45 protein-coding genes and 1 pseudogene (2 of these 46 cut by a window edge) are annotated in these 57,671 nt (G+C 23.9%); 32 read left to right on the forward strand and 14 right to left on the reverse strand.

Translation table 11 applies throughout. The features are described 5' to 3' along the window. The 4 genes and pseudogenes from D9V74_RS00545 to tyrS all read left to right on the forward strand — a co-directional run. Positions 1-457, forward strand: the 3' portion of a protein-coding gene (locus D9V74_RS00545) for a riboflavin synthase subunit alpha (RefSeq protein WP_158362300.1). It extends 170 nt beyond the left edge of the window; the window shows 457 of its 627 coding nt (coding positions 171-627); its start codon lies beyond the left edge, outside the window; the stop codon is at positions 455-457. A 1,390-nt stretch (positions 458-1,847) separates the two neighbouring features. Then, a pseudogene (gene nth, locus D9V74_RS00550) lies at positions 1,848-2,473 on the forward strand (endonuclease III). Positions 2,474-2,494: 21 nt separating this feature from the next. Continuing rightward, positions 2,495-4,663 (forward strand): primosomal protein N', encoded by a 2,169-nt coding sequence (gene priA / locus D9V74_RS00555; RefSeq protein ID WP_158362302.1) that lies wholly within the window; start codon positions 2,495-2,497, stop codon positions 4,661-4,663. 134 nt (positions 4,664-4,797) lie between these two features. After that, entirely contained in the window at positions 4,798-6,066 is a 1,269-nt protein-coding gene (tyrS, locus tag D9V74_RS00560; protein WP_158362304.1) for a tyrosine--tRNA ligase, read from the forward strand. Here the strand turns inward: tyrS and D9V74_RS00565 are convergent. After that, positions 6,055-6,465 (reverse strand): iron-sulfur cluster assembly accessory protein, encoded by a 411-nt coding sequence (locus D9V74_RS00565; RefSeq protein ID WP_158362306.1) that lies wholly within the window; start codon positions 6,463-6,465, stop codon positions 6,055-6,057. The genes tyrS and D9V74_RS00565 overlap by 12 nt on opposite strands. A 212-nt stretch (positions 6,466-6,677) precedes the next feature. Between D9V74_RS00565 and ydiK the strand changes: the two genes are divergently transcribed. The 10 genes from ydiK to yajC all read left to right on the forward strand — a co-directional run bounded on the left by ydiK (position 6,678) and on the right by yajC (position 18,737). Continuing rightward, positions 6,678-7,757, forward strand: a complete 1,080-nt coding sequence (gene ydiK / locus D9V74_RS00570; RefSeq protein ID WP_158362308.1) for an AI-2E family transporter YdiK — start codon at positions 6,678-6,680, stop codon at positions 7,755-7,757. A 345-nt stretch (positions 7,758-8,102) separates the two neighbouring features. Then, entirely contained in the window at positions 8,103-9,149 is a 1,047-nt protein-coding gene (locus D9V74_RS00575) for a 3-deoxy-7-phosphoheptulonate synthase (RefSeq protein ID WP_158362310.1), read from the forward strand. 184 nt (positions 9,150-9,333) lie between these two features. Further along, positions 9,334-11,262 carry a threonine--tRNA ligase gene (gene thrS, locus D9V74_RS00580; RefSeq protein WP_158362312.1) on the forward strand — a complete coding sequence of 643 codons (1,929 nt, stop codon included), beginning with the start codon at positions 9,334-9,336 and terminating at the stop codon, positions 11,260-11,262. Between the two features lie 3 nt (positions 11,263-11,265). After that, a complete protein-coding gene (gene infC / locus D9V74_RS00585; protein WP_158362314.1) occupies positions 11,266-11,805 on the forward strand; it encodes a translation initiation factor IF-3 in 540 nt (179 codons plus the stop codon). 66 nt (positions 11,806-11,871) lie between these two features. Then, positions 11,872-12,069: a 50S ribosomal protein L35 gene (gene rpmI, locus D9V74_RS00590; RefSeq protein WP_158362316.1), complete on the forward strand. Its 198-nt coding sequence runs from the start codon at positions 11,872-11,874 to the stop codon at positions 12,067-12,069. A 41-nt stretch (positions 12,070-12,110) separates the two neighbouring features. Further along, positions 12,111-12,467 (forward strand): 50S ribosomal protein L20, encoded by a 357-nt coding sequence (gene rplT, locus D9V74_RS00595; protein ID WP_158362318.1) that lies wholly within the window; start codon positions 12,111-12,113, stop codon positions 12,465-12,467. 195 nt (positions 12,468-12,662) lie between these two features. Then, complete coding sequence (gene pheS, locus D9V74_RS00600; RefSeq protein ID WP_158362320.1) at positions 12,663-13,658, forward strand: phenylalanine--tRNA ligase subunit alpha; 996 nt, start codon at positions 12,663-12,665, stop codon at positions 13,656-13,658. Between the two features lie 9 nt (positions 13,659-13,667). After that, the gene (gene pheT / locus D9V74_RS00605; RefSeq protein ID WP_158362322.1) at positions 13,668-16,070 is read left to right on the forward strand and encodes a phenylalanine--tRNA ligase subunit beta; all 2,403 of its coding nucleotides are present in this window, start codon (positions 13,668-13,670) and stop codon (positions 16,068-16,070) included. Positions 16,071-16,074: 4 nt separating this feature from the next. Then, the gene (locus D9V74_RS00610; RefSeq protein WP_158362324.1) at positions 16,075-16,374 is read left to right on the forward strand and encodes an integration host factor subunit alpha; all 300 of its coding nucleotides are present in this window, start codon (positions 16,075-16,077) and stop codon (positions 16,372-16,374) included. A 2,033-nt stretch (positions 16,375-18,407) separates the two neighbouring features. Then, on the forward strand, positions 18,408-18,737 hold the full coding sequence (gene yajC, locus D9V74_RS00615; protein ID WP_158362326.1) for a preprotein translocase subunit YajC: 330 nt from the start codon (positions 18,408-18,410) through the stop codon (positions 18,735-18,737). A 21-nt stretch (positions 18,738-18,758) separates the two neighbouring features. Here yajC and glyS read toward each other — a convergent pair whose 3' ends face one another. After that, on the reverse strand, positions 18,759-20,831 hold the full coding sequence (gene glyS, locus D9V74_RS00620; RefSeq protein ID WP_158362328.1) for a glycine--tRNA ligase subunit beta: 2,073 nt from the start codon (positions 20,829-20,831) through the stop codon (positions 18,759-18,761). Continuing rightward, positions 20,831-21,745: a glycine--tRNA ligase subunit alpha gene (glyQ, locus tag D9V74_RS00625; RefSeq protein WP_158362330.1), complete on the reverse strand. Its 915-nt coding sequence runs from the start codon at positions 21,743-21,745 to the stop codon at positions 20,831-20,833. Before glyQ ends, glyS begins: the two co-directional genes overlap by 1 nt. A gap of 550 nt (positions 21,746-22,295) precedes the next feature. Between glyQ and nfo the strand changes: the two genes are divergently transcribed. Further along, positions 22,296-23,141: a deoxyribonuclease IV gene (gene nfo / locus D9V74_RS00630; RefSeq protein ID WP_158362332.1), complete on the forward strand. Its 846-nt coding sequence runs from the start codon at positions 22,296-22,298 to the stop codon at positions 23,139-23,141. Positions 23,142-23,169: 28 nt separating this feature from the next. Further along, the gene (gene rplY, locus D9V74_RS00635; RefSeq protein WP_158362333.1) at positions 23,170-23,454 is read left to right on the forward strand and encodes a 50S ribosomal protein L25; all 285 of its coding nucleotides are present in this window, start codon (positions 23,170-23,172) and stop codon (positions 23,452-23,454) included. Positions 23,455-23,494: 40 nt separating this feature from the next. Here the strand turns inward: rplY and D9V74_RS00640 are convergent, their stop codons facing one another. After that, positions 23,495-24,262 carry a DedA family protein gene (locus D9V74_RS00640; RefSeq protein WP_158362334.1) on the reverse strand — a complete coding sequence of 256 codons (768 nt, stop codon included), beginning with the start codon at positions 24,260-24,262 and terminating at the stop codon, positions 23,495-23,497. Between the two features lie 1,501 nt (positions 24,263-25,763). On the opposite strand from D9V74_RS00640, the gene rsmA reads away from it, so the two are divergent. Both rsmA and apaH read left to right on the forward strand, forming a co-directional pair. Further along, positions 25,764-26,615 carry a 16S rRNA (adenine(1518)-N(6)/adenine(1519)-N(6))-dimethyltransferase RsmA gene (rsmA, locus tag D9V74_RS00645; RefSeq protein WP_158362335.1) on the forward strand — a complete coding sequence of 284 codons (852 nt, stop codon included), beginning with the start codon at positions 25,764-25,766 and terminating at the stop codon, positions 26,613-26,615. Continuing rightward, positions 26,612-27,430, forward strand: coding sequence for a bis(5'-nucleosyl)-tetraphosphatase (symmetrical) ApaH (gene apaH / locus D9V74_RS00650; RefSeq protein ID WP_158362336.1), 819 nt, complete (start codon positions 26,612-26,614; stop codon positions 27,428-27,430). The genes rsmA and apaH overlap by 4 nt, the downstream gene beginning before the upstream one ends. A 12-nt stretch (positions 27,431-27,442) precedes the next feature. Here apaH and folA read toward each other — a convergent pair whose 3' ends face one another. The 8 genes from folA to ribF form a co-directional block, all read right to left on the reverse strand. Continuing rightward, complete coding sequence (folA, locus tag D9V74_RS00655) at positions 27,443-27,949, reverse strand: type 3 dihydrofolate reductase (RefSeq protein WP_158362337.1); 507 nt, start codon at positions 27,947-27,949, stop codon at positions 27,443-27,445. Positions 27,950-28,042: 93 nt separating this feature from the next. Further along, the gene (carB, locus tag D9V74_RS00660; RefSeq protein ID WP_158362339.1) at positions 28,043-31,285 is read right to left on the reverse strand and encodes a carbamoyl-phosphate synthase large subunit; all 3,243 of its coding nucleotides are present in this window, start codon (positions 31,283-31,285) and stop codon (positions 28,043-28,045) included. Positions 31,286-31,302: 17 nt separating this feature from the next. Next, the gene (gene carA / locus D9V74_RS00665) at positions 31,303-32,451 is read right to left on the reverse strand and encodes a glutamine-hydrolyzing carbamoyl-phosphate synthase small subunit (RefSeq protein WP_187308547.1); all 1,149 of its coding nucleotides are present in this window, start codon (positions 32,449-32,451) and stop codon (positions 31,303-31,305) included. 128 nt (positions 32,452-32,579) lie between these two features. Continuing rightward, positions 32,580-33,389, reverse strand: a complete 810-nt coding sequence (gene dapB / locus D9V74_RS00670; RefSeq protein ID WP_158362343.1) for a 4-hydroxy-tetrahydrodipicolinate reductase — start codon at positions 33,387-33,389, stop codon at positions 32,580-32,582. A gap of 12 nt (positions 33,390-33,401) precedes the next feature. Next, positions 33,402-34,352 carry a 4-hydroxy-3-methylbut-2-enyl diphosphate reductase gene (ispH, locus tag D9V74_RS00675; protein WP_158362345.1) on the reverse strand — a complete coding sequence of 317 codons (951 nt, stop codon included), beginning with the start codon at positions 34,350-34,352 and terminating at the stop codon, positions 33,402-33,404. Between the two features lie 61 nt (positions 34,353-34,413). After that, a complete protein-coding gene (gene lspA / locus D9V74_RS00680) occupies positions 34,414-34,884 on the reverse strand; it encodes a signal peptidase II (RefSeq protein ID WP_158362347.1) in 471 nt (156 codons plus the stop codon). A gap of 9 nt (positions 34,885-34,893) precedes the next feature. Beyond that, positions 34,894-37,719 (reverse strand): isoleucine--tRNA ligase, encoded by a 2,826-nt coding sequence (gene ileS, locus D9V74_RS00685; RefSeq protein ID WP_158362349.1) that lies wholly within the window; start codon positions 37,717-37,719, stop codon positions 34,894-34,896. 21 nt (positions 37,720-37,740) lie between these two features. After that, positions 37,741-38,673 (reverse strand): bifunctional riboflavin kinase/FAD synthetase, encoded by a 933-nt coding sequence (gene ribF / locus D9V74_RS00690; protein WP_158362351.1) that lies wholly within the window; start codon positions 38,671-38,673, stop codon positions 37,741-37,743. 191 nt (positions 38,674-38,864) lie between these two features. On the opposite strand from ribF, the gene rpsT reads away from it, so the two are divergent. Then, positions 38,865-39,134: a 30S ribosomal protein S20 gene (rpsT, locus tag D9V74_RS00695; RefSeq protein WP_158362353.1), complete on the forward strand. Its 270-nt coding sequence runs from the start codon at positions 38,865-38,867 to the stop codon at positions 39,132-39,134. A gap of 69 nt (positions 39,135-39,203) precedes the next feature. Here the strand turns inward: rpsT and dnaJ are convergent, their stop codons facing one another. Next, positions 39,204-40,340: a molecular chaperone DnaJ gene (dnaJ, locus tag D9V74_RS00700; protein ID WP_158362355.1), complete on the reverse strand. Its 1,137-nt coding sequence runs from the start codon at positions 40,338-40,340 to the stop codon at positions 39,204-39,206. Positions 40,341-40,450: 110 nt separating this feature from the next. Then, complete coding sequence (dnaK, locus tag D9V74_RS00705; RefSeq protein ID WP_158362357.1) at positions 40,451-42,364, reverse strand: molecular chaperone DnaK; 1,914 nt, start codon at positions 42,362-42,364, stop codon at positions 40,451-40,453. A gap of 317 nt (positions 42,365-42,681) precedes the next feature. Between dnaK and ndhC the strand changes: the two genes are divergently transcribed. The 13 genes from ndhC to D9V74_RS00770 form a co-directional block, all read left to right on the forward strand. Beyond that, complete coding sequence (ndhC, locus tag D9V74_RS00710; RefSeq protein WP_158362359.1) at positions 42,682-43,062, forward strand: NADH-quinone oxidoreductase subunit A; 381 nt, start codon at positions 42,682-42,684, stop codon at positions 43,060-43,062. Positions 43,063-43,110: 48 nt separating this feature from the next. Continuing rightward, on the forward strand, positions 43,111-43,782 hold the full coding sequence (locus D9V74_RS00715; protein WP_158362361.1) for a NuoB/complex I 20 kDa subunit family protein: 672 nt from the start codon (positions 43,111-43,113) through the stop codon (positions 43,780-43,782). A gap of 116 nt (positions 43,783-43,898) precedes the next feature. Then, positions 43,899-45,701: an NADH-quinone oxidoreductase subunit C/D gene (gene nuoC, locus D9V74_RS00720; RefSeq protein ID WP_158362363.1), complete on the forward strand. Its 1,803-nt coding sequence runs from the start codon at positions 43,899-43,901 to the stop codon at positions 45,699-45,701. Positions 45,702-45,723: 22 nt separating this feature from the next. After that, positions 45,724-46,212 (forward strand): NADH-quinone oxidoreductase subunit NuoE, encoded by a 489-nt coding sequence (gene nuoE / locus D9V74_RS00725; RefSeq protein ID WP_158362365.1) that lies wholly within the window; start codon positions 45,724-45,726, stop codon positions 46,210-46,212. Continuing rightward, a complete protein-coding gene (gene nuoF, locus D9V74_RS00730; RefSeq protein WP_158362367.1) occupies positions 46,209-47,546 on the forward strand; it encodes an NADH-quinone oxidoreductase subunit NuoF in 1,338 nt (445 codons plus the stop codon). The genes nuoE and nuoF overlap by 4 nt, the downstream gene beginning before the upstream one ends. Positions 47,547-47,644: 98 nt before the next feature. After that, the gene (gene nuoG, locus D9V74_RS00735) at positions 47,645-50,383 is read left to right on the forward strand and encodes an NADH-quinone oxidoreductase subunit NuoG (protein WP_158362369.1); all 2,739 of its coding nucleotides are present in this window, start codon (positions 47,645-47,647) and stop codon (positions 50,381-50,383) included. Continuing rightward, positions 50,380-51,348 carry an NADH-quinone oxidoreductase subunit NuoH gene (nuoH, locus tag D9V74_RS00740; protein WP_158362371.1) on the forward strand — a complete coding sequence of 323 codons (969 nt, stop codon included), beginning with the start codon at positions 50,380-50,382 and terminating at the stop codon, positions 51,346-51,348. The genes nuoG and nuoH overlap by 4 nt, the downstream gene beginning before the upstream one ends. Before the next feature lie 22 nt (positions 51,349-51,370). Further along, complete coding sequence (gene nuoI / locus D9V74_RS00745; RefSeq protein ID WP_158362373.1) at positions 51,371-51,913, forward strand: NADH-quinone oxidoreductase subunit NuoI; 543 nt, start codon at positions 51,371-51,373, stop codon at positions 51,911-51,913. A 10-nt stretch (positions 51,914-51,923) separates the two neighbouring features. Continuing rightward, positions 51,924-52,433: an NADH-quinone oxidoreductase subunit J gene (gene nuoJ / locus D9V74_RS00750; RefSeq protein WP_158362375.1), complete on the forward strand. Its 510-nt coding sequence runs from the start codon at positions 51,924-51,926 to the stop codon at positions 52,431-52,433. Positions 52,434-52,463: 30 nt separating this feature from the next. Then, entirely contained in the window at positions 52,464-52,766 is a 303-nt protein-coding gene (gene nuoK / locus D9V74_RS00755; protein WP_158362377.1) for an NADH-quinone oxidoreductase subunit NuoK, read from the forward strand. Then, positions 52,763-54,619 carry an NADH-quinone oxidoreductase subunit L gene (gene nuoL / locus D9V74_RS00760; RefSeq protein ID WP_158362379.1) on the forward strand — a complete coding sequence of 619 codons (1,857 nt, stop codon included), beginning with the start codon at positions 52,763-52,765 and terminating at the stop codon, positions 54,617-54,619. Before nuoK ends, nuoL begins: the two co-directional genes overlap by 4 nt. An 84-nt stretch (positions 54,620-54,703) precedes the next feature. After that, positions 54,704-56,194, forward strand: coding sequence for a NuoM family protein (locus D9V74_RS00765; RefSeq protein ID WP_158362381.1), 1,491 nt, complete (start codon positions 54,704-54,706; stop codon positions 56,192-56,194). 34 nt (positions 56,195-56,228) lie between these two features. Next, positions 56,229-57,671, forward strand: the 5' portion of a protein-coding gene (locus tag D9V74_RS00770; RefSeq protein WP_158362383.1) for an NADH-quinone oxidoreductase subunit N. The gene runs 21 nt beyond the window's last position; 1,443 of the gene's 1,464 nt are visible here — the first part of the coding sequence; it begins with the start codon at positions 56,229-56,231; its stop codon lies beyond the right edge, outside the window.

Raw genomic sequence — 57,671 nt, forward strand, 5'->3', positions numbered from 1 at the left:
TTTTATAATATGTGATATTATTAAAGAAACATTAAATATTACTAATTTGGGATTATTATCTGTTGGAGATCGTATTAATTTTGAAAAATCAGTAAAATATGGTGATGCAATTGGCGGACATATAATATCCGGTCATATTATGACTACTGCTTATATATCTAGTATACTTAATTTAGAAAATAATTGTACTATTTGGTTAATATTAAAAAATAAAATATTGATGAAATATCTTTTTTATAAAGGTTTTATTTGTATTGATGGAATTAGTCTTACTGTTAATAATATTATTAAAAGTGAATTTTGTGTGAATATAATACCACATACTTTGCTTGTTACAACTATAGGGAAAAAAAAACAAGGTAGTATAGTAAATATTGAAATTGATTTCTATACTCAAACAATTGTTGATACAACAGAACGTTTAATTAATAAAAAAATTAGAAATAATCAATTATGAAATAAATTTTTTTTAAATGCTAGTTTAGTTCTTTATTTTAGTAAAAATTTATATATTTATAATTTAGATCAAATAAATAAAATTAAAAATATTTATTTTATTTTTTCTACTACTTTTTAATGTATATAGTAAATTTGTATTTGTATGGTGTATTATTTTTTTTAATTAATTAAGCGTATAAAAATATAAGAAATAAATATAATTCAAGAAATAACTCATAGTAGTACATAACTTATAGTACATAGTAGACAGTATATAATCTAATAAATCAAATTTTTACCTACTAAAATAATATTTTTAATTATTGTTGTTCATAATATATTTGCTATATATTTGCTAAATATGATTTTTTTGGTTTTAATTTAAATATTTTTTCGATAGTACGAAATAAAAATTATTTAAATTATCTATTAGTTATTTAGTGCATTATTAGTATATATATAGTATATATAGTCAATCTATTTATATATAGTATATAGTAGTTAGGTGATTTTTTTTAATATTTAAAATATTATCAAATTTTTTTAAAATATAAAAAATATTATATTACAATATTAAATTATTTTTAATATTGTAATAAAAATTAATTTTTATTTGAAAAAAAATAATTTATTAATTAAATATTAAAAGAAATACTAAAATTTATAATTGTTATATTTTTTCTAAAATGATTTAATATTTTCATTAAAGTGTATATTTCTTTTCTAGTAAAATAAGAATATTCATTTTTTTATTATAAATTTAGTCATTACTGCTCGTATTAATATTGAAACAATCATGTTTTTATATTTACGAATTGTGTAAATTGATTTCTAATTTTAATAATTATCTTGTTAATTTTATTAAATATTTTTATTTGAAAGCAATGTTATTAATTTTATAACGATACAATTATAATAAATGAAAATATTTCTTAATAAGAAAAAAATTTATTAAGGCAAAAACTATCGTTAAAACAAGTTTTTTCTTAATGAAATAATTTATTTATATTATTAGATAGATATTAATATTTAAGAGATAAAAAAAATTTTATTAATATAATTGTTTTAAGTATAACCGTTATAATTTTTTCTTAAAATAATTATTTATTCTATTATTATCAAAACAATCATCATATACACAATTTATAGAATTTTTAATTTATCCTAAGTAGTTGTATAATTTATAGGTATTTTAATCCTATTGATTAGTAAAGTAGATATAGAAAATTTTATTTTATATAAATTCTCTACAATTTATTATTTTTTAATTATTTAGATTTAATTTTTTAATGTTTATATTTTTATATTAACTTGTATTCTTTCTGTCAAAATATAATAGATTTATATGTTTAAAAAATAGAATTAGAAATCATTTAAAATTTTTTTGCATTAAAAAATTAGAAATAATTATGAATAAAGAAATACGTTATAAAATTTTGTTATTATTTCATGATAAATATCCAGAACCTAAAATAGAATTAGTATTTTCTTCAGATTTTGAATTGTTATTATCTGTCATGCTTTCAGCTCAATCTACTGATATAATGGTTAATAAAGTAACACAAGAATTATTTCAAGTAGCAAATACTCCGGAAAAAATTTTATTTTTAGGAAAAAAACGTCTGATAAATTATATTAAAGGAGTAGGATTATATAATATAAAAGCATTAAATATTATTCGTACTTCTTATTTACTATTAACTCAGTATAAGGGGAAAGTTCCAAATAATCGTATTGCATTAGAATCTTTTCCTGGTGTAGGAAGAAAAACTGCTAATATTATTTTAAATATATTATTTAAAAAAAAACTATTGCTGTTGATACACATGTTTTTAGAGTATCTAATCGTACTAAGTTCGCTACAGGTCAAAATGTTAAAGAAGTTGAAAAAAAATTAATTAAATTAGTACCTAATATTTTTAAATTAAATTTTCATTTATGGTTTGTTTTGCATGGGAGATACATTTGTACTGCAAGGCAAATAAAATGTGATATATGTTTAATACATAAATTCTGTGAATTTAAAAAAAAATAATATATTTTAATGGATATAAAAGTGATTATTGTAAAAGTTGTTTTACCTTTTCCAATTAGAAGATATTTTAAATATTTTATGCCTGATTGCATGTATCCTGTTATTGGTGGACGTATTATAGTTCCTTTTCATTCTAAAGAGATAATAGGTATTGTCATTGATTTTTATAATGAAATTGATACAAGTCAATTAGATTTAAAATATGTAATATCATTAATTGATACTCAATCTCTTTATAATAAAAGTATCTTAGATATTTTAATATGGACAAGTAAAAATTATCAATGTCCCATTGGAAATTTATTTTTTTCTATTTTACCAAAACTTTTACGTTCTAATTATGTTCCAAAAAAAACATATATTTTAAAATGGAGTATAACTAAAAAAGGACAAGAATTAGATTTAAAATATTTTAAAAATAAAAAAACACAGTTGCGTGCTTTACTGATTTTAAAAAAACGTAGCATCTTAAGTACTGAATTAAAAATATATCAATTATCTAAATTAATTTTAAAAAAACTAGAAAATCAAGCATTATGTGATATGAGTACTAGTAATAATAAAAATTTTCAAGATCAATTTTCTCTAAACAATAAAAGCAAGATTTTTGTGAATAAAAAAATATTAATTGTTATTAATGATTTTTTGAATCAAAAATATTTTAAATCTTGGTTGTTAACAAAAATTAATTTACATGTTAAAGTAAAATTTTATTTAGGTTTAATTAAAATATTATTATGTAGAAATATACAAATATTAATTTTAGTACCTTATATTAAAAATATAAATATTATTTTAGTATTTTTGAAAAAATATTTTAATATTTCTATTAATATTTTTCATTCAAAATTAAATAGTAGACAATGTTTAAAAGTATGGTTAAAAACAAAAAATGGTAATAATTTAATTATTATTGGTACAAAAAAAAGTATTTTTTTGCCTTTTTTTAATCTTGGTTTGATTATTGTTCTTGAAGAACATCATTTACAATATAAAAGTATTAGTCAATGTAGATATAATTTTAGAGATTTAGGAATATTAAGAGCATATAAAGAAAATATTCCTATAATTTTAGATTCAGATACTCCGTCACTGAGAACATTATATAATATTTTATATAAAAAATGTTTTTATATTAATTTACCTGAATGTGATCGTATTAATAAATATAATTATAATATTATTAATTTAAAAAGAGAAAAAACAAAATTTGGTTTATCTTTAACTTTAATCAACGAAATTTATAAAAATATTAAAAAAAAACAAGTATTATTAATTTTTAATAAATTAAGTTTGTTTTTTTGGGTATTAATATGTGAGCAATGTAACTGGATATTTAAATGTACTTTGTGTCAAGATGATTTTGAAATAAATGAATATCATAATATTTTATTTTGCAAATTTTGTTTAATTAAAATAGAAAAACCAACATTTTGTTACAATTGTGGTTATTTAAAATTGGTTGTTAAAAATATCAATTTAGAACAAATTAAAAATAAAATAAAAAATATTTTTCCAAAAATTCCATTATTTTTTTTACTAAAAAATAAAAATATTAATCAAAATAATTGTGAAATATCTTTAAAAAATCCTCATATTATTATATCAACAGAAGAAATTATAGAAAATTACTATTTTCCTAATGTAAAATTAGTGAGTTTGATTTCTGTTGATCATCATTATTTTTCTTTTCATTTTCGTTCTATTGAATATTTTTCACAATTTTATATTAATTTACATAAATTAACACGTTTTAAACAAAAAGAATTAAAAATATTTATACAAACATCCTTTCCTAACGATGTATATTTAAAAGAAATATGTAATAATACATATCATAACTTTTCTAAAAAATTATTATTTCTAAGAAAAAAATATTTGTTACCACCGTGGAGTTGTCAAAGTATTATTTATTCTGAAAGTTTACATTCAGAAAATAATATTATTTTTCTTAATTTTATTCGTCTAATTTTAGAAAAAAAATCTAATCAATATAATATATTTCTGTGGTTAATTGGACCACAAAATTCTTTAATATTGAAAAATAAAAAAAAAAAAATTAATCACTTAACAATTCAGTGTTCTTCACGTGTTGCTCTTAATTATTTATTAAATGAATCTATTGATATAATAAATATTTTTTCTATTTCAAAACATGTGAAATGGTTTGTAGATATCGAACCTAATTAAAAAACATAAAATATTTTTATTGTAATAATTATTTTTATTGATTGAACTTCTAAAAGAATTAACTTAAAATATTCTAAGTATAAATAATATTTTACGTATAAATATTTTGTTTGATTGTGAAATAAGAAGGTTTTATGACTGAATTTAATTTAATTGAAGCATTACGTAATAGAAGTTTAATACATCATATTACAAATGAGAACAATTTAAATAAAATAATTCAAAATAATTCAATTTCTCTTTATTGTGGTTTTGATCCAACAAGTGATAGTCTTCATGTCGGTCATCTTTTACCATTAATCACTTTAAGACGTTTTCAAATAGCAGGTCATCGTCCTATAATTCTTATAGGAGGAGCAACGAGTTTGATAGGAGATCCTAGTTTCAAAGAAAAAGAACGTATTTTTAATACTAATGAAAATGTTGATTTATGGACAAATAAAATTATTAAACAAATTTCTTGTTTTTTAGATTTTAATTGTGGTAATAATAGTGCATGTTTATTAAATAATAACATATGGTTTAAAAAAATAAATGTCTTATCTTTTTTAAGAGATGTCGGAAAGTATTTTTCAATTAACAAAATGATTAATCGAACTGCAGTTAAACAAAGAATTATTCGACCTGATCAAGGAATTTCATTTACAGAATTTTCTTATAATTTATTACAAGCATATGACTTTTTTTTCTTAAATAAGAAACATGAAGTGCTTCTACAGATCGGAGGAGCTGATCAATGGGGTAATATTTCTTCTGGAATGCATTTAATTCATCGTAGATGTAAAAAAGAGGTTTTTGGTTTAACTATCCCTCTCTTGATGCAAGATAATGGAATGAAATTTGGAAAAACAGAATCTGGAGCCATATGGTTAGATATCAATAAAACTAGTCCATATAAATTTTATCAATTTTGGATGAATATAGAAGATATTCATGTGTATTATTTTTTAAAAATGTTTACTTTTATAGATATCTCGGAAATAAATAAAAGAGAACAAGAAAATAAAAATAAAAAAAATATTATTTCTGATAAGTCTCTTCTTGCTAAGAATATTACTCTATTAGTTCATGGGAAAGATAAATTATTATCAGTCGAACGAATTACTGATTTTCTCTTTTCAAAAAAAGATATTCATATTACAATATCTGATTTTAAACAATTAAAACAAGATGGTATACCATCAGTAGAAGCTTGTCAGATAAAAGATTTACAAGATGCATTAGTAAAAACTTCATTAGCACAATCTCGAACTCAGGCTAAAAATATGATAATTTCAAATTCTATTTCAATCAATAAACAAAAAATAAGAAAAAATCATATTTTTAATTATAATGATAAAATTTTTGGAAAATTCACACTGTTATCTAGAGGAAAAAAACATCATTCTTTATTATGTTGGTAATTTTTTAAAATTAATTGCAAAACTTTCACCACAACCGCAAAATTTGTCTAGTTTAGTATTATAAAATTTAAATACTTTGTTAATATTATTTTTTATATAATCTATTTTTACTCCTTCTAAAAACGGCATATCTTGAGAAAAAATATATATCAAAATATTTTTATATAAAAAAGTCACTTCTTTTGGATGTGATGGGTTATGTAAATCTGAATGTTTTACTAATTCCATAGTATAGCGAAATCCTGCACATCCTGATTTTTTTATATTTAATCTAATTCCTTTATTATCAGAATCTAAATTAATTAAAAACATCATTTGATGTATAGCAGATTTAGTTATGGAAATGCCTTTCCATTTTTTTTTATTTAATATATAAGTATTAATTTCATATTTTTTCATGATATTCCTAATATGTTAAAAATTATTTGAGAATGGTAAAATTTAAAAAACATTTTTATTTTGAAGAAATATTTATATTTTAAATAATATTATTTTTATAACTTTTAATGTTATAATTATTTTATATTTCTATAGAAATATAAATTGTATTATAAAAATTAATTTTGCAAGAAATTACTTATAATATAAAAATATTGAGGTAAAATAATTATATGCAAAATTCAAGAGACAAGATAGATTTATCACAATCTATTTTATCACTGATATTTATTATTTCTATGGGTGTAGTGAGTTTTTTAGTTATAAAACCATTTATATTAGGATTTTCTTGGGCTAGCATGATTGTAATTGCTACATGGCCGTTAATGTTAAAAATACAAAATTTTTTTGGGGGAAAACGTGCTTTAGCAGTATTAATAATGATTATTATTCTACTGCTTTTATTCATTATTCCAGTATTTTTTTTAGTTAAAAGTTTAATTGCGACAAGTATACCTCTAATACATTGGTTGAGTTCAAATACTTTAGAGTTCCCAGAATTAGAATGGCTTCAAGATATTCCTTTAATTGGAAAAAAAATATTTATTAGTTATCAAGAATTATTAGATAGTGATGGAAGAGCATTAATTCGTGAAATAAAACCTTATATGGGACGTACAACTGAATTTTTTATTATTCAAGTAAAAAACTGTGGTTTATTTTTTATTCATTTAATATTAATGCTTTTTTTTAGCGCCTTGTTATACTGGAATGGAGAAAAAATTAGTGAAATAGTAAAAAATTTTGCGTATCGACTCAGTAAAAAAAATGGTTATGCTATTGTTTTATTAGCAACTCAAGCAGTAAGAGCCGTTGCATTAGGTGTTGCAGTAACAGCTTTAATACAAGCTTTATTATCTGGTATAGGGTTATTAATTTCTGGTGTTCCTTATTGGGCATTATTAATGATAATAATTTTTTTTTCTTGTTTAATACAATTAGGTCCGTTACCAATTTTAATACCATCAATTATATGGCTATATTGGAATAATAACACTACTTGGGGCACAATATTATTAATTTGGAGTTGTCTTGTATTTATATTAGATCATATATTAAGACCATTTTTTATAAGGATAGGAGCAGATTTACCTATTTTATTAATTTTATCTGGAGTTATTGGAGGTTTATTAATTTTTGGAATGATAGGTTTATTCATTGGTCCAATAGTATTAGTTATATTTTATCGTTTGATAATATCATGGACGTATGGAATTTCACTTGCATCATTTTTAGAAAAAATACATCGTTAAAAATCAATTAATTCATATTTAATAATAGATTTAATAATAGAATAAATAAATACTTTTAATTCAATATAATCTAAATTATGATAATATATAAAATAATTCATTATATTATTAAATAAAAAAATGATCATATACAATTATTTCTTGATATTTGATCTTCCTTTGTTCCTGTTTAAAATTCTATCAGATTATTTATATAATACTAATTAAAATTCTTCATCCAAATAAAATTTTTTTTATTCAGTATTATAAAGTTATTAAAAATAATATTTGAACTGATTAGTTTTTCGTTATTGTTATCATATCTATCTATTCTTTCCAGAATAAAAAATTCATTTAGAGAATAAAATGAAAAAAACAGATGAACTACGTACAATACGTATTGATCCATTAATAACTCCATCTGAATTAGCAAAAAAATATGCTATTACTTCAGAGATCATGGATACCGTTATCGCAACAAGACAAAATATTGCTCGTATCATGACTGGAAAAGATTTGCGATTACTTGTTGTAATAGGTCCATGTTCAGTGCATGATCCTGTTGCTGCAGTAGAATATGCTCATCGATTATATGAATTACGATTAAAATATAAAGAACGTCTTGAAATTATCATGCGTACATATTTTGAAAAACCAAGAACAGTAGTGGGATGGAAAGGATTAATTTCAGATCCAGATTTAAATAGAAGTTTTAGAGTTAATCATGGATTAGCTATTGCTCGGAAATTATTATTAGATATTAATGCAATAGGTATGCCTGCTGCAACAGAATTTCTTGATATAGTTATAGGTCAATTTATTGCTGATTTAATTAGTTGGGGTGCTATTGGAGCTAGAACAACTGAAAGTCAAATTCATAGAGAAATGGCTTCTGCTCTTTCATGTCCAGTTGGTTTTAAAAATGGTACTGATGGAAATATTCGAATTGCTATCGATGCTATTCGGGCTGCACAAGTACAACATTTATTTTTAGCACCTAATAAAAATGGACAAATGACAATTAATCATACTAGTGGTAATCCATATGGACATATCATTATGAGAGGTGGTCGTTCTCCAAATTATCATGCTGATGATATTAATTCAGCTATAAAAAATTTACGTGAGTTTAATTTATCAGAATATTTAATGGTTGATTTTAGTCACGGTAATTGTTTAAAAGAACATCTTCGTCAAAAAAATGTTTCTGAATCTATTTCACGTCAAATTTCTCAAGGTTCTAAATCTATATTTGGTGTTATGATCGAAAGTTTTTTAGAAGAAGGTTTTCAAAAAGTCGTACACAATCAACCATTAATATATGGAAAATCTATTACTGATGCTTGTTTAAATTGGAAAGACAGCACTTTAATTATTAAACAATTAGCAGATGCTGTAGATGCTCGTTTTTAATCAGTGTGTATGCTAGTCAAAAAAAATTGACTAGCATATTTTTTTAATTTAAATATGTTTATATATATTTTTTTGATACTCTATTCTGATCTGATATTTACAAATAGATACTATATAAATAATTATTTTTAAATTGATATTCGATTATTAAATAAATAATATTTTTAATTAAGGACGTAATAGAATGCCTGTAATAAGATTTTGCGATGGAAGTCAACAGGTGTATGAGAATTCTGTTTCATTAATAGAGATTATTAAAAATAAAAATCCTAATATAATAAAGTCTCTAATTGCGATTTCTGTAAATAATCAATTTTCAAATTTAAATGCTATAATTAAAGAAGATTCTATTATTAATTTCATAAGTAAAAAAGATCATCAATCGCTAAATATTATTCGTTATTCTTGTGCACAATTATTAAGTTATGCGATAAAAAACATATGGCCATATGCACAAATTGCTGAAATTAATATTTTAGAAAACGGTTTTTATTGTGATATAGATTTAAAAGATACAATTTTATTAAAAGATCTTGTATTTTTAGAAAAAATAATGAAACGTTTTGTGAAAAAAGAATATGATATTTTAAATAAACGTGTTTCTTATTCTAAAGCACGAGATATATTTCAAAAACGTAATGAAAAATATAAAATTTTTTTTATAGATAAAAAACTTAATTCTTATGAAAATATTTCATTATATTATCATGAAAATTATGTCGATTTTGATATAGGTATACAAGTATTTAATATAAAATTTTGTAATAATTTTAAACTACAAAATATTGGAGGTGTATACTGGGAAGGAAATAAAAATAATAAGATGTTGAAAAGAATTTATGGTACTGCTTGGTCTAATAAAAAACAACTAGATGAACATCTTAATTATTTAAATGAATTAGAAAAAAGAGATCATAGAAAAATTGGGAAGTTTCTTGAATTATATCATATGCAAGAAGAATCTCCAGGTATGGTGTTTTGGCATTATAATGGTTGGATCATTTTTAATGAACTAAAAAATTTTGTTCGAGTAAAATTAAAAGAATATAAATATCAAGAAGTTAAAACACCATTATTAATAGATCAATTAATATGGAAAAAAACTGGACACTGGGATAATTATAAAAATGCAATTTTCACTACTTCATCAGAACATCGTGAATATTGTATTAAACCAATGAATTGTCCTGGTCATGTTCAGATTTTTAATCATAGGTTGAAGTCTTATCGAGATTTACCTATTCGTATGGCAGAATTTGGAAGTTGTCATCGAAATGAACCTTCAGGTTCTTTGCATGGTTTGATGCGTGTGCGCAATTTTACACAAGATGATGCTCATATATTTTGTACTAGAGAACAAGTTCGTACTGAAATTAATGATTGTATTAAAATGATATATGATTTATATAGTATATTTAATTTTAAAAAAATATTAGTTAAATTATCTACTCGTCCAGAAAAACGTATTGGCACTGATTCTTTGTGGAATAAAGCAGAAAAAGATTTATCTGATATGCTTATAGAAAATCATTTATCATTTGAATATCAATTAGGAGAAGGAGCTTTTTATGGTCCTAAAATTGAATTTATTTTACAGGATTCGTTAAATAGAAGTTGGCAATGTGGAACAATACAATTAGATTTTTATCTACCTTTACGTTTAAATTCATTTTATATTAATGAACACAATGAACGTAAAGTTCCTATTATTATTCATCGAGCCATATTAGGTTCAATAGAACGATTTATAGGTATATTAATTGAAGAATCTTCAGGTAATTTACCAACATGGTTATCTCCAGTTCAAGTAGTAATTATTAGTATTTCAGCAATTGGAAAAGAATATATTACACAATTAATTAAAAGATTGTCTGATATTAATATTCGTGTAGAATCTGATTTAAGAAATGAAAAAATGGGTTTTAAAATTAGGCAACACATATTACGTAAAATTCCTTATATTATCATTTGTGGTGAAAAAGAAATTAGTTCTAAAAAAATATCTGTTCGTAATAGAAAAGGTTATAATTTTAATATGATTGATCTTAATTTTTTTATTGAAAAGTTACAAAAAGAAATTATTACTCGTAACTTTTATCAAATGGAGGAATAAAGTATTAAAGGTGGAAAAAGAACTCAATTAACACGTCCTAATCGTATTAATAGTGAAATACGTGCTATTAAAGTACGTCTAACAGGTGTAGACGGCAATCAAATTGGAATAGTTAACTTACGCGAAGCTTTAGAAAAATCTGAAGAATTGGGATTAGATTTAGTTGAAATTAGTCCAAATGCTGAACCTCCTGTTTGTCGTATTATGGATTATGGAAAATTTCTTTATGAAAAAAGTAAATCTTCTAAAGAACAAAAAAAGAAACAAAAAGCAATTCAAATCAAAGAAATCAAATTTCGTCCTGGAACTGATGAAAGCGATTATCAAGTTAAATTGCGTAATTTAATACGATTTTTAGAATATGGTGATAAAGTAAAAATTACTCTCCGATTTAGAGGTCGAGAAATGGCTCATCAAAAAATTGGTGTAGATATGTTAAATAGAATTAAACATGATTTAATAGAATTAGCAATTGTCGAATCTTTTCCATTAAAAATTGAAGGTCGTCAAATGATCATGGTATTATCGCCAAAGAAGAAATAGTATTTATAAATTAATTACATTAATAATTAGTTATATTTTCTTTTTATAATTTAAATGAAATAGTTTATGCTAAAAATTAAAACTTTAAAAAGTGCAGCAAAGCGTTTTAAAAAAACTGCATCTGGTAAATTCAAACGTAAACAAGCAAATTTACGTCATATTTTAACAAAAAAAACTACAACTAAAAAACGTCATCTTCGTTCTAAAGTTTTAGTATCTAAAAAAGATATAGAACGTGTTAAATCTTTTTTGCCATATGTATAATTAATTTTTTTTGTTAAGATTTTATGAATAGGAGAGCATAAATGGCTCGTGTAAAACGTGGTGTAATTGCTCATGCTCGTCATAAGAAAATCTTAAAGCAAGCAAAAGGTTACTATGGAGCGCGTTCACGCATTTATAGAGTTGCATGTCAAGCAGTAATTAAAGCTGGTCAATATGCTTATCGTGATAGACGACAAAGAAAAAGACAATTTCGTCAATTATGGATTACGCGTATTAATGCTGCTGTTCGTCAAAGTCAAATGTCTTATAGCCAATTTATTTTTGGTTTAAAAAAAGCTTCAATTAATATTGATCGAAAAATATTATCTGATATTGCTATATTTGATATTTTTTCATTTAATAAATTAGTAGACAGGGCAAAACAAGCTTTATTATAAACATTCAATTGTAATATATTTAGAGGGGAAAACGTATCTCCCCTCCATTTTTTAAAATTAATAATTTTAATTAAAATATTATTTAATATATTTTAATTATTAATTTTTATATCTAAAAAAATCAGCTTCCTTAATGGGAGCTTTTTAGTATATTAAGTTATAAAGTTTAATTCATAAAATAATAAAGAAAATAAAATGTTAAATTTACAAACATTATTTAAAAAAATTAAAATAGATATAAAAAAATCAACAACTATTGAAGAATTGAATAAAATTAGGGTTCAATATTTAGGTAAAAAGGGAATTTTAACTGCTTATATAAAAAATTTAAAAACATTTTCTTTTTTGGAAAAAAGACAATATAGTATTTTGATTAATAAAAAAAAACAAGAAATAATTGATGATATTCAAAAACATAGCAAATATTTAACTATGTTAATGTTAGAAAAAAGAATTAAACAAGAAAAAATTGATATTTCTTTACCTGGTCGTCGTTATGATAATGGTAGTTTTCATCCTATTACAAAAACTATTTATGATATTGAAACATTTTTTTTTAAATTAGGTTTTGAATCGATTTATGGTCCTGAAATAGAAGATGAATATCATAATTTTGATGCTTTAAATATTCCTAAAAATCATCCAGCGCGCAATAGTCATGATACTTTTTGGTTTGATACTAATCGGTTATTAAGAACTCAAACTTCAAATATGCAAATTCGTATTATGAAAGAAGAAAAACCTCCCATGCGGTTTATTTTTCCTGGAAAGGTATACAGAAACGATTATGATATGACACATACACCTATGTTTCATCAAATTGAAGGTTTAATAGTTGATCGAAAGATTACTTTTTCTAATTTAAAATGGATGATATATAATTTTTTATATGATTTTTTTGGGGATAAAGTATCTATTAGATTTCGTCCATCTTATTTTCCCTTTACAGTACCTTCAGCAGAAGTAGATATTTTTATAAAAGATGATTTCATAAAACCATTAGAGATTTTGGGGTGTGGAATGGTTCATCCAAATGTATTGAAAAACGTTAATATTAATTCTAGTATATATTCTGCTTGTGCGTTTGGAATAGGTGTAGAAAGAATGGCAATGTTGCGTTATAAAATAACTGATATTCGGTCTTTTTTTGAAAATGATATCAGATTTTTAAATCAATTTAAATATAATTAGTGAGATGAAATGAAATTCAGTGAAAAATGGCTGCGTGAATGGATTGATGTTAAAATTGATAGTAATATATTGTATGAACAAATTGCTAATTCTGGTATTGAAGTAGAATATATCAAAAATTTTAAAACACAATTTTCTGGTGTTATTGTTGGGAAAATTGTCGAATGCATATCTCACAGTTTATCAAATGAGCTTAAAAATGATCTGAAAATAGTAAAAGTAGATATAGGAAAAAAAAAGTTATTAAATATTGTATGTAGAGCATGGAATTGTCGTAATGGAATTAAAGTTGCAGTAGCTACTATTGGTGCTATTTTAAAAGATAAAATTATTGATACAAAAACAATTCAAGGGGAATTATCTGAAGGAATGTTATGTTCTTTTTTTGAATTAGGAGTATTTTTAAAAAATAATACAATTATTGAATTTTCTCAAGATATACCGATAGGTATAAATGTTAATGATTATCTGAGATTAGAAGATAATATCATTAAAACTTCTATTACTGCAAATCGTCCGGATGGATTGAGTATTTTAGGAATATCACGTAATATAGCAGCTATGAATAATTTTAAAAAATTATTTTTAGAAAATATATCAACATCTATTCATTTTCATAAAAAAATTAATATTGATATTCAAGCTAAACAGCAATGTTCAAATTTTTTAGGAAGAATAATAAATAATATTAATGTAAACGTCGATACTCCTTTATGGATGAAAAAAAAATTGTTTTTTTCTGATATGTTGTCTGAAAATATTATTATTAATATTATTAATTATGTATTAATTGAGATTGGCCAACCTTTAAATATATTCAATACAGATAATATAGATGATTTAATTATTGTTCGCATGGCAGAAAATCAAGAATATCTTTTTTTAAAAGATAATATAAAAATAGAATTAAATAAAAATATATTAGTTTTTTCTAATAAAAATGAAATATTGTCACTCCCCGGTAATATTAATTCTATTTTTTCTGAGATCAGTAAAAATACTAAAAATATCTTTCTAAGTTCGTGTTTGATAAATAAAGAATCAATATTAGATATTTTAAAGAAAATTGATTCTAATACAATGTTAGAATATTACCATTATGGTATTGATTCTTCACTTCAAAATTATGCTATTGAATATGCTACACAATTAATTTTAAAAATTTGTGGCGGTGAAGCTGGTGTAATTACTCATAAAAACAATAATTTATTTACACATAAAAATAATAGCATAAGAGTATATTATAAAACGTTACAGAAAATAATAGGAATATCTATTAAAGATATTACAGTTTCTAAAATTTTGTATAATCTTGATTATAAAATAAATACTTATAAAAAATATTGGGATGTAATTCCTCCTAGTTGGCGTTTTGATATATTAATTGAAGAAGATGTAATTAATGATGTAATACGAATATATGGATATCATAATATTTTTTTAAATCCATTGAAAGAACATATAAATTTTCATAAAAAAGATAAATCAAGTGATTATTTTTTGAAAAAATCTGCTAAATTATTGATTAATCGAGGATATTATGAGGTTATAAATTATAGTTTTATTAATCCTAAAATAGAAAATTTAATTTTTAAAAATAAAGAAAATATTTTAATATCTAATCCTATTTCACAAGATATGTCATGTATGCGTTCATCTTTATGGCCTGGTTTGCTAAAAAATGTTTCTTATAATAAAAATCGTCAGCAACAAAGTATTCGTATTTTTGAAAGAGGATTGTGTTTTTCAATTAATAAAAAAGAAAATCTTAGTATTAAGCAAGAAATTTTTTTAGCAGCTTTAATTAGTGGAAATCATCTTAAAGAAAGTTGGTTTATTACAACAAGAAAAGCAGATTTTTATGATTTAAAAGGTGATTTAGAACTAATATTAGATGAAATATGTGAATTAGATGATATAGAATTTAGACGTGAAAAAATATTTGGTTTACATCCAGAACAATCTGCATCTATATATTTTCAAGATGATTTAGTTGGAAAAATTGGTGCTATTGATCCAAGATTAGAAAAAAAATTAAATGTGAATAGTTCTACATTTTTATTTGAAATATCATTAAAACATTTTTCTCAAATAAAAAAATTGAAATTTCAGGAGATTTCTAAATTTCCTACAATACGAAGAGATATTGCAATAATAATATCAGAAGATACTGCAGTACATGATGTGATTAAAACATGCAAAAATTTTTTTATAACTACTACTCAGATAGTAGAAATTAATTTATTTGATATATATTCTTATCAAGCATCATCTAATATGAAAAAAAGCTTGGGTATTAGTTTTATTTTTCAAAATAATCAAAGAACTTTAAAAGATAATGAAATTAATTTAATGATAAACAATTGTATAGAAGTATTAGAAGAAAAATTTCAAGTGATTTTAAGGAAATAAAGTTATGGTTCTTACAAAAGCCGAAATTTCAGAAAATTTATTTGAAAAATTAAAGTTAACGAAACGAGATTCTAAAATAGTTGTAGAGTCTTTCTTTGAAGAAATTAGAATAGCTTTAGAACAAGGAGAAGAAGTAAAATTATCTGGTTTTGGAAATTTTCAAATTAAAAATAAAAAAGCTCGTCCTGGTAGAAATCCTAAAACAGGAGAAGATTTTCTTATAACAGAAAGACGAGTAGTTACTTTTAAAGCAGGTCAAAAATTAAAAGAGAAAATTGATAATTATTTAATAAAAAAAATATAAATTTGAAATTTTTGAAAATTCAAAAGAAATAAAATATATAACTTTTTGAGTTTTTTAATTTTTTAGAAAAATTATTCATATTTTAATATAATTTTTTATCTTTAAATAAAATATTATTTTAGTTATAATAAGCAAAATATATTAAGATAATAAAATTATAAGCATTTTTAAAATAATTAGTAACATTAACACTGATAATTTAATTAGTTTACAAAAATGAGAAGATTTTTTTAAATTTTGAAATATAAAGATTATAGTAATATAATTAATATTTTATTAGTAAGAATATAAAATATTAGTAATCATTAAATATTTTATAATAGTTTTTTTATTGACCATTCAAGATTCTGAAATATATTAGTAGAATTCTCTTACTATCTATTTATAAAAAAAAGAAATCAATTAGAAATAAATTGATATAACTGCGTATAAAACATTAATTTTATTGCAGGATTTAGTATGAGAGTATATTTCCATTTCTCTGAATTACATAATACAGATAAAATAAGAATCAATATGCATGATCTTAAATTTCTTCGTAATAAAAAAGATAAATTTGGATTTCTTAGAGCAATTTATATAAAAATTGTATTATGTAGTCTAAAAATATAAGAATTTTTGAACTGATAATAAACATATATAAAATTAAAAATACATTTGATTTATTATTTTTTTTTATAAGAGGATGTATTGTATGATTTAAAAATTTATATTGTTTATTTACTTCTATAAAATAAAATAATAAATTTATTTAGTCATATTTATAAATTAACATAATAGTCTTTTAGAGATATTCATTACTAATTTTTTTTAAATTAATTATAATAAAATTCATAGTTCTTTTTTAAGTGATAATCATATACTTCATATTTTACTTATATAAAGAAATTATAAAAAATATTTTTACAGATATTTATTAAGATTTCAGAGACACATGAATTTTAGACTATTACATAAAATAGTAATTTAAGATTTAATATTGTTAATTTTCGAAAGAAATAGTATAAATTATTTGTGTTATATTAATTAAAATTTATAGTGCTATTAAAATAATCAGTATAGATACAATACAAAAAACAGGTAGTAAAATTATATCAGTTGATGCACTGTAGTTTTATTTTTAAGACCTGATCAAGAATAATCATTAAATTGTATTGATACATTAAATAATTTTATGAATTGGTCAGGTCTTATATTCTAATTGATTCAAGAAGATTTAGAATTTATAGTTTCCTTTCTAAGTGATGTAAAGTAAATAATGATAGGATATTATTGAAGTATTATACAAATAGAAATTTTTTTTTAAATTCTCAAATATCTGTAAATATTGCATCATATTTAAGTTTTTATATCATAATAATATTTGATACATGTATCAAGAATTCTCTTGATTGGAGTAAAATAAAAAAATTAAGAGAAAAATTCTTAGAATAAACTAAAAAAGTTATTTTTATTTCATTTGTTATAAAAGTAAAAATTTGTTATTTAGTACTATTGATTAAGGTATTTATTCTAATTTATGTAATATTTCTCTTAAACTTAAAGAATTAATAAAAATACGTTTTAATAGATCTGCATGAGATAGTGTTTTGTTAGAGTATTAAAAGATATAATATGTAAGTTGTGAGAAAATTTTGATCCTCGAATACTACTAAAAAATAAATAAAATTATTTAGTAACGAGATTAAAAAATTTAGAAGATTTATAAGAAAGAGTTGATTATTATATATTATTCTAAAAATAAATATTTTTTATGATAAACAGTATTATAAAATTAAAAAATATAAAAAAGATTTATCTTTTTGAAAAAGATTTGCAATTTTTATGTTTTTAAAAATTATATTCGTTCTGTGATATTTAGATTCTGATCATAAAATATTAAAAATTCATTTAAATAAAATTAATAATTTATATTATTATCTAAAATTAATATTAAATATAAGATATTCAAAAAGATTATACTTTCAATTAATTTAAATTATATTTTTATAGATATAAAAATAATTTTATATATAAATATAAAGAGGAATAAAATGAGTGTTTTTATTCATGATGCTAATGCTTTTGTTACTGAATCATCTGGAAACAGTAATTCTTTAATATTTATGATTGTTATATTTTTGTTAATTTTTTATTTTATGTTGTTTCGTCCTCAACAAAAAAAAGATAAAGAACATAAAATTTTTATGAATTCTCTTGTAAAGGGTGATGAAGTTATAACAACTAGTGGTTTTTTAGGACGTATTAATAAAGTTACGAAAAATGGATATATTTTTCTTCAATTAAATGATACTACTGAAGTTTTGATTAAAAAAGATTTTATTGCATCATCACTACCAAAAGGTACATTAAAAATATTGTGATTCTTCATATTATGAAAATATTTAATATAAATGAGAAAAGTTTGTTATTTTAAAAAAAATTTTTTTTAAATAGTTTAATAATAGTAATCGATTTAAACATATATGAGCATCAGAGTGATATATTTTAACTTTTTCAAAAAAATTATATATAGGTTTTTCAAAATCTTTAATTTTAAACAAAATATCTTTGTATTTTTTTTCTAAAAATAGAGTTTTTGTATGATTATTAAAATCATGTATCTTATTGAATAAGATAATTTCTTCTTCTTGTTTCATTAGTTTGATATTTATGTTACCTGAAAGTATTTTTTTTTCTTTTTCTAAAATATTTATTATTCTTTTAATAAACAATATTATTGTTTCTAAATATTTTGATTTTTGAAAAAAAGTTATTGCTTTTATTCTTGCATGAATGTCTATAGGTTGTGTTAATTCATATGATAATACTGATTTAATAATATTTACGCTATATCCTAGTTCTTGATACCAGTAAAATAATCTAGATATAAAAAATGTAAATATTTGATCAGATAAATCTGAATGATTAATATATTTATTATCATATAACAAAAGACTTTGAGAAATTAATTTTTTTAAATCTAAAGGTATATTTTTTTCTATAATAATACGTAGTATTCCAATAGCTAAACGTCTTAATGCAAATGGATCTTTATTTGAACTGGGAATATTACCTATATGAAACATTCCTGATAAAGTATCCATTTTGTCAGAGATAGATAATGCACAACCTATAGAACTTTTTGGAAGTTTATCACCTGAAAAACATGGTAGATATTGTTCTTCAAGAGCTAAAGCAATATCCTTTTTTTCTTGATTTTCTAAAGCATAATACATACCTATAGTACCTTGTAAGTCAGGAAATTCACATACAATATTTGTTACAAGATCACATTTTGATAACATCGCTGCTCTCATTGCATCTTCTATATTACTAAAATTATACTGAGAAATCCATTTTATGAGATATTTAAGACGAAATGTTTTGTCATATAACGAACCAAGATCGTTTTGAAATAAAACTTGCTTTAACGAAATAAGATGATTTTCTAACGAGGTTTTTCGATCATTATTAAGAAAAAAATTAATATCTGCAAGTCTAGCATGCATAACTTTTTCATTTCCTGTAATAATTTTTTTGGGTTTAGCAGGATTAATATTCGAGACAAAAATAAAATATGATAGAATATTTTGTTTAGAATTATATAAAGGAATGCATTTTTGTTGTTTTTCTATAACATATTCAAGTATTTTAGGAGGTATTTTAAGAAATTTCTTTTTAAAAGTAGCTAAAAATGCTGTAGGTGATTCTACTAAAGAAGTTATTTCATCGATCAAAATATTATTAGTTTTTATAAAACTATTAACTTTTTTTGCATTTTCTTCAATTTTTTTTATAATTATTTGTTTTCGGATTGTATATTCAGCGATAATATTATTTTCTGTAAAAAGAATAGTAGGATAATCTTTAGCATTATTAATTACTATTGTTTTTTCTTTAAAAGCGATATGATTATGCAGAATTCTTTGAGAATTAATATTAAATATTTTTCCTAAGATAATCTTATTATCTAATAACATAACAATATTACGAATAGGTCGAAAAAATTTCTGATTACTTATTTCCCATCTCATTGGTTTAATTAAAAAAATTTTTTTAAGTGCTGATTCAGTTATTTTAGGTATTAAAAGTTCTATTTTTTCTTGTTTTTGTTTTTTTTTATATAACAACCATTCTCCTTTATTAGTTTTTAAACGTGTAGTTTCTTGTATATTAATTTTGCAATGTTTCAACCAATGAATTGCTGATTTAGTTAAATATCCATTTTGATCATAAGCATTTATTACAGATGGACCTTTTTTTTGTATTTCAATAAATTTTTCTTGTGTATTAATATCTTGAATTTTTAATGCAAGTCTTCTTGGAGTAGAAAAATATGCAATTTTTTTATATGTAATGTTAAGCATGTTAAGTTCTTTAACAAAATTGTTATAAAAATTAAAGCATATTTGATCAATTAATCTAGCAGGTAATTCTTCAGTACCAATTTCAATTAATAATGTTTGTTTTTTCATTATTTTTCTCTTTTATTACTGCATAATGGAAAGCCTAATTTTTCTCTTTTATATAAGTATATTTTTGCAATTTGAGTGGTTAATTTGCGAATGCGTAAAATATAATTTTGTCTTTCATTAGAAGAGATCACATTTCTTGCATCTAATAAATTAAAAATATGATTAGCTTGTAATATTTGTTCATATGATACTAATAATAGTGGTTTTTTTAAATTAATTAATTTTTTTGCTTCAGATAAATATTTTTCAAAAACATTAAATAAAAAATTAATATCAGAAAACTGAAAATTATATTCTGAGTGTTCTATTTCATTATCTTGGAAAAGATCTCCATAAGTTATTTTCTGATCTTTATGTTTATTCCAAATTAGATCATATACATTAGATTTATTTTGCATATGCATAGCAATCCTTTCTAAACCATATGTAATTTCAACAGTTACAGGATTACATTCTATTCCACCTACTTGTTGAAAATACGTGAATTGAGTAATTTCCATTCCATTCAACCAGACTTCCCAACCGATTCCCCATGCACCTAATGTAGGATTTTCCCAGTTATCTTCTACAAAACGTATATCATTTTTTTTTTCATTAATGTTTAATAGATTTAACGAATTTAAATAAATATTTTGAATATTATCTAAAGGAGGTTTAATAATTACTTGAAATTGATAATAATATTGTAATCGATTAGGATTTTCTCCATACCTTCCATCTGTAGGTCTACGACAAGCTTGAATATATGCTGCATTAATTGGTTCTGGTCCAATTGTACCGAGAAAAGTTGCTTTATGAAATGTTCCAGCTCCAATTGGAAGATCTAATGGTTGAAAAATAGTACATCCTTGTTTTAACCAGTATTTTTGCAATGTTTCAATTAAATTATAAAAATTATTATGATTATGTTTCATTTTATATCCATAAATAGAAAAAATCTTTATTTTTTATTATAATATTTAATGCACATGTTATGTGTTTATGGTTAATAAAGATGAATAAATATAAATATTTAAAAATATATTTTAATAGAATTACTTTAAAGAAATTTTATATAAAAGATAATTCTTATATGTTATTTTAAAGAGAAAATAATGATATTTTTTTAAAAAAAGATAATTATTAATTTGCGAAAATTATATTTTTGATTTTAACAAAAAAATTTTAAAATATTAATAGTTATGTAAATACATTTTAATCATATTGTAAAATGAATAAGAAAATAATAAAATTTAATATATAATAAATTTTTATAGAAATATATTTAATTATATTATTAAAATTAAAATATTAAATTTAATACTAAATGAATTCTGATTGATTAAAATTAATTTTATCAGTATTATATTTTTATATTTTAATTTAAATGAAAATACACATTTATTCATAATTATATCTTTTTAATAATTTAAATATATAATTATTTTTATATACTAAAATATTATTGTTAAAAAAAGGAAAATAATGAACTATATCGGCGCACATATTAGTTCTGCTGGTGGTTTAGAAAAAACAATTTTACGTGCTTTTCAAATTAACGCAACAGCTTTTTCTTTTTTTACTAAAAATCAACTTCAATGGTTTTCTCCACCATTAATTCAAGAAAAAATTGATGCTTTTAAAAATTTATGTATAAAATATCAATTTACATCTAAACAGATTTTACCTCATAGTAGTTATTTGATGAATTTAGGTCATCCGATTAATGAAAAATTAAAAAAATCTCAAGATCTTTTTCTAAATGAAATGATGCGTTGTAATCAACTAGGTTTAATGTTTTTAAATTTTCATCCAGGCAGTCATTTAAATCAAATTACTGAAATTAACTGCTTATCAAGAATTTCTGATTCTATTAATATTGTATTAGAAAAAACTCAAAATGTTATAGCAGTTTTAGAAAATACTGCAGGACAAGGAACAAATGTAGGATATTGTTTTGAACATTTAGCAGAGATTATTAAAAATGTTGAAAATAAATCTAGAATAGGAGTATGTATTGATACATGTCATTTATTTGCATCAGGATATGATTTACGAACTAAAGAAGATTGTAAAAATACTTTTAAAAAGTTTAATGATATAATAGGATTGAAATATTTAAAAGGCATGCATTTAAATGATTCTAAAAAACCATTTAATAGTCGTATTGATCGCCATGAAAGTTTAGGTTTAGGAGAAATAGGAAAATTAGTTTTTACTTGGATTATGAACAATAAGAATTTTCATAATATTCCAATGATTTTAGAAACTATTAATCCTAAAATATGGAAAGAGGAAATCTCTTGGTTAAGATCGCAAAAATATAATTAAAACAATAATAATATAATAGAGGTTTAATATGTTAAAGCTTCAAGCTGAACAAAGAAAAGAGAAAGGTACAAGTTTTAGTAGAAAATTAAGAATTAATAACAAATTCCCTGGAATTTTATATGGAATTAATAAAAATAGTATTTTACTAATATTAGATCATAATTCTGTTTTTAATTTACAAAAAAAATCAGAGTTTTATCAAGAAAATCTTTTGTTATTAATTGATAATGAAACATATACAGTAAAAGTTCATAATATTCAAAGACATGTATTTAAATCAAAATTATTACATATTGATTTTATATATGCTTAATTAAATATATATTAAAATTTTTTTATTTAAAAAAATTAAATCATGATCCTAATAATATAGTAAAAAAGATCTTTCTGAAAATTAACATTGTAGGATGAAATTGTATAGCGATTAAACCTATAATCCCAGATATTATTGCAAATAATGCTAAAAATCCGATTTTATTCTTGTTGAAAAAAGAAGAATTTCTTTTATTAATTTTTCTTATTTTCCACCATTTTGATAATAGCCATATTCCAATCCATATTAGTATTGCAATAGTCAGCAAAAACCATTTAAAATAATTATTTTCTGAATTTTGTGGTATATTAATAGTAATTCCTGTTACTATACCAGGAAAAAAATATATCGGAGGCCAAAGTATACATCCAATAATACTTGGTAAAAAAAATTTATTTAATGATAATTTAAGCATACCACACATCATTGGCATTAATGGTCTGGTTGGTCCGATAAATCTTCCAAGAATAATAGCAATTATACTATGTTTGTGTAATACAGATTTAATTTTTTTAACTAATATTTGATTATTTTTTAAAAAATAGAAGTTGGTAAGACAGTTCTTAAAATATAATCCAATATAGTATGAAATCCAATCTCCAAGTAGACAACCAATTGTCCCAGCGATCCAAGCAGGATAAAATAATAATCTTCCATCACCTATGAATGTACCTAATGTAGTCATTAAAATGATACCAGGTAGTAACAGTCCTACTAGAGCAAGAGATTCTAAAAAAGAAACTATACCAACTAATAGAAGAGAATATGTTAAAGATTGTGTTATAAAAAATTCTATCCAAGATTCCATAAATGCTCATTATTTTATTTTTTTATATTATAAAGAAAATTTCATAAAAAGATTTTATACTTTATATTTTTTTTAAAGTAACCTCAAGAAGAATATTATAATTTATTTATTTTGTAAAAAAATATAAATATTTTTTGTATAAAAAGCAATAAAACATAATCATTATTAAATTTTTATTAGGACAAAATAAAAATTAAATTATTTATTTTTATAATTTTTTATATTTTTGCTAGTTTTTTTAATGTTTGGAAAAAAATATCTAGTATATAATATTCTGGTTCTTGTGAATAATCATAGTTATATTTAATGGTAATGTGCATAAAGTCATATCAGTTTTAAAAAAAAGATGATAAAAATATTAAATTCTCTTTTACAAAATATGCTTTACAAGAACAAGTTATTCATAATTAATTATAGATTCTTTAATATTATAGGAATCTTAAAGAATTAGAGAATAAATATTAAAGTTCATAAAAGACGAATTGATATTATAATAAAAAATATTTTTCTAAAAAATATTAGTATAAAAGAGTTTAAAAAACAAAATTTTTTTATATAATACAAAACCAAAACATCATCATTACAAACATTATTATAACATTATTTAAAATTAAAATAATAGAAGATTAAGAACTTTACAAACTTGTTAAAATTTCAGAAAAAAAAGTTAATATTTTTTTAAATAAATTAATTCAAGAACATAAAAATTTCAAAAAATAAATTTAAGTTATATCTTTTTACTTATTACTTATTTTAAAGAGTGATGATAATAAAAAAATTAATTAAATTCAAAAAATAGAAAATTACATAGTTACTCAAAATAATCATGATTTCGAAAAATTATTTCGTGACTTTACAAAAGAATAGCATATTTTTTAGTAAAAAAATGTTCTGGATTTGATATATATAATTAATTTTTTAAAACATTAAAAATTATTAAATCAAAAGAAATATTAGGGTTAATTTTAAGGGATAAAAGATATTATATTAAAAATTAATAATATTAGTAGTGATTAAAAGAATATTATAAATGAATTTTATCTACGATATTTTTTATAAAAATATCTATATTTTTTTGAAAGATTTTGAACTAAAAAAATATTTTTAATATATTTAACAATATTAAAAACATATAGTTTTAATCATGTTGTAGAATATTTTCTCGTAATTCTTATTTCTTTTGTAAAAAAGATAATTTAGGTTATATATAAATAAAATTGTTTAATATTAATTTTAAAAAGATACTACATATATTTAAATAGTAATAATTTTAGTAAATCTATAAAATTTGATTTTGGATAGTATATATTTAAATTTTTAGATATATGTCGAATTAATCATTTTTTGATTTTAAAAAAGAAGTAAGTCTATAATATTTTATTAACTGAAAAAATATTAGAAAAAAGATGGTTAGAAGATTTAAAAAGAAAATTTTATATAAAATTATAAGATAATTATAATACATTCACATAACTTTTATTTATATATTTATTTTAAATTTATGACACAAAAAAAATATAAAAATATATTTCCTATTAAAAAATTCGGACAAAATTTTCTCATAAATCAAAAAATTGTACAAAGTATTATTACAATTATTAATCCCAAGAAAAAACAAATATTATTAGAAATTGGTCCGGGTTTAGGTGCATTAACAAAGCCAATATGTAGATTTTTAGAAAAATTAATTGTTATTGAAATAGATCCTAATATATTATTTTTTTTAAAAAAAGAGTTGTTTTATCCTAAATTAATAGTTTTTTGCCAAGATGCCTTAAAATTTGATTATAAATATATATTTAATCAAAACAATAAATTAATTCGTATTTTTGGAAATTTGCCATATAATATTTCTACACTTTTAATAACACATTTATTTCAAAATATTAATATTATTCAAGATATGAATTTTATGCTGCAAAGAGAAGTTGCTGAAAGATTGGTTGCTGTACCAGGAAATAAAAACTATTGTCGTTTAAGTATTATAGCTCAATATTATTGTAATATTAAAATATTATTATATATTCAACCTGAAAATTTTTATCCTATTCCTAAAGTCCATTCTGTGTTTGTTAACTTAACTCCTCATATTCATTCTCCTTATTTTGTTTATGATATTAATTTATTAAGTAGTATTACAAAAAATGCTTTCCAAAATAGAAGAAAAATATTACGTCACAGTTTAAAAATATTTTTTTCTGAAAAAGATTTAGTGCAATTAGAAATTAATCCTAATTTAAGAGCTGAAAATATTTCTATTATTAAATATTGTCAATTAGCTAATAATTTATATAAAAAAATAAAATATTCTTCAAAAACTAATTTTGATTATAGTAAGGACAGTAAAATATGAGTACATATTTTTTAAGTGATATTCACGGTTGTTATAAAGAATTGAAAATTCTTTTAAAAAAAGTATGTTTTAATCATGAAAAAGATAATTTATGGGTTGCGGGTGATTTAGTATCAAGAGGACCAGATTCTCTTAAAGTATTAAGATATCTTTATTCATTACGAAATAAAGTTCAGATTGTTTTGGGTAACCATGATATAAATTTGATTGCAGTACATGCTGGTGTAAAAAAAAATAAAAAAGAAAATTATTTTGATGAATTTCTTTCTGCATCAGATCGATTTGAATTAATCAATTGGCTACGTTGTCAATCTCTTTTAAAAATTGATAAAAAAAGAAATATTATTATGTCTCATGCCGGAATTAGTCCTCAATGGAATATCAGTATGGCTAAAATATATACATCAGCTTTTGAAAAATGTTTATCACAAGATAATTATGTTGATTTTTTAAAAAGAATATATGCTCATAATATAGATTTTTGGAGTTCACATTTAAATCAATTAGATCAATTACGATATACTTTTAATGCATGTACACGAATGAGATACTGTTATCCTGATAGTCGGTTAAATATGTTATATAAGACATCTCCAAAGCTTGTTCCATTTCCTTTACAGCCATGGTTTTTAATTCCATCTCAAATCCCAAAAATTTATTCTATTTTTTTTGGACATTGGTCTTCTCTAAAAGGAACGCATATTCCTAAACCTTTTTTTTCTTTAGATGGAGGATGTTGTTGGGGAGAAGAATTAATGATATTTCGATGGGAAGATAAAAAATGGTTTTTTCAGTCTTTTATTCATAATGATTAATTATAATTAATATTATCTTGATAAAATTTCAAAAGAATAATTATATAAATTACATTTGCTTGTCAAGTTATTTTGTTTAAATAATACTTTCCATGATGGATATAATTTATATTCAGGAAAATAAGAATCTCCAATAATTTCGATATCTATATGAGTTAAATATAATTTGTTAGCGTAAAATAACATTTTCTTATATATCTGAGCTCCACCAATCACCATAATTTCTTGATGATATTTTTTAGACATATTTACATTAGATATTGCATTAGATATTGCCTGAGTTATTGAATTGCACCAAATAATATCTGTGTGTTCAATTTTATTTTTACTAATAACTATATTTCTACGATCTGGCAAAGGTTTTAAAATAGATTCCCAAGTCATACGGCCCATAATTATATTTTTGTATATTGTTTTCTTTTTAAACCATTTTAAATCTTCAGGAATATACCAAGGTATTTTATTTTGATATCCAATAATTAAATTTTTAGATATAGCAGCAATTAAACTAATATTCATATAAATACTAAAACCTTTTTATATTATAAGTATATATTATAAATATGTTTTACAACATATTTATAAATATCTTTTAATTTAATTAAGAAGTAATTATTTTTTTTTATATAATAATTCTAGTTTTTTATGTATTTCTTGTAAAGATTTAATATTTTTAGTTGGATTTTCATTGAGAGCCATTATAGTCGCAAAAGCACCATTGACAGTTGTATCGTAGTGTACTTTATATTGAAGCGCACTGCGACATATTAATTTTGAGTCTTTTATTGTTTGTTGAGAAGATGAGGTTGTATTCACAATATAAGAATATTCTCCATTTTTTAAACGATCTTGTATATGAGGACGACCTTCATGTACTTTATTTACTAATCTAGATGAAATACCAGATTTTTTTAATGCTATATATGTACCTTTTGTAGCATCTATTTGAAATCCTGTCTTTTTTAATTTCATTGCTAAATTGACAATATTTTTTTTATCATCATTTCTGACTGAAAGAAGAACTCTTCCTGTTTTTTTCATATTTGTATGAGATCCTAACATAGCTTTAGAAAAAGCTTCTGAAAAGTTTTTTCCAATACCCATTACTTCTCCTGTAGAACGCATTTCTGGACCTAATATAGGATCAACACCTGGGAATTTATCAAATGGAAGAACAGCTTCTTTGACTGAAAAATATGTAGGAATAACTTCTTTTACAAAACCTTGTTCTGATAGCTTTTTACCACACATAACTCGTGCAGAAATTTTTGCTAATGCAAGACCAGTTGATTTTGAGACAAATGGTACTGTTCTAGATGCTCTTGGATTGACTTCTATAATATAGATTTCATTTTTTTTAATAGCAAATTGTACATTCATTAATCCTTGTACGGATAATTCAAAAGCCAGCTGTGTTACTTGTTTTCTAATTTTATTTTGAATGTCTTGAGTTAAGGTGTATGCTGGTAATGAACATGCAGAATCTCCTGAATGTATTCCGGCTTGTTCAATGTGTTCCATAATGCCACCAATTAAAACTATGGTTCCATCACAAATAGCATCAACATCAACTTCTGTTGCATAGTTTAAATATTGGTCTAATAAAATAGGGGTAGTATTTTTTGATTGTAATATATTTTTAAAATATTTTTTTAAAGTATATGGTTCATAAATAATTTCCATAGCTCTTCCACCTAATACATAAGATGGTCTAACCATGATTGGATATCCGATAATTTCAGCTTGTTTATATGCTTCTTCTAGATTTAATACAGTTGCATTTAAAGGTTGTTTTAATTTTAATTTTGTAATAGTTTTTTGGAAACGAAATCTATTTTCAGCATTGTCAATAGCATCAGGACTAGTTCCTATAATAGGCACTCCTTCTTTTTCAAAATCACGAGCTAATTTTAATGGTGTTTGACCACCATATTGAATAATTACGCCTTTGGGTTTTTCTATTCTGACTATTTCTAAAACATTTTCTAATGTAATAGGTTCAAAATATAAACGATCTGAAATATCATAATCAGTAGAGACTGTTTCAGGATTACAATTAATCATAATAGCTTCAAAACCATCTTCTCTTAAAGCTTGCGCAGCATGTACACAACAATAATCAAATTCTATACCTTGTCCTATACGATTTGGACCACCTCCTAATATTATAATTTTTTTGTTATTTTTGTTTGGTTGAGATTCACATTCATCTTCCCATGTTGAATACATATATGATGTTTCAGTAGAGAATTCTGCTGAACATGTATCAATTCTTTTATATACAGGATGTAATTTTAATTTATAACGTAATTTTCTTATTTCACTTTCTTTTTTTTTAGTTAATATTGCAATACGTTGATCAGAAAAACCTTTTCTTTTAATAAAGTAAAAAAAGTTATGTATTAATCCAACAAATCCCTTTTTTATAATCTTTTTTTCTAACAAAATAATTTCTTCAATTTGACTAAGAAACCATGGATCAATTAATGTTAAATCAAACACATCATTTATAGACATTCCAAATCGAAATGCATCACCTATATACCAAAGACGTTCACATCCTGCATTTTTTAATTCATGTTTAATTTTAATTAAATTATCAGAATTAACATCAGATATTTTAGAATCAAAACCAGTAGCACCTATTTCTAAACCACGAATAGCTTTTTGTATAGATTCTTGAAAAGTACGACCAATAGCCATAACTTCTCCAACAGATTTCATTTGTGTAGTTAGTCTATCATCGCATCCAAAAAATTTTTCAAAGTTAAATCTTGGAATTTTAGTAACTATATAATCTATTGATGGTTCAAAAGATGCAGTTGTATTGATACCCGTAATGTCATTTGCTAACTCATCTAGAGTATATCCTACAGCTAATTTTGCTGCTATTTTTGCAATAGGAAATCCTGTTGCTTTAGATGCTAAAGCAGAAGATCGAGATACTCTAGGATTCATTTCGATAACAATCATACGACCATTTTTTGGATTCACTGCAAATTGAACATTAGAACCTCCTGTTTCTACACCTATTTCTCGTAAAATAGACATAGAAGCATTTCTCATAATTTGATATTCTTTATCTGTAAGTGTTTGTGCAGGAGCTATGGTGATAGAATCACCTGTATGTATACCCATAGGATCGAAATTTTCAATAGAACATACGATAATACAATTATCATTCTGATCTCGTACCACTTCCATTTCATATTCTTTCCAACCTATAAGTGATTCATCAATCAGAAGTTCTGTATTGGGAGATAATTTTAATCCTCTTTGACATATTTTTTTAAATTCTTCATGATTATAAGCAATGCCTCCTCCACTTCCACCCATAGTAAAAGAAGGACGAATAATACATGGAAAACCAACGGTTTTCAAAACCGAAAAAGCTTCTTGTATATTATGAGCAATACCACATTTAGCAGTTTCTAATTTTAATTTTTTCATCGCATGTTCAAATAATTTTCTATTTTCAGCTTTTTTTATTGCATCTACTGTAGCGCCTATAATTTTTACATTATATAAATCTAAAATACCTTTATTATCTAATTCTAAAGCACAGTTTAGTGCAGTTTGACCTCCCATAGTTGGCAATAGTGCATCTGGCTTTTCTTTTTTAATAATTTTTTTAATTATTTTCCAGTGAATAGGTTCAATGTATGTTGCATCAGCCATACAAGGATCTGTCATAATAGTAGCAGGATTAGAATTAACAAGGATAATTCTATATCCTTCTTCTTTTAAAGCTTTACAAGCTTGTGCACCTGAATAATCAAATTCACATGCTTGTCCAATCACTATTGGACCAGCTCCAAGAATTAAAATTGATTTTATATCAGTAGATTTAGGCATTTTTTTTCCCTAATTAATTACTGAGTTTTAATTTTTCGACGAATAATAAGTTGAATAAAATGATCAAACAAAGATGAGGCGTCATGTGGTCCTGGACTAGCTTCTGGATGACCTTGAAAGCTAAAAGCTGATTTGTTAGTCAAAGCAAGTCCTTGTAAAGTTCCGTCAAAAAGAGAAGTATGTGTAGTTTCTATATTATTTGGTAAACAGTTAATATCTACAGTAAAACTATGATTTTGTGCTGTAATTATTACACGATTATTTTTTATATCCTTAACTGGATGGTTTCCTCCATGATGTCCAAATTTCATTTTTATTATTTTAGCTCCGTTAGATAAAGCAAGTAACTGGTGACCTAAACATATTCCAAAAATTGGAATATCAGTTTTTAAAAAAGTTTGTATAGCATGAATTGCATAATAGCAAGGTCTTGGATCACCTGGTCCATTTGATAAAAAAATTCCATCTGGTGATAAATTTAAAACAGTTTGTGGATCAGTAGTTGCTGGTACAATGGTTAAATAACATCCTCTGTCTACAAGCATACGTAATATATTTCTCTTAACTCCAAAATCATAGACGACAACATGATAGAAAAGTTTTTCTTTCTTGACAGTAAGATTTTTTTTTTTATTTAAAGATACACTACCTTCATTCCAATGATAAATTAATTTAGTAGATACTTGTTTTACTAAATCTAAACCTTGTAAACTCAAAAAATTTTTAGCATTTTTATGTGCTATACTATAATTTTCTTTTCTATCTTCTATAATACATCCATTTTGTGAACCTTTCGTACGTAAAATACGAGTTAATTTTCTTGTATCAATATCCGATATTGCAACAATATTATTTTTTTTTAAATAAGAATGAAGACTTTTTTGATTTCTATAATTACTAGGAATAGTTGATAAATCACGAATGATAAGACCATGAGCATAAATTTTAGATGCTTCCGCATCTTGAACATTAGTTCCTACATTTCCAATTTGCGGATGAGTTAACGTTATAATTTGATGTGAATAAGAAGGGTCTGTAATTATTTCTTGATAACCAGTAATTGATGTATTGAAAACAACTTCACCTACAGTGCTTCCTTCTGCTCCGATAGATTTTCCATGAAATCTAGTTCCATCTTCTAAAACTAGTACCGCTAATTGGCTCAAAGTACCCTCCAAAAACGACTCTTTATATTAAAATTTTTATTGTTAGTATTGTACTAGTTAGATTTTATTTTAACTAAAATTAATGTTTTTGTCTATTATGATGATATAAATTCATATTAATTTTATTATTAAAATGATAATACATCTTGCATGTTAAACAGTCCTGATTTTTTTTGTTGTATCCATAAAGCAGAACGTATAGCTCCTTGAGCAAAAGATATTCTACTAGATGCAGTATGTGTTATTTTTATTTCTTCACCCGGACTAGAATACATCACAGTATGTTTTCCAATAATGTTTCCAGAACGAATCATAGAAAATCCAATTTTTTTATTTTTTCTAATTCCTGTTATTCCTTTTTTATAATATAAAGAATGTTCATCTAAGTTCCAATTCATTATATTTGATATAATTCTCCCTATTTCTAAAGCTGTTCCTGAAGGAGCATCGACTTTATTTCGATGATGATATTCAATAATATCAATATCAGAATTTTGTCCTATAATTTGAGTAGTTTTTTGAATCAATTGAAATATTAAATTGATTCCTATACTAAAATTAGATGATATTATCATTGCAATATTTTGAGAATATGTTTTCATAATTTGCATTTCTTGTTCTGAAAATCCAGTTGTTCCAATAACAATATTTTTTTTGAATTTATTGCAATATTTTAAATATTTTAGTGTACTACTAGGTTTAGTGAAATCAATTAAAACATCAAAATGACTATTTTTAATATTAGATTCGTCGTTAATAAGTACGTTAATTTTTCCTATACCAAGAATTTCTCCAATATCTTGTCCAATTAATGGATGATGTTTTTGAATCAATACTGTTGTTAAAGATGTTTTTTGATTTTTTGTGATTTCTTTAATAAGTGTTTGACCCATACGTCCTAATGGACCAGTGATTGCAATACGAGTATTATTATTCATTTTTTTCCTATATTATTCTAAAAATATTTTAGTATTTGATATTTTTTTAGGAAGTTGAAAAACTGTTTTTTCTTGAATACCTAACATTTCTATGGATTCATGAGCTCCTAATTTTTTCAAGTATTCAACAACTTCTTTAACTAATATTTCTGGTGCAGATGCACCCGCTGTAATACCAATATAATTTACGTTTCTTAACCATTTTGTTTTGATATCAACAAAAGAATTTATTAGTTTTGTGAATATTCCATTTTCTCGTCCTAATTCTGCTAAACGATTAGAATTAGAAGAATTTTTTGATCCAATAACAAGTATCATATTAACTTTGTTAGATAATTGATTAACAGCTATTTGACGATTAGTTGTTGCATAACATATGTCTTCTTTAGGAGGACTCGAAATTTGAGGAAATTTATTTCTTAAAGAAGCAATTATTTTTGTAGTATTTCGAATAGATAAAGTAGTTTGTGTAAAGAAATTTAATTTTCTATCATTTTTGATAGATAAATCATTTATATCTTCGATAGATTCTATAAGATGTATTTTGCTATTTTTATTAGTATATTGACCTAATATACCTTCTACTTCAGGGTGTCCTTTATGACCAATTAGAATAGTTTCTATATTTTTTTGGCTAGATTTTGATACTTCTATGTGCACTTTTTTCACTAATGGACAAGTAGCGTCTAAGATAATTAATTTTTTTTTTTTAGCTTTTTTTATAGTTTTTTTTGAGACTCCATGTGCTGAAAAAATAACTATAGAATTATCTGGAATTTGAGAAATTTTTTCAACAAAAACTACTCCTCGACGACGTAATTGATCAATAACATATTCATTATGAACAATTTCATGGAGAACATAAATTTTTTTTTTGTAAAATTTTAATGCTTTTTCAACTATTAAAATTGCTCTTTTTACTCCTGCACAAAAACCTCGGGGATTAGATAATATAATGTTCAATATATGATCTCCAGAGTATATATTTTAATAGAATTTCAATATTATATGAAATTTTTTATTTTTATGTTTTATAGTTTATTTTTAAAAATATAACAATTCCTAAAAAAATACTACAATCAGCTATATTAAATATTGCAAAATGCCAGTTGTTAATATGAAAATCAATAAAATCTATAACGAAACCATAAAAAATTCTATCGATTAAATTTCCTATTGCTCCTCCAATCATGAGAGAGTAGGCTAGAATTTGATTTATTTCTTGTGTTTTTAATTTTTTCATTGTTCTTACTATTATAAGTATAATTAATAAGCTAATAATAGATAAAAACCATCTTTGCCATCCTTTTTCATTAGAAAATAAACTAAATATTGCACCATAATTATGTATATGAAAAAAATTTAAAATTGAAAAAATTTGTTTTGTATCATATAATTCAATATTTCTAATAATCCAATTTTTACTTAATATATCTATAATAATAATAAATAATATTACAGTTATAGATAAATATTGTTTTATATTATTCGACATTTTTTTTTATCATATAAATATACGTTCTTCACCATTTCCCATAGTATTTAAAATACAACGATGGCATATATTGCTGTTTTTTATATTATTTTCACTAAAAGAAAAATAATGCCAACATCTTGGACATTTTTCTCCTTGTATTTTATATAAATCAATTTTTAATTGATCAATATTTTGATTTTTTGTTATATTTAAAGGAGCAGTATCATATCGTTTAATCTCTACTGATGAAGTTAAAAATATAAATTTTATTTCTTCTCCTAAAATTTTTAATTTTTCTAGATATGAATTAGAAACATATAATATAATAGCAGCTTCTAGTGAATTATTAATGATTTTATTTTTTATTTTATCTTCTATAAATTTATTTATTTCATTTTTTAGTTTAAAAATGTCATTCCAAAATCCGTAATTAAATATATCATCTTTTTTTAAATAAAATAATTTATCAAACCATTCTTCCGTAAATACATATTGAGAATCAGTTTCAGGTATATAACTCCATATTTCATGAGCAGTAAAAGAGAGTATAGGTGCAATCCATCTAACAAGTGAATGAATAATATAATACATTGCTGTTTGGCAGCTTCTTCTAGCTTTGCTATTTTTTTGTAGAGTATATTGTCTGTCTTTTATAATATCGAGGTAAAAAGAACCCATTTCTATGGAACAAAAATACATTAAGCGTTGAACTACTCCATGAAAATTATAGTTATGATAAAAATTAATAATTTCTTTTTGTACTATGAGAGTTTGTCCTATTGCCCACTTATCTAATAGAATCATATTATCTTTAGATATTAAATCTGTTTTAGGATTGAAATCAGTAATATTTGCTAATATAAAACGTGCAGTATTTCTAATTCTTCTATACATATCAGATGAATTTTTTAATATTTCATTAGAAATAGAAATATCATTAGAATAATTAGAAGATGCAACCCATAATCTTAGAACATCTGCTCCTAATGTATTGACTACTGTATTAGGACTAATAGCATTATCTACAGATTTAGACATTTTTTGTCCATTTCCATCGACAGCAAATCCATGAGTTAATACTGTAGAATATGGTGCTTGTTTTTTAATTAATGTTGAAATAATAAGTGAAGACATAAACCAACCTCTATGTTGATCTGATCCTTCTAAATACATATCGGCTTGATTTATTATATTATATTTTTTATTTTTATATGTTATTGATGTGTATGTATTTCCAGAATCAAACCAAACATCTAATATATCTGGAATTTTATCATATAAATAATAATCTATACCTAAAAGTTCTTTGGGATTGATATTGATCCATGATTGTATGCCTTCAGATTCTACTTTTTTTGCTATTTTTTGCATTAAATTATAAGTATTAGGATGTAGTGTTTTTTTTTCTTTATGTATAAAAAGAGACATTGGTACACCCCATTGTCTTTGTCTAGAAATACACCAATGAGGTCTTTTTTGAATCATATCTTTGATTCTTGATTCTCCCCAATTAGGGATCCATTCAACTTTCTTGATTTCTTTTAGCAATGTATTTCTCAGTTGATTTTTATCTATATTTATAAACCATTGTGGAGTAGCTCTAAATATTATAGGAGTTTTATGTCTCCAGCAATGTGGATAACTGTGTATTAAAGATTCATGATGTAATAATGAGTTATTTTTTTTTAATAATTTTATAATAACTGGATTAGCTTGTAGAACATTTATATGATCTAATTTCTCATGTATATTAGTAATATATTTTCCTTGAAAATCTACTAAATTACTTGTTCTAATATTGTATTTTTGACTAACTATATAATCATCAATTCCATGATCTGGTGCGGTATGAACAGCTCCAGTTCCAGATTCACAACTAACATGTTTTCCTAATATTACAGGTATATTAATATCTTTTAAAAAAGGATGTAAAAATATTTTATTTTCTAAAATACTTCCTTTAATAGAATTTACAATTTTCCATTTTTTAATTTTTAGTGTATCTAATATATTTTGAACGAGTTCTTTTGCTATAATGATATAATATTGTTTAGTTTCTATTAATTGGTATTGAATATGCGGATGTATTGAAATAGCTTTGCTAGATGGTAGAGTCCATGGTGTTGTAGTCCAAATAGGTAAATAAATATTTTTGTTGTTCAATAATGAACAATCAAATAACTTTTTTATTCCTAATGGATCTTTAGATGTAAAAGCAACAATAATTGAATCTGATTTTTTTTTAAAATATTCAATTTCTGCTTCAGATAATGATGATGAACATTCAATACACCAATAAATAGGTTTAAAATCTTGATATACATATTTTTTTTTAATAATTTCAGATAAAGTTCGGATAATATCCGCTTCATTTTTAAAATTCATTGTAAGATGAGAATTTTCCCAATCTCCTATGACTCCTAACCGAATAAAATCTTTTTTTTGTTTATTAACTTGTTTTTGTGCATATTCTCTACATTTTTTTTGAAATGTTAAAGTAGATATCTTTTTTAGATGAATATCATTTTTATTTTCTACTTTTTGCTCAATTGGTAATCCATGACAATCCCAAGATGGAATATATGGAGCATCAAAACCAGACATATTTTTAGATTTGATAATAATATCTTTTAAAATTTTGTTGATTGCATGTCCAATATGAATATTTCCGTTTGCATATGGTGGACCATCATGCAGAAAAAATATTTTTTTTCTTTCTTTTTTTTTTCTAATTAGCTTATATAATTGATTATCATTCCAATTTTTTAATATTTTTGGTTCTTTTTCTACAAGATTTCCCTTCATTGAAAATTTAGTTTTTGGTAAATTTAAAGTTTTTTTATAATCATCCATTGTATTCTCTTTTTTTAAATTTTAACTAATTTTAAAATATTTTTTAACTTTTATAATATCTTGAAATATTTGATTTTTTAATTCTTCTTTTGAAGAAAATAGTTGTTCATCACGTATTTTCTTATATATGAAAACTTCTATGTATTTTCCATATAAATCTATATTAGTATTAAATAAATGTACCTCAAGTAATGTTACTGTATTTTTCATAAAAGTAGGTTTTACACCAATATTAGATATTCCTAAAAAATTTTTATTAATAGAACATTTTATTTTAACAGCATATACACCATGATTTAATAAAAATTTTTGATCTAAACGTATATTTGCTGTTGGATAATTTATAGTTCTAGCTAATTTATCTCCATGAATAACTTTACCAGAAATACTAAATTGACGACCAAGAAAATTATTTGCTAATTTTATATTATTTTTAGATAGTGCTTTTCTAATATTAGTACTGCTAATTTTCATAGATTTTTTATATAAAGAGCGTATTTTTATAATACTAAATTTATATTTATCTCCTAATTTTTTTAAAAGTTCAATATTTCCATTTCTATTAAATCCGAATCTGAAATCATTACCTATTACTATGAATTTCATGTGTAGTTTATTTATTAATATATTTGTGATAAAATCTTGTGGTTTTACAGATTTAAAAGATTGATTAAATCTAATACATAAAATCTTATCAATATTATAAGATGAAATCCATTTTACTTTTTCACGAAATTTTGTAATGCGAATAGGGGAATTATTTTTTTTAAAGAATTCTAATGGTTGAGGTTCAAATAAAATTACTATACTCAATAATTTATATTGTGCACTTATTTTATAAGTTTTTAAAAATAGTTTTTGATGACCTAAGTGTATACCATCAAATTTTCCAATAGTAATAACTGAATGAAAAGAAATATCTTGGATATTATGAATACCTCGTATAATCTTCATATTATGAAGTTGACCTTTTAAAATAAAGTGAACTGAATTTTAAAATGTGCTATTAAAGATATTATAATATTTTTTAATATAATTAATAGTAATATTAGTAATATTAGTAATATACTAAATATACTATTTTAGTATATTCATTAAAAAATTTTTTTCAAATAAATGTTTAATTTTTAAATTGAGGGATTGAAATGGCTAATATTAAATCTTCTAAAAAAGATGTGATAACATCTGAAAATCGTCGAAAACAAAATTCTAGTCGACGCTCAATGATTCGCACTTTTATTAAAAAAGTAAGAAAATCAGTTATTTCTGGAAATAAAAAAATAGCAGAAGATGCATTTAAAGAAATGCAGCCTATTCTTGATAGTCATGTTAATAAAGGTTTAATACATAAAAATAAAGCTGCGCGTTATAAATCGAATTTCTCATTGAAAATTAATAAGATGTGTAAAAATTAATACTGTAGTAGTATTTCCTCTAATTAGTATTGCCTCTAATGTTTTCCAGAAGCAATACTTTATAATAATTTATTTTGTTAAATCGTCAAAAAATCTTTTTACTCCATCAAAAAATCTTTTTGAACGTGGACTATTTTTTTCACCACGAAAACCATGAAAACTTTCTCCTAATTCATGTAAAAGAGTTTTTTGTTTATCATTTAAGTTGACTGGTGTTTCCACTACAACTCGACACAATAAATCACCTTGATGTCTATTTTGTATTGATTTTACACCTCTTCCTCGAATACGAAAGAGTTTTCCTGATTGTGTTTCGCATGGTATTTTGAGTTTTACTTTTCCATCTAGTGTAGGAACTTCTATTTCTCCACCTAATGCAGCCATAGTAAAGTTAATAGGAACTTCGCAGTATAAATTATTTTCTTCTCTTTCAAAAATGGGATGTTTTTTAACTGTAATTTGCACATAAAGATCACCAGATTGTGCACCATTAATACCGGGTTCTCCTTCGTTGTTAAGACGGATTCGATCATTTGTATCAACTCCTGGTGGAATGGAAACTGATAGTCTTTTATATGTTTCTACTCTTCCTTTTCCGCGACATATATTGCAAGGATGTGAAATAATTGAACCTTTTCCACCACATTTAGGACATGATTGTTGTACAGTAAAAAAACCTTTTCTAGTATGTATTTGTCCTTTTCCATGACATATAGAGCATAAACGTGGTTTTGTTCCGGTTTTAGTGCCACTACCATAACATATATTACATTTTTGAAGAGTAGGAATTTTAATTTCTTTTTTAGTACCTTTAACAGCTTCTTCTAATATAATTTCTAAATTATAACATAAATCGGATCCTTTTCTGTTTCTTTGTGTTCTATTACCTCCAAAAATATCACCAAAAACATCTCCAAAAATATCACTAAAATCTGCTGAACTAGTAAAACTGCTGTATGTACTACTATTAGATTGACCATTTTCAAAAGCCGCATGTCCATATTGATCGTATGCATTTCTTTTTTCTTCATTGATTAAGATTTCATAAGCTTCTTTAATTTCTTTAAATTTTTCTTCAGCTGTTTTATCTCCCTGATTTCTATCAGGATGATATTTCATTGCCAGTTTTTTATATGCTTTTTTAATGTCACGTTCTTGAGCTGATTTTGAAATTCCCAAAATTTGATAGTAGTCTTGTTTAGCCATTCTTACTTACGCTTCCTGATTTTAAAATAAATTACACGGGCGTAGATAATTTTCTACGCCCGTGCTTGTTTAAGTTCCATGATAACATTATGAATATTTAATAAAATTAATTATTTTTTCGAGTCTTTAACTTCTTCAAATTCTGCATCTATAATATTTTCGTCTTTTGTGTTAGAAGATTTTTTTTCATCTTTTTTATTTATGTTTGATGTTTCTTGATTAATTTCTTTTATTTTAGATGATTGTTGTAATAGATGTTGTATATTTTTTTCGATATCAAGCTTATTTTCTCCTTTTAATGCTGTTTCTAGCTGTTTTAAAGCCAGTTCAATATCTTTTTTAGTTTGTTCATCAATAGATTCTTTATTTGTATGTATTTGTTTTTTTACACTATGAATTAATTGATCACCTTGATTTTTTGTTTGAATTAATTCTTCAAATTTTTGATCTGCTTCAGAATTAACTTCTGCATCATGTACCATTTTTTTAATTTCTTCTTCGTTCAATCCAGAAGATGCTTTTATAGTAATTTTTTGTTCTTTTCCTGTTTTTTTGTCTTTTGCAGATACATGTAATATTCCATCTGAATCAATATCAAATGTTACTTCAATTTGTGCGGTCCCTCTAGGTGCTGGTTCAATGCCATCTAAGTTAAATTGTCCTAACGATTTATTATCTGATGCTCTTTTACGTTCACCTTGTAATACATGAATAGTCACTGCGGATTGATTGTCTTCAGCTGTTGAAAAGACTTGACTATGTTTAGTAGGAATAGTAGTGTTTTTGTTTATAAGAGAAGTCATTACACCACCCATTGTTTCAATTCCTAGTGATAAAGGAGTAACATCTAATAACAAGACATCTTTAACGTCTCCGGAAAGAACTCCTCCTTGAACTGCAGCACCAACTGCTACAGCTTCATCAGGATTGACATCTTTTCGAGGTTCTTTCCCAAAAAATTCTGCAACTTTTTTTTGAACCATAGGCATTCTTGTTTGACCACCAACTAATATTACATCATGTATATCCGAAACTGATAATCCTGCATCTTTTAAAGCAACTTTTAGTGGTTCAATTGAACGTATTATTAAATCTTCAACTAAAGATTCTAATTTTGCTCGTGTTACTTTTATATTTAGATGTTTAGGACCATTAGCATCTGCTGTAATATAAGGAAGATTTACATCTGTTTGTTGTGCAGATGATAATTCTATTTTTGCTTTTTCTGCAGATTCTTTTAAACGTTGCATAGATAATGGATCATTTCTTAAATCTATTCCTTGTTCTTTTTTAAATTCTGATACTAAATAATTAATTAATCTACTATCAAAATCTTCTCCACCGAGATGGGTATCTCCATTAGTTGCAAGCACTTCAAATGTTTTTTCTTTATCAACATCATCAATTTCAATAATAGATATGTCAAAAGTACCACCACCTAGATCATAAACTGCTATTGTTCTATTTCCTTGACCTTTATCTAAACCATAAGCAAGAGCTGCAGCTGTCGGTTCATTTATAATTCTTTTTACTTCTAGTCCAGCAATTCTTCCTGCATCTTTAGTAGCTTGACGTTGAGCATCATTAAAATATGCTGGAACTGTAATTACAGCTTCTTTAATTGTCTCTCCTAAATAATCTTCTGCAGTTTTTTTCATTTTTTTTAATACTTCTGCAGAAATTTGAGGAGGTGCCATTTTTCGTTTTTTTATATCAATCCAAGCATCTCCATTATCAGAATTGACAATTTTGTAAGGCATGATTTTAATATCACGTTGTACTTCGTCATCTGCAAATTTTCTTCCAATTAAACGTTTAATAGCAAATAATGTATTATTTGGATTGGTTATAGCTTGACGTTTTGCAGGTTGTCCTACTAGGACTTCTCCTTCTTGAGTATACGCGATAATTGACGGTGTAGTGCGATCACCTTCAGAATTTTCTAAAACACGAGGTTTATTGCCATCCATAATAGCAACACAAGAATTAGTTGTTCCTAAGTCAATACCAATAATTTTACCCATTAAAATTTCTCCTTGAATAAAGTTTGGTTTGTAATCTTAATATGTTCATTTTTTTGTTTTTTAATGAGTCATATATTTTTATGAGATTTTCTTTAATATTGAATGATTATTAGATGGGGTCGCTTTTTCATGCATCAAGGGCTAAAAAAAAAATAAAGTTTTAGTATAGTAAAATTAGTACTTTATTTTTTTTAGTTAATATAATTAATGTTATAATAAATTATTTAATTAAATTAATAATATTAATAAAAATATATTTAAATATATATATTTTAAAATTATATATTATAAATTTTTCTTAAGGAAGTAAGGAAGATATAGTGCAAAAGTCAATAATAATTAACGAATATTTATCTTTTTTTATTTTTATTATTTCTTCTTTAGGATTTTGTTGTTTTATGCTTTTGTTAAGTGGAATTTTAGGTGGTCGTTCTTCTTCTAGAAATAAAAATACTCCTTTTGAATCAGGAATTGTTGCATCTAAAAATACTCATTTACATTTTTCTGTAAAATTTTATTTAGTTGCTATGTTTTTTGTTATTTTTGATGTTGAATCATTGTATTTATATGCTTGGTCTGTAAGTGTTTATGAATCTGGATGGATGGGTTTTTTTGAATCTTCTGCTTTTGCTATATCTTTTATATTAGCATTATTTTATTTAATTCGTATGAAAGCATTAACATGGGTATCGTCTTAAAGATTAAGAATTTTTTAAATTTTATTTTTTAATTTGATGGAATATAATATGAAATACACTTTAACGCGTGCGGAATATAAAGATAAAAAAAAATATCCACAACAAACATCTCAATCTGTTTCAGATCCTATTGAGCAATATATAAAAAAAAATATTTTTATGGGGAAAATTACTCAATTTTTGCATAAATTAGTTAATTGGGGGAGAAAAAATTCTCTTTGGCCTTATAATTTTGGATTATCTTGTTGTTATGTAGAAATGGTGTCTTCATTTACATCTATACATGATGTAGCACGTTTTGGATCTGAAGTTTTACGCGCATCTCCAAGACAAGCTGATGTTATGGTTATTGCAGGTACTCCATTTATAAAAATGGCACCAGTTATTCAGAGATTATATGATCAAATGTTAGAACCTAAATGGGTCATTTCTATGGGAGCATGTGCTAATTCTGGTGGCATGTATGATATTTATTCTGTTGTTCAAGGAGTAGATAAATTTTTACCAGTTGATATTTATATTCCGGGTTGCCCTCCGCGTCCAGAAGCATATATGCAAGGTTTAATGTTATTGCAAAAATTAATTAATGAAGAAAGACGCCCATTATCTTGGGTTGTAGGAGAACAGGGTATATATCATAAAAAAATGGTATCTGAAAAGAAGATTAATAGAAATAAAAGAATTGATGTTATTAATCTTTCTACTGCAGAAAAAATTTAGATTATCATGAAAAACTATAATATTATTCTTGATGCTTAAAATTTTTTTTTATTAAATAAAATATATACACTACATCTTCATAAATAATTATAGTACTTAAGTATAATGAGAAATTTATGGTGAATTTAATACAAGAAGAAAATATTCCTTTATTGAAAAAAGAGTTAAAAAATCTTGAAAAAGATTCAATAATTAAAATTTTATTTGATATGTTTGGTGAAGAATTATGTTGTTATCAAAGTAGTCTCACTGGTTTTCCTATAATTTGGGTTAATAAAAAATTATTATTAGATGTTGGAAAATTTTTATATACTTTATCTTCACCTTATATAATGCTTTACGATTTGCATGGTATTGATGAACGATTAAGATTTCATCGTGATAAATTACCTCCTGCTGATTTTTCAGTTTTTTATCATTTGATATCTATTGAGCGCAATTCTGATATTATGATTAAAGTACCGTTGTCAGAAGATGATTTAATTGTTCCAACATTGACTAATTTATTTCCTAACGCTAATTGGTATGAACGTGAAACATGGGATATGTTTGGTATTGTATTTGATAAACATCCGAATTTAACTCGTATTATTATGCCCAGTACATGGCAGGGTCATCCTTTGAGAAAAAATTATTCTGCAAGAGCAACAGAATATTCACCATTTTTTTTAAATACAACAAAAGAAGATCTTGAAATGGAAGGTTTAAGGTTTAAACCTGAATTATGGGGTATGAAAAGAAAAAATGATAATGTAGAATTTATGTTTTTAAATCTAGGTCCAAATCATCCTTCAGCTCATGGTGCTTTTAGAATTATTCTACAACTTGATGGAGAAAATATTGTCGATTGTGTACCAGATATTGGATATCATCATCGCGGAGCAGAAAAAATGGGAGAACGTCAATCATGGCACAGTTATATTCCATATACTGACCGAATTGAATATCTGGGAGGTTGTGTTAACGAAATGCCTTATGTTTTAGCTGTAGAAAAATTAGCGCATATTTCTGTTCCAGAAAAAGTAGAAGTTATTAGAGTAATGATGTCAGAATTATTTAGAATTAACAGTCATCTATTATATATTTCTACTTTTATTCAAGATGTAGGTTGTATGACTCCTGTATTTTTTGCTTTTACTGATCGTCAAAAAATCTATGATTTAATCGAAGCAATTACAGGTGCTCGTATGCATCCAGCTTGGTTTCGTATTGGTGGAGTTGCTAATGATTTACCAAAAGGTTGGAATATTTTATTAAGAGAATTTTTAAATTGGATGCCAAAAAGGTTAAAATATTACGTCACAATGGCTTTAAAAAATAGTATTTTAATTAATCGTTCGAAGGGAATTGCTGCATATAATAAAAAAGAAGCATTAGAATGGGGTGTTACTGGAGCTGGACTTCGTGCAACAGGATTAAATTTTGATATAAGAAAAATGAGGCCTTATTCTGGTTATCAAAATTATAATTTTGACGTTCCAATAGGAACAGGAATTAGTGATGCTTATTCACGAGTTATGATAAAAGTAGAAGAAGTATATCAAAGTCTTTTTATTTTAGAACAGTGTTTAAATAATATGCCAGAAGGACCTTTTAAATCTGATCATCCATTAAGTACTCCTCCTTCCAAAGAATGTGTATTACAAAACATTGATACAATGATTACTCATTTTTTACAAGTTTCTTGGGGACCAGTGATTCCAGAAAATGAAAGTTTTCAAATGATTGAAGCAACTAAAGGAATTAATAGTTATTATTTGATTAGTGACGGTGGTACTATGAGTTATCGTACAAGAATACGTACACCTAGTTTTCCACATTTACAACAAATACCTTCAGTAATTCGCGGAAGTTTAATATCAGATTTAATTGTATATCTAGGAAGTATAGATTTTGTTATGTCTGATGTGGATAGATAATTATGAATAAAAAAAAAATATAATGCGTAAAATTTCTATTAAATTCAAATTAACTAATGAAGAAATTCAAGAAATAAATAATCAAAAAAAGTATTATGAAAATTTTCGTTCTATTTCTATAGAAGCACTGAAAATTGTACAAAAAAAACGTGGTTGGATTTGTGATCAAGCGATTTATGCTATTGCTGAAATATTGAAAATTCATCCTAGTGAAGTTGAAGGTGTTGCTACTTTCTATAGTCAAATTTTTCGTCAACCAGTTGGTCGTAATATCATTCGTTATTGTGATAGTGTGGTATGTTTTTTAACTGGTTATAAAAATATAAAAATTACTTTAGAAAAATGTCTAAAAGTAAAAATTGGGCAAACTACGCAAGATAATAAGTTTACTTTATTACCCGTTTGTTGTTTAGGAAATTGTGATAAAGGGCCAACAATTATGATTAATGAAGATCTGTATTCTTTTTTAACTCCAGAATCTATTCCACATATACTGGAATCATATAAATGAATCAAAATATACGCAGCGCAGAAACTCATCCTTTAACATGGCGTTTAAGAAATGACCAAAATACTGTTTGGATTAAAGAATATGTTTTAAAAGATGGTTATCAAGCTTTAAAAAAAGCATTAAAAAATATGTTATCGAAAGATGTAATTAATATAGTAAAAGAATCAGGTTTAAAGGGAAGAGGAGGAGCTGGTTTTTCTACTGGTTTAAAATGGACTTTAATGTCTAAAAGTCGCTCTCATAGTGATAAAAATAGTGCTTATTTAATATGTAATGCTGATGAAATGGAACCTGGTACATATAAAGATCGATTATTAATGGAGAAAATTCCTCATCAATTAATTGAAGGAATAATATTATCAGGATATGCATTAAATGTATCTCGAGCTTATATTTTTTTAAGAGGAGAATATGTCCAAGCTGAAAAAATTTTAACAAAATCTATACAAGAAGCAACTTTTTTTGGTTTTATTGGGTCAAATATTCTTAATAGTGAGTTTAATTTTGAACTAGTTTTACACACTGGAGCTGGACGTTATATTTGTGGAGAAGAAACAGCTTTAATTAATTCTTTAGAGGGTCGTAGAGCTAATCCAAGATCTAAACCACCGTTTCCAGGAGTATTCGGATTATGGGGAAAACCTACTTGTATTAATAATGTAGAAACATTATCTAATGTTCCCAGTATTATATTAAATGGTATAAATTGGTATAAAAATTTATCTAAAAGTTCTGATACTGGTACTAAATTAATGGGTTTTTCAGGAAAAGTAAAAAATCCTGGTGTATGGGAATTACCTTTTGGTACCACAGCTCGTGAGATTTTAGAAGATTATGCGTATGGAATGAAATCCGGTTATTTTTTAAAAGCTTGGCAACCAGGAGGTGCAGGAACAGATTTTTTAACTGAAAAACATTTAGATTTACCAATGGATTTTAATAATATACGTCAAGCTGGTAGTCGTTTAGGAACTGCTCTTGCTATGGCAGTAGATCATAAAACAAATATGGTTGATCTTGTCTATAATATAGAAAAATTTTTTTCTCGCGAATCATGTGGTCTATGTACGCCATGCAGAGACGGATTACCATGGATTGTAAAAATATTAAAAAGTTTAAAAGATAAAAAAGGACAAAAGAATGATATTAAAGATTTAGAAAGATTGTGTGTACATTTGAGTCCAGGTAAAACATTTTGTGCTCATGCACCTGGAGCAATAGAACCATTACAAAGTGCTATAAAATATTTTCGATCTGAATTTGAATCTGGAATTAATCAAAAACTAGTGCATATAAATAAAACATTTATTGGAATTCAATCGAACAATATTTAGTTTAAAACTTATAATTTTTATAAAAATATTTATGTTATGTTTAAATAAATTTTTTATATAAATTTATCTGAATAAAAAATTTTGGAATTATTCTTTATATGGCTAAAATTTATATAGATGGTGTTATGCATATTGTAAATGAATCGGATAATTTATTACAATCTTGTTTATCATTAGGTATTGATATCCCTTATTTTTGTTGGCATCCCTTATTAGGAAGTTTAGGTGCATGTCGTCAATGTGCTGTAACACAATATAATAATTTAGAAGATCGCCAAGGTCGATTAATTATGTCTTGTATGACACCGTCAATTGACGGAACTATAATTTCTGTAAACAACATAGAATCTACAATATTTCGCAGTACTATAATTGAATTATTATTAACAAATCATCCACATGACTGTCCAGTATGTGAGGAGGGTGGTCATTGCCATTTGCAAGATATGACAGTAATGGTAAAACATAATATACGTAATTATAGATTTCGAAAAAGAACACATAAAAATCAATATTTAGGATCTTTCATAAAACATGAAATGAATCGATGTATTACATGCTATCGTTGTGTTAGATATTATAACGATTACGCAGATGGTACAGATTTTGGAGTCTATGGATCTAATAATAATATTTATTTTGGTCGTGTAGAAGATGGTGTTTTAGAAAACGAACATTCAGGTAATTTAATAGAACTATGTCCTACTGGTGTTTTTACTGATAAAACTCATTCTAAAAAATATAATCGTAAATGGGATATGCAATATTCTCCAAGTATATGTCAAAATTGTAGTATTGGATGTAATATTAGTATTGGAGAACGTTATGGAGAAATTCGTAGAATAGAAAATAGATATCATGAAAAAATTAATCATTATTTAATTTGTGATCTTGGACGTTTTGGTTATTCTCATAATAATTTAATTACACGTCCTAAAAATCCAGTCTATTCTAATAATAGATATTCAAAAATATTAAATTTTCATGAAGCTATTAATATAGGCTTTAATTTTTTTAAAAAATTTAAAAGAGTAATTGGAGTTGGTTCTATAAGAGCTAGTATAGAAAATAATTTTGCATTACAAGAATTAGTAGGCAGAAATAATTTTTCGAATGGCATGTCTAATAAAGAACAAACATGTATGCAATTAATTTTAGAATTTTTAAAAAATAATTTTATATATACTCCATCGTTAAGAGAAATTGAAAGTTACGATGTCATTTTAGTTTTAGGAGAAGATTTAACACAAACTTCTGCTCGTGTTGCTTTAGCTGTACGGCAAGCAGTAAAAAAAAAATCACAAGATATAAATTATTCTAATGGAATACCAAAATGGAATGTTTCTCCAAGTGTTCATATGTCTGAAAGTGTTAAAAATTCTTTATTTATATTACACACACATGAAAATAAATTAGATGATATTTCTGAATGGTCTTATTTTGCTCCTATTGATAAACAAGTAAATTTTGCATCTGCTATTGCTTATGAATTAAATAAAAATTTACCAGAAGTATTAAATATAGATCCTTTATTAAAAGAAAAAGCATTATTAATCTCTCATCGATTAATTTCATCGAAAAAAACTTTAATTATTTCAGGTTCTCATTCTTATGATGTTTCTATTATACAGGCATCAATAAATATAGCTCATTCTATTAAAATTCATTATCCAAATCATCATGTTGGTACAGTTTTTTTGACACCGTCTCCTAATTCTTTAGGTGTAGCACTATTTGGAGGTATGTCTATAGAATCTGCATTAGAAGAAATTCAAAATAAAAAAGCAGATGCGATAATTTTTATGGAATACGATTTATATCGCTCTATATCGCAACATGATTGTGATATTGTTTTTAAAAACAAAGAAAATATTATAACTTTAGATCACCAATATACAGAAACTTATAAGAAATCTGGATTGACTTTACCGGTAAAAAATTTTACTGAAAGTTCTGGAACAGTTATAAATTTTGAAGGAAGAGCTCAACGTTTTTTTCAAGTTTATGATCCTTATTTTTATGGTGATAATTATTGTTTTTTTGAAAGTTGGAAATGGTTGCATTGGATGAAATCAAAGATTGATAATACTGAAATATCTTGGACAAATTTAGATGATGTAATAAGTTCTTATTCTAAAAAATATACAATTTTAAACAAAATAAAATTAGAAGAGTTAAGTTCTAGTTTTCGTGTTCATGGTCAAAAAATTTCTCGTTCTTCTATTCGTTCTAGTGGTAGAACATCTTTACGTTCCCATATCGATGTTCATGAACCTCGTCAACCTGTTGATAATGATACTATGTTTGCATTTTCTATGGAAGGTTATAATCAACCTCATGAATCTGTTGCTCATATTCCCTTTGCTTGGTTTCCTGGTTGGAATTCACCACAAGCATGGAATAAATTTCAAAAAAAGATAGGTAAAGATTTAGTATCTGGAAATTCAGGAGTGCGTCTTTTCACAGAAAATACAATAAAAACAAAAATAGATTTAAGTATTATATCTATGTCTCAAACTTTTAAAGAAGAAGAATACTGGTATATTATACCTTATTATCATCTTTTTGGAAATGAAGAACTAACTCAATATTCATCTATAATACGAGAAAATATACCTATAGAATATGCTTTAATGAGCTTTGAAGATGGGGAAAAATTAAATTTAAAAAAAGACTCAATAGTAGAATTTAATTGTTTAAATAAAAATTATCGTTTACCAATACAATTGTCTAAATATTTAACTAAAAGTCACTTAGGATTACCTTTAGGAAGAAAAGGTTTTCCTATTTCTTTGATTGGTAGAAAAATTAAATTTTTACAGGAATGTATTACATGATTGGATTAAAAATAAATATAGTTCAAATATTCTTTTCTTTTTTTAAAATTTTTTTTCTTTTGTTCTCAACAGTTTTTTTTGCTGCTTTTTTAAGTATTATTGAACGAAGATTATTAGCATTATTCCAAAATAGATACGGACCTAACCGAGTTGGTTGGATGGGCAGTTTGCAAATATGTGCTGATATGATTAAAATTTTATTTAAAGAAGATTGGACTCCACCTTTTAGTAAGAAATTTATTTTTATTTTATCACCTATAATAGCTTTTATGTCTTTGTTATGTGTAGTTCCTACTATTCCATTTACATCTAGTTTTATGATTATTGATTTAAATATAGGTATTTTATTTTTTTTAATGATGGCAAGTTTGTCGGTTTATTCTATACTTTTTGCTGGTTGGTCTAGTAATAATAAATATGCATTATTAGGAGCAATGCGTGCGTGTGTGCAAACTTTAAGTTATGAAGTATTTTTAGGATTATCATTAATGGGAGTAGTGGCTTGTTCAGGATCATTTAAAATATCAGATATTGTAATACATCAAAAAGATATTTGGAATATTTTCCCCCAGTTTTTTGGTTTTTTATCTTTTTTTATAGCTGGTTTAGCTGTTTGTCATAGACATCCATTTGATCAACCTGAATCTGAACAAGAATTAGCTGATGGTTATCATATTGAATATTCAGGAATGAAATTTGGTTTATTTTTTATTGGTGAATATATTTCTATTATTGTAGTATCATCATTAATAGTAACAATTTTTTTTGGTGGATGGTTAGGTCCATTTATTCCTGGTTTTATTTGGTTTTTTTTAAAAACTATTTTTTTTATTTTTATTTTTATTTTAATCCGAGCTTCTTTGCCAAGGCCACGATATGATCACATATTGTTATTTGGATGGAAATATTGTTTACCACTTACATTATTAAATTTATTTTTTACTGCTTTTTTTATTTTATTATAAAATTGATAAGAGATTTTTATTTATGACATTAAAAAATATTATTATTGGGTTTTGGACTCAAATAAGAAGCCTTTTAATGATTAGTGCTAATATTTTTTTGAAATCTGAAACAAGATTATATCCAGAAGAAAAATTAAATCTTTCACCTCGTTATCGAGGTCGTATTATATTAACTCGTACTATAGATGGACAAGAACGTTGTGTTGCTTGTAATTTGTGCGCAGCAGTGTGTCCTGTGGATTGTATTTCTTTACAAAAAGATGAAAAAGAAGAAGGTCGTTGGTATCCAAAATTTTTTCGAATTAATTTTTCTCGTTGTATATTTTGCGGTTTATGTGAAGAAGCTTGTCCTACAGCTGCAATCCAATTAACTCCTGATATTGAACTTGCTGATTTTAAAAGAAAAGATTTGGTATATGAAAAAAAAGATTTATTAATTTCAGGTCCAGGAAAATATCCTGATTATAATTTTTATAATTTTTCAGGTGTACATATCAAAAATAAAGAAATAGGCGATTTAGATTGTGAATCTAAACCTGTAAATATAAAGAGTTTATTACCATAAGGAGATTTTAATGGATTGGGTTTTTTATATCTTTTCTTCTATAGCTATTATATCTACTTTTTTATCAATTATTCAAAAAAATGCAATATATTCATTATCATATTTAATAGTTTCTCTTTTATCAATATCTGGAATATTTTTTTCTCTTGGGGCTTTTTTTGCTGGTGCTTTAGAAGTCATTATTTATGCTGGAGCTATTATAGTATTATTTGTTTTTGTAATTATGATGTTAAATATTGATAAAGAAAACAATATAAAAAAAGAAAATTTTTTAAAATCGATTTTTTGGATTGGACCTGGTATTTTATCATTAATAATGTTTTTTTCTATGGCTTATATATTATTCTTTTTTAAAGAAAAAAAAATTGATGGATTATTAATTGATGCAAAAATAGTTGGTATCAGTTTATTTGGTCCGTATGTATTATTAGTAGAACTATCTTCAATTCTTTTATTATCTGCTTTAATTATTGTTTTTCATATCGGCAATAAGAATATAAATACAACGGAATCTTTATAATTATTTTATATTTATTAAGGTTAATAATATATGATCTCTTTGTTTCATGGATTATTTTTATCATTAATATTATTTGTTCTAGGTTTAACTTCTCTAATTATACGACGTAATATATTGTTTATATTAATTAGTTTGGAAATTATGATCAATGCTGTGGGATTAGCATTAATAGTAGTTGGTAGCTATTGGAAACAAGTAGATGGGCAAATTATGTATATATTTACAATCACTTTAGCAGCAGCAGAAGCTAGTATAGCTTTAGCATTTTTATTACAACTTTATAGACAAAAAAAAACATTAAATGTTGATATTTTAAATGAGATGAAAGGATGAATATTATTTTTTTCATAACTCTGTTTCCGTTTTTAGGATTTTTATTTTTGTCTTGCGTGCAAGATATGATTTCCAAAAAAATTATATCAAATACAGGCATATTGACAATATTTATATCATTTTTAACAACATGTTTTTATGTTGTAATGATGTATAAAAATAATCATCGAATTTTTGTACAAAAATTATGGAATTGGTTATCTATTAATGATTTAAAGATTGATTGTAGTTTTCTTATTGATGGATTGTCTTTAAGTATGTTATTTCTAATTACAGGAATTGGATTGTTAGTACATATATATTCTTCTTGGTATATGAAATATAAAGAAGGTTATTCACGTTTTTTTGCATATATTAATTTATTTATAGCAAGTATGTCTCTGTTAGTACTCGCTAATAATTTGTTATTTATGTATTTAGGATGGGAAGGAGTAAGTGTATGTTCATATTTATTGATTGGTTTTTATTATAATAAGTTAAATAATTGTCATTCTGCTCTCAAAGCATTTATTCTAACTCGAATTTCTGATGTTTTTCTTATGATTGGAATATTTTTAATATATAGAAAATATGATACTTTTAATTTTGAAGAAATTAAGTTTTTATCTAATATTTTAAATACAGATAATATTTTTGATTTGAATCTCATTACATTTTTTTTATTAATAGGAGTTATCGGAAAATCAGCGCAATTGCCTTTGCACACTTGGTTAACTGATGCTATGGTGGGTCCAAGTCCTGTATCAGCTTTAATACATGCAGCTACAATGGTAACAGCAGGAGTATATTTAATTGCTAGAATGCATTTTTTATTTTTACTTACTCCGAAAATATTATATTTTATAGGATTATTAAGTGTATTAACAATATTAGTTTCTAGTATTTCAGCTTTGTTTCAAAAAGATATTAAACGTATTTTAGCATATTCTACTATGAGTCAAATAGGGTACATGTTTTTAGCTTTAAGTGTTCAAGCATGGAGTGCAGCGATTATGCATTTAATTATACATGGAATATTTAAAGCATTATTATTTTTATCTGCAGGTTCATTGATTGTTTCATGTAAAAATCAGAAAAATATATTTAAAATGGGAGGTTTACGAAAAAAATTACCATTTTTATATATTAATTTCATAGTTGGAGGAGCTTCTTTAGTTTCATTTCCTTTGATCACTTCTGGTTTTTATAGTAAAGGTAATATTTTGTTTAATGTTCTAAAAAGTGAACATTTTTATTTTTTTTTAATTGCTTTATTTTGTTCTTTTTTAACTGCTTTGTATACCTTTAGAATGATTTTTTTAGTTTTTCATGGTCATGGTCATGAAAATCATCAAGTAGTTCCTGTAAACAATATCAATCATAATCTTCCATTATGCATTTTATTAGTTTTATCAACTGTATTAGGTTCATATATATCACCACCATTGTTTTATGTGTTTCCTATATCTTTTTTATTACATGATGGTAAGTTTATTATTGAAGTTATATCTAGTGTATTATCTATTTTTGGAATATATTTATCTTACTTATTATGGATTAAAAATCCATATTGGATAAACAAATTTTTGCAATATAAATTTATAAAAAAAATACATTATTTTTTTTTAACAGGATGGGGTTTCGATTATTTTTATAATGTTTTTTTTGTAAACTTTTATTTGTATATCTCTATAATGTTATCTTGTGATCCATTAGATAAAATTATTAATTATTTTTTAAAAATTATTAGAATATGTAATATATGTTTACTAAAAAGTAGTAATGGTTATATAAGATGGTATATATTTTCAATCATATTAGGGATAAATATAATTTTTATATCAATTTTTTTATGTTGGATGAGTATAAAGTAATTTTTAATTCATGTATTTATTCTTGTTAAAAATAAAACATTTCATTAATAAGTAATTATAGTAAATAATAGGAATATTCAAGTAATGTTACTTTCTTTTTTAATTATTATTCCATTTTTAAGTAGTATTTTTGCATTTTTTTCTTATAAATTTCATAAAAATTTTCCTCGTTGGATTTCTTTATTAGGGATAATTTTGATATTTTGTATTATAACAACAATATTTTTTGAAGAATATAATACTTTATTTCAAATAAGCGATGGTGTGAATTGGAATCGTCAATTAATTATACCTTGGATAACAAGATTTGGAATTGAATTTAATATTGCTGTTGATGGATTTTCTATTATTATGATCTTTTTCTCTGTTTTTTTATCCATCATTGCAATTTTATGTTCTTGGAATGAAATTAAAAATAACGCAGGTTTTTTTTATTTGAATTTTATGCTTGTTATTACTGGGATAATTGGTGTTTTTATAGCTTGTGATCTTTTTTTATTTTTTTGTTTTTGGGAAATCATGTTACTTCCCATGTATTTTTTAATTATCTTATGGAGCGATCAAAATAAAATAAAAAAAATTATTATTGCTGCTAATAAATTTTTTATTTATGGACAAATTTCTGGTTTAATATTGTTATCATCTATTTTATTATTAGCTTTAAATCATTATCATAATACTAATATATTAACTTTTAATTATAATATGTTACTTCATGAACATATAAATAAAAATATAGAATATATTACTATGTTAGGTTTTTTTTTAGCGTTTATTATAAAAATGCCTATTGTTCCATTTCACGGATGGTTGCCAGATTTACATTCTCAATCTATTTCTTGTGGTTCGATAGAAATTATTGGCGTGTTATTAAAAACTGCTCCTTATGCACTTCTGCGGTATAATTTAGTTTTATTCCCTCATATAATACATCAATTTGCTCCCATAGCAATATTTTTAGGTTTATTAAGTATATTTTATGGGTCTTGGATTGCTTTTTCACAAATAAATATTAAAAAATTTATTGCATATTCTTCTATTTCTCATATGGGATTAATTTTGATAGCAATTTATAGTCATAGTGAAATAGCATTACAAGGTGTAATTATACAAATGTTATCAAGTAGTTTAACTACTGCAGCTTTATGTGTTTTATCTGGACAATTATATAAATATTTTAAAACTCAAGATATAAATAAAATGCAAGGTTTATGGTCTTGTATTTATTGGCTTCCAGGTTTTTCTTTATTTTTTTCTTTATCAAATTTGGGAATTCCAGGGACTGGTAATTTTATTGGTGAATTTTTAATTTTATCTGGTGTTTTTCAAGTGTTTCCATATATTTCAATATTAGCAACAATGAGTATTATTTTTTCTTCTGTTTATTCTTTAAATTTTATACAAAAAATTTTTTATGGTTCATGCGAAAAAAAAATGCCTATTATTTTTATTCAAAAAAAATCATTATGTATAATTATGATGTTAGCTATTGTTTTAATTTTTTTCGGTTTATATCCACAAAAAGTTATAAATATTTCATATAGTTTTATACATAATATTCACAAAAGAATTTAATAATTTAATTTAAAAAATAAGGTTTTAATTATCAATGACAATAAATTTACAACAATTAACAGCACTGCTGCCTTTGTTGATCATGATATTTACTGCAGTAATAGTAATATTATCTATTTCATATAATAGAAATCATTTTTTTGTTGCTGTACTTAGTACATTTGGATTTATATTTTCATTTTTTTCTTTATATTTATCAATAACAATTTTGCCTATAGATATTAATGGATTATTTTATATTACACATTATTCTATTTTATATATTATCATGATTATTTTTTCTAGTATTAGTGCTTGTATTTTTGGATATTCATGGTTAAAAATTTCTTCTGAAAATAAAGAAGAATTTTATTTATTAGTAATTATTTCACATTTAGGTGCAATATCATTAGTTATATCTAATCATATGGCATCTTTATTCGTTAGTGTAGAGCTTTTATCATTACCAGTTTTTGGTTTAATTGCTTATTCGCAATATTATAAAAATTCTTTAGAAGCAGCTTTAAAATATATCATATTATCTTCTATTACATCTAGTTTTTTACTATTCGGAATTGCATGGATTTATGCTGTTTCAGGAAATTTGAGTTTTATATCTATAATTCCACTTTTTAATAATATTTCTAATAATGAAACATTAGTTTTATTGTTCGGAATCAGTATGATACTTTGTTCATTATTATTTAAATTATCTATTATTCCATTTCATTTATGGACTCCTGATGTTTATCAAGGTACTCCTGCAGCAGTTTTATCTTTTTTTTCTACTGTGGGTAAAATTTCTATTTTTGTTGTGTTATTAAATTTGTTATCACATATTTCTTATGGAAATAAAATAATATATTTTATATTATTATTAACTATTATTTTTTCTATATTATTTGGAAATTTAATGGCTATGTTTCAAAATAATATTAGACGATTATTTGCTTATTCATCTATATCTCAATTAGGATATCTTTTAATAATATTTTTAGTTTCTAATAAAAATTACTTTTTTTCTTTAGAAGCTAGTGCAATATATTTATATAGTTATTTATTTAGTAATATCGCTTTTTTTGGTATAATTAATTTAATTACAAATGCAAATAAAACTAATCATGCTGATTTAATAGAATCATATCAAGGATTATTTTGGTCCCAACCTCTTTTATCTATAATATTAACTTTAGTATTACTATCTTTATCTGGTATTCCTATGACATTAGGATTTATTGGAAAATTTTATATCTTATCTATTATAATAAAAGAACATTTATGGGTGATGGGTTTAATTTTTTTAATTGGAACTATATTAGGTCTGTATTGTTATTTAAGAGTTATTTTAAGTTTATATTCTAAACCATTAAAATCCATAAAAAATCAGATAATTGTATCTAATCATTGGATATATACTGGTTCTGGAGCAATTATATTTTTTTCAGGAATTATCTTGTTGATCTTAGGTATATATCCAAACGAATTAATTTATTTAGTA

Source organism: Buchnera aphidicola (Macrosiphoniella sanborni) (genome assembly GCF_005080885.1).
Classification (GTDB): Bacteria; Pseudomonadota; Gammaproteobacteria; order Enterobacterales; family Enterobacteriaceae; genus Buchnera; species Buchnera aphidicola_AU.

Excerpts from the sequence above, each read along its gene's own strand:
- D9V74_RS00640 (WP_158362334.1), bottom strand. The coding sequence starts at position 24,262 with ATGGAATCTTGGATAGAATTTTTTATAACACAATCTTTAACATATTCT.
- pheT (WP_158362322.1), top strand. The coding sequence starts at position 13,668 with ATGAAATTCAGTGAAAAATGGCTGCGTGAATGGATTGATGTTAAAATT.
- ydiK (WP_158362308.1), top strand. The coding sequence starts at position 6,678 with ATGCAAAATTCAAGAGACAAGATAGATTTATCACAATCTATTTTATCA.
- carB (WP_158362339.1), bottom strand. The coding sequence starts at position 31,285 with ATGCCTAAATCTACTGATATAAAATCAATTTTAATTCTTGGAGCTGGT.
- apaH (WP_158362336.1), top strand. The coding sequence starts at position 26,612 with ATGAGTACATATTTTTTAAGTGATATTCACGGTTGTTATAAAGAATTG.
- pheS (WP_158362320.1), top strand. The coding sequence starts at position 12,663 with ATGTTAAATTTACAAACATTATTTAAAAAAATTAAAATAGATATAAAA.
- D9V74_RS00715 (WP_158362361.1), top strand. The coding sequence starts at position 43,111 with ATGAAATACACTTTAACGCGTGCGGAATATAAAGATAAAAAAAAATAT.
- glyS (WP_158362328.1), bottom strand. The coding sequence starts at position 20,831 with ATGAAAAAACAAACATTATTAATTGAAATTGGTACTGAAGAATTACCT.
- nuoI (WP_158362373.1), top strand. The coding sequence starts at position 51,371 with ATGACATTAAAAAATATTATTATTGGGTTTTGGACTCAAATAAGAAGC.
- D9V74_RS00565 (WP_158362306.1), bottom strand. The coding sequence starts at position 6,465 with ATGAAAAAATATGAAATTAATACTTATATATTAAATAAAAAAAAATGG.
- nuoF (WP_158362367.1), top strand. The coding sequence starts at position 46,209 with ATGAATCAAAATATACGCAGCGCAGAAACTCATCCTTTAACATGGCGT.
- thrS (WP_158362312.1), top strand. The coding sequence starts at position 9,334 with ATGCCTGTAATAAGATTTTGCGATGGAAGTCAACAGGTGTATGAGAAT.
- rplY (WP_158362333.1), top strand. The coding sequence starts at position 23,170 with ATGTTAAAGCTTCAAGCTGAACAAAGAAAAGAGAAAGGTACAAGTTTT.
- folA (WP_158362337.1), bottom strand. The coding sequence starts at position 27,949 with ATGAATATTAGTTTAATTGCTGCTATATCTAAAAATTTAATTATTGGA.
- ribF (WP_158362351.1), bottom strand. The coding sequence starts at position 38,673 with ATGAAGATTATACGAGGTATTCATAATATCCAAGATATTTCTTTTCAT.
- dapB (WP_158362343.1), bottom strand. The coding sequence starts at position 33,389 with ATGAATAATAATACTCGTATTGCAATCACTGGTCCATTAGGACGTATG.
- D9V74_RS00575 (WP_158362310.1), top strand. The coding sequence starts at position 8,103 with ATGAAAAAAACAGATGAACTACGTACAATACGTATTGATCCATTAATA.
- glyQ (WP_158362330.1), bottom strand. The coding sequence starts at position 21,745 with ATGAAACATAATCATAATAATTTTTATAATTTAATTGAAACATTGCAA.
- yajC (WP_158362326.1), top strand. The coding sequence starts at position 18,408 with ATGAGTGTTTTTATTCATGATGCTAATGCTTTTGTTACTGAATCATCT.
- nuoJ (WP_158362375.1), top strand. The coding sequence starts at position 51,924 with ATGGATTGGGTTTTTTATATCTTTTCTTCTATAGCTATTATATCTACT.
- nuoE (WP_158362365.1), top strand. The coding sequence starts at position 45,724 with ATGCGTAAAATTTCTATTAAATTCAAATTAACTAATGAAGAAATTCAA.
- rpsT (WP_158362353.1), top strand. The coding sequence starts at position 38,865 with ATGGCTAATATTAAATCTTCTAAAAAAGATGTGATAACATCTGAAAAT.
- nuoK (WP_158362377.1), top strand. The coding sequence starts at position 52,464 with ATGATCTCTTTGTTTCATGGATTATTTTTATCATTAATATTATTTGTT.
- dnaJ (WP_158362355.1), bottom strand. The coding sequence starts at position 40,340 with ATGGCTAAACAAGACTACTATCAAATTTTGGGAATTTCAAAATCAGCT.
- dnaK (WP_158362357.1), bottom strand. The coding sequence starts at position 42,364 with ATGGGTAAAATTATTGGTATTGACTTAGGAACAACTAATTCTTGTGTT.
- D9V74_RS00610 (WP_158362324.1), top strand. The coding sequence starts at position 16,075 with ATGGTTCTTACAAAAGCCGAAATTTCAGAAAATTTATTTGAAAAATTA.
- D9V74_RS00765 (WP_158362381.1), top strand. The coding sequence starts at position 54,704 with ATGTTACTTTCTTTTTTAATTATTATTCCATTTTTAAGTAGTATTTTT.
- nuoC (WP_158362363.1), top strand. The coding sequence starts at position 43,899 with ATGGTGAATTTAATACAAGAAGAAAATATTCCTTTATTGAAAAAAGAG.
- rpmI (WP_158362316.1), top strand. The coding sequence starts at position 11,872 with ATGCTAAAAATTAAAACTTTAAAAAGTGCAGCAAAGCGTTTTAAAAAA.
- nuoL (WP_158362379.1), top strand. The coding sequence starts at position 52,763 with ATGAATATTATTTTTTTCATAACTCTGTTTCCGTTTTTAGGATTTTTA.
- rplT (WP_158362318.1), top strand. The coding sequence starts at position 12,111 with ATGGCTCGTGTAAAACGTGGTGTAATTGCTCATGCTCGTCATAAGAAA.
- ileS (WP_158362349.1), bottom strand. The coding sequence starts at position 37,719 with ATGGATGATTATAAAAAAACTTTAAATTTACCAAAAACTAAATTTTCA.
- nfo (WP_158362332.1), top strand. The coding sequence starts at position 22,296 with ATGAACTATATCGGCGCACATATTAGTTCTGCTGGTGGTTTAGAAAAA.
- rsmA (WP_158362335.1), top strand. The coding sequence starts at position 25,764 with ATGACACAAAAAAAATATAAAAATATATTTCCTATTAAAAAATTCGGA.
- lspA (WP_158362347.1), bottom strand. The coding sequence starts at position 34,884 with ATGTCGAATAATATAAAACAATATTTATCTATAACTGTAATATTATTT.
- nuoH (WP_158362371.1), top strand. The coding sequence starts at position 50,380 with ATGATTGGATTAAAAATAAATATAGTTCAAATATTCTTTTCTTTTTTT.
- nuoG (WP_158362369.1), top strand. The coding sequence starts at position 47,645 with ATGGCTAAAATTTATATAGATGGTGTTATGCATATTGTAAATGAATCG.
- tyrS (WP_158362304.1), top strand. The coding sequence starts at position 4,798 with ATGACTGAATTTAATTTAATTGAAGCATTACGTAATAGAAGTTTAATA.